The organism is Herbaspirillum sp. NPDC101397, assembly GCF_044767325.1.
Classification (GTDB): domain Bacteria; phylum Pseudomonadota; class Gammaproteobacteria; order Burkholderiales; family Burkholderiaceae_D; genus Herbaspirillum.
Window position 1 is genome coordinate 1 of the sequence record NZ_JBIWNS010000012.1, and the last position, 55869, is coordinate 55869.

A 55869-nucleotide genomic window follows, 5' to 3' on the forward strand; every position below is an offset into this window, starting at 1 on the left:
CGCAAATCGGGAGGGGAAACAAACTCGCTGCGCTCAGACAAGTTTCCCCTCTTTATCCGATTTGCACCTGCCGCCACCGGCTACTCGCAAGCGGAATTCCAGACTGGCTCGCTGCGCATCGCCAGGGGACTGAGATGGTATTGAGATCGTTGGTTTCTTTTACTCCTGCTCCCTCGTTCCCTTCTTAAATTCCTTGTCCGCCGGACACTTCAATTCTTTGCGCCGTCACCCAACGATTGTCCTTCGACAGCAGACTCGCGATCATCGGGCCGATGTCGTCCGGTACGCCTACGCGGCCCAGTGCGGTCAGTCCTGCAAACAGTTTGTTGATGTCCGGGTTGTCGCGTACGGCGCCGCCACCGAAGTCGGTTTCGATGGCGCCGGGCGCAACCGTGTTGACCGCGATGCCGCGTGCGCCCAATTCTTTTGCCATGTAGCGCGTGAGCACTTCGACCGCGCCTTTGGCGGCCGCATAGACCGCATAGCCGGGGAACGAGGTGCGCGTCAGGCCTGACGACAGGTTGACGATGCGGCCGCCGTCGGCGATCAGTGGGAGCAGGGTTTGCGTCAGGAAATACACGCCTTTGAAATGTACGTTCACCAGGCCGTCGAACTGCGCTTCCGTGGTGTCGCCGATCAAGGCGTAGTCGCCGTGGCCGGCGTTGTTGACCAGATGATCGAAGGTGTCGCGCGACCAGGTGTCGCGCAGCGCGGCGCGCAGGCGGTCGGCGAAGGAGGCGAATGCGGCGACGTCGCCGGTGTCGAGTTGCAGCGCGACGGCTTTGCGGCCGAGGGAGTGGATCTCGGCGACCACGGCTTGCGCTTCATCGCTGCGGCTGTGGTAGGTGACCACGACGTCGCCGCCATGGCGGGCGATGCTGAGGGCGGTGTTGCGGCCGAGTCCGCGGCTGGCGCCGGTGACGAGGGTGATCTTGGTCATGGTCATGATGGGGCTCCTGTGCTGGTGCGTTGATGGAGACCGCAGTATCAGACGCAGGGGACAGGCCCGGTTACCGGAAACTCGACGTTCCTTGCCTGATCCTCCAAGTCGCGCGCAAGTCGCGTGCAAGACAGTCGCCGACAAGGTAGGCTTGCATCATGACGACCCTGCTCACTGCCGTACACCGCTATGCCGACGCCCATGCCGAACGGGACGGGCTGGCGCACACGCCCATCGCCGGGCTCACCATCGTGCGCGCGACCGAAGTCAGCGAGTTGCTCTACGCCATTTCACGGCCGCTGGTGTGCCTGGTCGTGCAGGGCGGCAAGCGCGTTGCCATGGGCGCGCAGGCCTTCTCCTTCTCGGCGGGAGATTCGTTGCTGATCACGGCCGATGTGCCGACCGTCAGCCAGATCACGCGGGCCAGTCTCGCCGCGCCTTATCTGTCGCTGGTGCTGGAACTCGATCCTGCCGTGATTGCCGACCTGGCGATGCAGATGGAAGCGGCGCCGGCTGTTGTGCAGGCGCCGGTACGCGTCGATCCGACCGATGCCGAAGTCGCCGACGCCGCGCTGCGGCTGATGCGCTTGCTCGATCGTCCGGCGGCGTTGCCGGTGCTGCAGGCGCAATTGACGCGCGAGCTGCATTACTGGCTGCTGGCGGGCAAACATGGCGCGGCGATTCGCAATCTGGGATGGCCGGACAGCCAGGCGCGGCGCGTGGCGCGAGCGGTGGAGGTGTTACGAAGCGATTTCGCGCAGGCCTTGCCGGTGGAACGCCTGGCGGAGGTGGCAGGTATGAGCCCGTCGTCGTTCCATCAGCATTTCCGCAGCGTGACATCGTTGTCGCCGCTGCAGTTCCAGAAGCAGTTGCGCCTGATCGAGGCCAGGAGACTGATGCTGGCCGACGGCGTCAGCGCCAGCAGTGCGGCGTTTGCGGTCGGCTATGAAAGCGTGCCGCAGTTCACGCGCGAATACGGCAGGATGTTCGGCCTGCCGCCGGTAAAGGATACCGAAGAGGCGAAGAGCAAGGTACGCGCTTCCGCCTAAAACTCGGTCACGATATCCTGAGCAATCCCGACAAGGATGTAGGATTGGAGAATTACAAACTGGCGTCGCGTTCAGTTTCTCGTAGGCCGCGCTCACCTGATTTCTCAAGCACCTCTTCAATACGCTTATGCCATCCGGGTCGGGCCCGCTCCACGCTGCAAAGTAGCAATGCGTCTTTCCATATTCGGTGGTCTTCGAGCAGCATCCTTGATGTGCAACGTGCAGAATACTTCGTATAAATCTACCGTGGCACGGCTTCGTATGCCTCCTTTTTATCTGCAGCGGGAGAACAATCTCTTCAAATCTCGTATTGCCCGGTTTCTCGGGACGAGCATGAACACGTTGCTAAATCCCGCCAACTGACAAATCAATTCAATAGCCGGCAGGAATCCTTTCTCCATATTTAACGGTTTTTCCTGATTCTTTTGGCCTGTAGTTCCGCGCATATTTACAAGCTTCGTATCTTCACGGACATTGGCAGACTGTATTTTTCTCAAGAAGTACTTGCCAAGGAAAACAACGATGACGATTAAAAGGCTACTGCTGCCACTGCTGCTATTTGCCAGCATCTCTACCTTGACGGCTTGCAATGCGACCGCGCCGGAAGCGCCTGCAAAGACATCCACGCTGTCGTATGTACCTATATCGAGAGAATATGTCTCGGTCTCTTGCGTGACACACGGGACAGGCTATATCCATTCTTTTTACATTGAAGAACCGGCTTCAAGCAGTCGGTTGGGTGGTCGGGAAGCGGGCGGCACTAACTGCGGGGGCATCATTGCGGCGGGCTACGCTCTGCCCAAGACCTGGTTTCCTGGGATGAAAGTCAAAGTTCGCTGGAAACCCAATGGGCGGGAATGGGTGGAAAAGACGACCAATATCATGCGGTATGAGAAAGCTGACAAGGTAGTTGTTCATTTCTTTCCGAATGATCAGGTTCGAGTTGTATCTTCCATTTTTTATCCAGAAAGCCCAAAACATCCTATATCGGAAAATGCCACCGTCCCGCCACCGGAGGAGCAATAATCGTGAGTACACCAATTCATTCAGCCCCGCCGACGATAGCGGACACTGCAAGTGCAGAACTCGAATTCACCATGTGCGAATATATCGCGATCAGCCGGCTTGACGACATGCCTGCGCAGTACGCACCGAGTGGTAATAAACTACCGCCCTGTCAAAAGCTGGTGCGCATTGGTCTGTTTTTCGATGGCACTAGTAACAACAAATATCGGGATGAACCTAATCAAGCGCATACCAATATCGTCAAGCTGTTTAATGCACACAAAGATATCAAGGGCGAAGGTCATCTTAAGGATTCCAGTTGCTTTAGTTTTTATATTCCCGGTGTCGGGACACGCTTCCCAGAAAATCAAGAATGGAAAGAGACCCAGGAAGGCAAAGCCATGGGTAAAGGCGGGCAAGCACGAATCTTGTACGGCATCTTGCGTGTTTATGATGCTGTCTATCGTGCGTTTAACTACGGAGCGCCTCTATATGAAGAAGCCCAACTCACAGCCAAACTAAAAAGCTACGTCCGCGACGTCGAGACGAATTACGACAAGGAATACCCCGAACACGAGCGCCGCAAACGCTGGTTCGCCCAATTGCGCGATGAGTTGAACGACACGCTGCAAGCCCGGCGCAACATCATCATCCAGCCGCGCATTCCTAAAATTCGCGTAGCCTTATTCGGTTTCTCACGCGGCGCGATAGAAGCGCGCAGTTTCTGCTACTGGCTTCACGCCGCGCTGGAAGAGAAATCCACGCTCGCAGGCATGCCCATCGAGATCAACTTTCTCGGCTTGTTCGACTCAGTCGCCTCGGTCGGCCTGCCGCATTCGGCTGCGCAAACCACGCCGTTCCGCTTCATTGACGGCCACTTCAGCTGGGCGGCGGAGACCTTGACGCCGCTCCCCTCGCTGGTCAAAAAGACGGTGCACTACATCGCCGCACACGAACAGCGCATGAACTTCCCCGTCACGCGCGTCCAAGGAAACAACGTGCAGGAAATGTTGTATCCCGGCATGCATGCTGATGTGGGCGGCGGCTACTGCCCCAAGGAGCAAGGCCGTGGCATGACGGTGGGACAGATGGTGTCGCAAGTGCCGCTGCTGCATATGCATAAAATCGCGCGCCTGGCGGGCGTACCGTTACTAGGTTACAGGGGCATGGCTTCAGACCTGCAGGCCGACTACGCCCTCAGCCCAGAACTGGCGGCCAACTGGAACGCGTATATGGCGGCAGGGGATTTCGCCGGCACCTATGAAGCACAGGTGCGCGAACACCTGCGCATGTACTACCGTTTTCGCAGCCATTGGCTGGGCCGCATGGCGCAACTGCCGGCATATCAGCGCGCCACGCCCCAAGAGCAGCAGGATATCGCCAGCTACGATGCACTGTTCAAGGGCGACATGGAACTGCTGCGCGAGCGCACCAAGGGCGGTCCTCCAAGGAGGTATAGAGACAATGGCGATGAAATCAAATTCTACGGGCCGGGCCACAGTCATCTTGCCAATCAACAGCAGCTGTTGCGTGCGGATACACGTCAGGCTCCCGACGCCACGGAAACCCTGGCCTTGAAGGTATTTGAAGAACAACGAGGTCAGTCGAGAGCCGACGGTATCGCTCTGCTGGAAGAACAAGTGCATGATTCTCTGGCCGGGTTCTATCTGGGCGGCTACGTGAGCGCGGAAGAGAAGACTGAGAAGTTGCGCACCTGGCAAACCAAGCCGCCGTCGGAACACGATCGCTATAACCATCAGGCCTGGCAGAATTTTGAGAAGGCCAAGGTCAAGAATCCTGAACTGCAAAAGATTTTCGACGACAAGGCTGAGTTGGCCAGACAGGCGGAGAATGCGCGCTTCAATGGACGTATGGGCGACATGGAAGATTTACAACGTGAAAGCGCTTTCACCGATAAAGAAATTGCCCTGTTGACTCAAGACTCCAAGGGCCAGCCGATATTCCCTGTACAAAGCGACGAGGACGCGGGAGCGTTGTGTAGCAGCTACGTTTCCACACAAACCGGGACATTGCGTGAAGGCGGTGGATATCTGGTGCCGCGCGTTGTGTTCTTGTTGTAACAATCCATCGTGACATGGGCCAGTGCGATGCGTGAATAGCTTGTCATCGACTGCCTGTGGAAGATACCGTCCAAAGACTATCCGACCCGGACGGTATCTGTGTGCTGATATGGCATGGAAAAATCAGAAAGGCGCGCCCACAAGAAACGGGGGGGCGCTTTTCTTTAATCCGCTAATCAGGCATTCTTTGCATCGATTCTGCTCAGCGCCTGTAAAACTCCTTGTTCTTGGATACTGCGCAGGAATGTCTTCACCGCAGTAACAAACTCCACCCGTTTTGCCAAGTCATTGCCGAACACGGCTTCCAGCGCCAGCAAGGCGTCCACGCGCTGATTAATGTCGGCGATGCGTGCTGCTGCTTGCAACGCATCCGCCAGCGGATCAGAGACCGGATACGCCAGGCCGGCTTCATCGACTCCGCGCAGATAGCGCATCCAACCCGCCACCGCAAAACACAGCCGCGCGCAAGGCAGTCCCGCATCGAGACGCGCGCGGATGGTGCCGAGCAGACGCTGCGGCAATTTCTGCGAACCGTCCATGGCGATCTGCTGCAAGCGATGTTTCAACGCCGGATTGCGGAAGCGTGCCACCAGCTCGTCGCGATATTCCGTCAGGCCGGGGCGTTGCAAAGTCGGTGCGATTTCCTGCGTCATCATCTGTTCGATGAAATCGCGCAAGCCGTCGTCGCGGATGGCTTGATCAACGGTAACGTAGCCCGCCAGCGAACCCAGGTAGGCGAGGCTGGAATGGCTGCCGTTGAGCATGCGCAGCTTGGCGTGTTCGTAGGGTTCGGCTTCTTCCACCAGCGTCGCGCCGGCGGTCTCCCAGGCAGGTCGCGGGCCGGCGAAACGGTCTTCGATCACCCATTGCGAAAACGGCTCCGTCACCACCGGCCACGCGTCGTCGAGGCCCAGGCGCGCAGCGATGGCGGCGCGATCTTCATCGGTGGTCTTGGGCACGATGCGATCCACCATGGAGTTGGGGAAAGCGCCATGCTGGGAAATCCATTTCGACAATTCAGGATCGACGCGCTCGGCAAACGCCAGCACCAGCGCGCGCGAGGTGTTGCCGTTGGACGGCAGGTTGTCGCAGGACAGCACCGTGAACGGCGGCAAGCCCGCGTCGCGGCGCTTGTCGAGGGCGCGCACGATGAAGCCGATCGCCGAACTCGGGGCATCTGCGTGCGCCAGGTCGTGGACGATGTCGGGATGATCGAAGCGCAGGGTATTGGACGCCGGATCGTGGCAGTAACCTTTTTCCGTCACGGTCAGGCTGACGATGTGGCAATGCGGGTGGCTCATCGCCGCCAGCACGGCGGCGGGCGACTCCGGCGCGACCAGCGACTCGATCAGCGAGCCGATGATGCGCAGTTGCTCGCCTTCCGTGCCTCTGATGCCGAGCGTATAGAGGTTGTCCTGCGGCGCCAGCGCATCGCGCGTATCAGGGCTGCGCAGCGATACGCCGACGATGCCCCAGCGCAGATCGCCCTGCGCCAGCACCGTGTCCGTGTAGACCGCCTGGTGCGCACGATGGAAGGCGCCCAAGCCCAGATGCACGATGCCGGGCAGCAGGGCGGTTCTGTCGTAGGTCGGGAGCGTCGCCTGCTTGCCGGCATGCGTTAGCGTTTGCTTGTTCAGCTTCATCGTGTTCCCGCGTCAATGTTCATCAGTTTTGCGGATGTTCTTTGACGCGCGACACCAGTTGTGTCGGGCTGACGAAGCGCATCGCGATCAGCAGCCAGATCAGCGTGACGATCATGTACACCATCGCCATCGCATCGATCGATTGCGAAGCGCGCACACCCGCCGCGAACACCGAGTAGTACAGCGCCACCACCAGCGTCTGCGTATCCGCGCCGGCCGTCAGGAAGGTCAGCTCGAACATCGCGATCGTGCGCACCAGCACCAGCAGCGAAGCGGCCAGGATGCCCGGCGCCAGCAGCGGCACCAGCACATGGCGGAACATCGTGAAGGTGCGTGCGCCGAACACGCGTGCGGCTGACTCCAGGTTCGGATCGATCTGCTCGATGAATGGGGTCATCACCAGGATCACGAACGGCAGCGCCGGCAACAGGTTGGCGATGATCACGCCAGGCAGGGTGCCGGCCAGGTGCAGTTCATACATCAATGTCGCCAGCGGGATGCCGTAAGTAATCGGCGGGATCATCAGCGGCAGCAGGAACAGGCCGGTCAGCAGTTTCTTGCCGCGGAAGTTGCGCCGCGCCAGCGTGTACGCCGCCGGCACGCCGATCAGGATCGATAGCACTACCACCGACAGCACTACCTGCACAGTCACCAGCAAGACGTCGCCGAGCTGGAACTCCTGCCAGGCGGCGGAATACCATTCCAGCGTCCAGCCGCTCGGCAGCCAGGTGCCGAGCCAGCGCTTGGCCACCGAGTTGGTGGCGACCGAGGCGATCATCAGGCCGACGTTGATCAGGAAGAAGGTCATCAGGCCGACCACCAGCCCGCTCCAGGCGCGGCTGCCCCAATGCGTGCGGCGCTTCGGTGCTGGCTGCCTGGAGATGGATTGCGATGTCATCATGGGAGAAGTAGTTGTCGTTGCTTGATTCATGATTAGCCTTTGCCGCCGGTGACCGGACCGCGATAGAACAGGTTGCGTGCGCCGAGCACGATCACCACCACGCCCAGTTGTACTGCACCCATGATCATCGCCACTGCCGAGGCCATGGAATAGTCGTAGTTTTCGAACGCCGCTTCATACGCCGCAATCGAAATCACACGCGTCGCCCCGGCCGGTGAACCCAGCAGCACGGCTGACGGGAAGACCGAGAACGCCTGCACGAACGACAGGCAGAACGCCATCGCCAGGCCCGGCAGGATCAGCGGGAAGATCACGTAGCGGAACTGGTTGAACGGATTGGCGCCCAGTGTCGCCGCCGCGCGCGGCAGCACCGGATCGATGCCGGTGATGTACGACAGGATCAGCAGGAAGGCGAACGGGAAACCCGAGATCACCAGCGAGATCAGTACGCCCGCATAGTTGTGAGTGAGGCGGATCGCGCCTTCATAGATATGCAGCGTCTGCAGGATCTGTGCGAACCAGCCCTTCGGGCCGAAGTAAGTCAGCATGCCTTCGGCGATCAACACCGTACCCAGCGTGATCGGAATCACCAGGATCGTCGTGGCAATTTTTTGATACGGCGTCTTGTGACGCAGGCGATAAGCCACCGGCACCGCGATCAGGATATTGATCAGCGTCGCCGGCAAGGCCAGCTTGAGCGTCACGCCGATGGTCATCCACAGGTTCTCGGTGTTGAAGAACTTGATGTAGTTCGACAGCATGCCGCCGCCTTCGAGCGGCTGAAACGACAGGATCAGGCCGTGGATGAACGGATAGACGAACACGGCCAGCATGAAGATCACGGCAGGTGCCGCCATCCACATGGCAGGATCGCGCCAGCGCGCGCCGGCGGTTTGCGAGGACGTCAGCATCATGCCACCTGTTCGGAAGGGTAGGCCAGCACGCGATCGGCTGCGACCGCGACGCGAATGGTCTCGCCCGGAGAAGCTTTGCCTTCGGCGCGTACGTAGAGGCGCGTGTTGTCTTGCGTGCGCAGCATGAACAGCGATTCGCGACCGTAATATTCAACCGACTCGACACGCGCGCTGATGCTGTTGGATGGGTTGCTGCCATCGGCGCAGATGCTGAATTCTTCCGGACGGATCGATACAGCAGCGCGGGCGTTCAGGCGCATCTTCGGAATGCCGACCAGATTGACGCCGGGACCGGCCAGGGTCACGGTCTGAGCATCCTGGCCGACCACATCCAGGATCAACTCGTTGCGATAACCCATGAAGCGCGCCACGGCGAGATTGGACGGCTGGCCGTAGACTTCCGGCGGCGTGCCGATCTGCTGCACCTTGCCGTCCTTCATGACGACGATGCGATCGGCCAGCGACAGCGCTTCGTCCTGGTCATGCGTGACGTAGAGCGTGGTGCGGCCAAGTTCGCCATGGATGCGACGGATTTCGGAGCGCATTTCCAGACGCAGTTTGGCGTCGAGGTTGGACAGCGGCTCATCCATCAGGATCAGCGGCGGTTCGATGACGATGGCGCGCGCGATCGCCACGCGCTGCTGCTGGCCGCCGGACAACTGTCCGGGCAGCTTGTTCATGTGTTGCGCCAGTTGCACCAGATCAAGGGCGCGCTTGACGCGGGTCTGGATGTCGGCGGCGGGAACGCCGCGCATCAGCAGGCCGAAGCCGACGTTCTTGGCCACCGTCATGTGCGGGAACAGGGCGTAGTTCTGGAACACCATGCCGAAGCCGCGCTGTTCAGGCGGCAAGGTATCGATACGGTGATCGTCAAGATAGATGCCACCGTCCGACAAGGGCAGCAGGCCGGCGATGCAGTTCAATGCAGTCGACTTGCCGCAGCCGGAAGGGCCGAGCAGGGCGATGAATTCGCCGCGCGCGATGTCCATCTGCAAACCATCCAGCGCAGCAATCTGCGGTGCATCGTTGGTTTTAGCCGGGCCGCCAAAGCGACGTGTCACGCGATCCAGTCGCAATGTCTTGAAGTCAGGTTTCATGCTTGCCTCTAATTGATCGTAATGAGCCGGGCGACGTGGAATGTTTCGTTGCCGCCCGGCTGGTTCTGCTTTGTCTCTGCTACTTTGCTTATTTAAACTTTTGAGCGCCGACTTGTTCATCCCAGATGCGGAATGCTTTCACCATCACCTGCGCGTCCAGCGGTTGCACGTGCGGGAACTTGGCGATCCAGTCGGCGTACTCGGCGCGGCCGAATTCCTTCAGAGTGTCCTGGCTGGCTTGCGGCGCCATGGTCACCGGCACGTTCTTGATCGCAGGACCAGGGTAGAAGTACCCCTTGTCGTAGGTCTGCGCCTGTTGCTTCGGTTGCAGCAGGTAAGCCATCACGTCCAGCACCACGGCTTGCTTGGCGGGGGCCAGGCCCTTCGGCACGATCATGTAATGGGTGTCGTTGACCCAGGTCATGTTCTTGAAGGCGCCGACCTTGAATTCCTTCGGCACTACGCCCAGTGCACGCGGGTTGATATCCCAGCCGGTCACGGTGACCGTCATGTCGCGCGAGCCTTCGCCGAGTTCCTTCATCACGGCGCCGGTGCCGCCCGGGTAGTACTCGATGCAGGTGTTCAGTTCTTTCAGGTAGGCCCAGGTCTTGTCCCAGCCCTTGACCGGATCTTTAGGGTCCTTGTCGCCGAGCAGGTAAGGCAGGCCCATCAGGAAAGTACGGCCGGGGCCGGAGTTGGCCGGGCGCGCATAGATCAGCTTGTTCGGATTGGCCTTGCACCATGCCAGCAATTCCTGCGGCGAGGTCGGTACCTGCTTGACCTTGTCGGGGTTGTATTCGAGCAGCGGACCGGCCGGCATGAAGGCCACGGCCAGACCCTGGTTATGCGCCAGTTCCTGCATCTTCTTCACTTCCGGCAGATAGTTCTCGGTCAACGGTGCGAACTTGGCGTTGTTCTCGGGCAGCAGCGTCACCCACAGATTCTGCTCGATGCCGGCCGCCAGAATGTCAGTGCCGCCGAGGACCAGGTCGATGTCGCTGCGCTTGGCGTTCTGCATCGCCTTCAGCTTGCTCGGCAGTTCCGGCGCCGGCGCTTTGGTGAAGGTGAATTTGACGTTGGGGTGCGTGGTCTTGTATGACTCGATCGCTTCCTGCAACAGTGCCAGCGAACCGGCGACGTCGACCACGTTGATAGTGACGGCTGCTTGCGCATGCGCAGCGGGGCTGCCGACCATGGCAGCGAAGCCGACGCTGATGGCGGCAGCCATGATGGTGCGGCGAGTCGCCTTGTGCAAGGTGTTCAAAACCTGTTTCATTGATGTCTCCTCCTAGAGATGGAATTGTTGGGTACCGGGATAAAGCGGACGTCTTGTGACGCTCTGATGAATCTTCAAACCGTACTGCGATTGCGGTGGCTCTCTTTCAAAAACGGTTACAAACGATAAGCCTGCTTGGCCAATCGATAAGTCAGGTCATGCGCCAGGTCGAGCGCTTCGTCTTCATGCAGGCGATGCTCGGCCACCAGGCGCGCCAGATAGCCGCAATCGATGCGGCGGCTGACGTCGTGGCGGGCCGGGATCGACAGGAAGGCGCGGGTGTCGTCGTTGAAGCCGACGGTGTTGGCGAAACCGGCGGTCTCGGTGGTCAGCTCGCGGAAGCGGCGCATGCCTTCCGGCGCGTCGAAGAACCACCAGGCCGGACCGAGTTTCAGGGCCGGATACACGCCGGCCAGCGGCGCCAGTTCGCGCGAGTAACTGGTTTCGTCCAGCGTGAACAGAATGACGGAGAGACGCGGATCGAGGCCGAAGCGATCCAGCAGCGGCTTGAGCGCGCCGACGTATTCGGTCTGCATCGGGATATCAAAACCTTTATCGCGACCGAAACGCGCCAGCATCGCAGGGCTATGGCTGCGCCAGCAACCTGGATGGATCTGCAGGACCAGGCCGTCGTCGATGCTCATCGCCGCCATCTCGGTCAGCATCTGGGCGCGGAACAGTTCGGCTTCGTCGCGGCTGATCTTGCCCGACAGCGCCTTGTCGAACAGCGCCTTGCATTCGGCCAACGGCAAATCGGCGGTGCGCGCGCTCGGATGGCCGTGGTCGGTCGAGGTCGCGCCGTGTTCCTTGAAGAAGGCGCGGCGGATGCGGTGCGCCTGCAGGTAGCCTTCCCAGGTGCGGGTGTTTTCACCGGTCAGTGCGCCGAAGCGTTCAACGTTGGCGGTGAAACCTTCGAACTCCGGATCGACCACCGGATCGGGACGATAAGCCGTCACCACGCGGGCGCGGCCTTTGGCGGTTTGCCACGGATCGCTCTTCAGCTTGGCGTGATGCGCCAGCGGATCCAGCGGTGACTCGGTGGTGGCGATGACATCGATGTTGAAGCGTTCGAACAGTGCGCGCGGACGGAACTCGGGACGCTGCAGGCAGGCGTCGATGTGATCGTAGAGACGGTCGGCATTGACTTCGGTCAGGCCTTCTTCGAGGCCGAACACTTCTTCGAACACGTGATCGAGCCACATGCGCGACGGCGTGCCGCGAAACAGCGGCCAATGTTTCGCCAGGATGCGCCAGATGCGCCGTGGATCGGCTTCGACCGTAGTGCCGTCGCGGGTCGGGATTCCCAGCTCTTCCAGCTTGACGCCCTGGCTGAACAGCATGCGGAAGACATAGTGGTCGGGCTGGATCAGCAGCGCCGACGGATTGGGGAAGGCGGCGTTGTCGGCGAACCAGGCCGGGTCGGTGTGGCCGTGCGGGCTGACGATGGGCGCGTCCTTGATCTCTTTATAGAGGCGGCGCGCGATCGAGCGCGTGTCGTGGTCGGCGGGGAACAGTCGGTCTGGGTGCAGCAATGGCATGTCGTCTCCTGAATTCCAAAGTCTGTCTTTATCGCTTCCGGCATCCTCGGCTCTGTCGGGTGTTGGCTACCCGGGCCTCTGGCGGACGTCGTCGCGGCTATCGTGTTGAATCTGGCGCTGCTACTCCTGGTGATGCGGCATATAAGCCTTGCCGCCGCCCCAGCCGCGCGAAAACTCGGTGGTCACGCGTTCAAGGTGGGAGTGCATCGCTTTACGCGCGCCTTCGGGATCGCGGTCGACGATGGCCTCGAGGATGCGGCGATGGTCGACCAGCGTCTGCTGGCGCAATTCTTCGGTATGGAAGTGTTCTTCCATCTTGATCCACAGGCGGCCGCGCTGGTCCCACAGGTTTTCGATCACGCTGACCAGTGCGCTGTTGCCGGTGGCGCGGGCGATCGACAGGTGGAAGGTGCGGTCGGCTTCTTCATTGTTGGGGCGGTCGTGATAGAAGCGCTCCATGTCGTTGAGTGCGCGCAGGATGGCGTCCAGCGCACCGTCGGTGGCCATGCGCGCGGCGATCGCGGCAACTTCGCCCTCGATCAGGCAGCGCGCCGACAAGATCTCGAACGGACCCGGGCCGATTTCCTGGATGGCCGGCGCCGCGCCTTTCTTTTCAATCACGTAGATGCCGGAGCCGCCGCGCACTTCGATCACGCCGGTCAGTTCCAATGCGATCAGCGCTTCGCGCACCGAGGCGCGGCTGACCTTCAGTTGCGCCGCCAGGTCGCGTTCCGACGGCAGGCGTTCGCCGGCCGCAATGTGTTCATCGCGGATGTATGCCTGGACACGATCGGCGACCACGCGATACAGGCGCGTTTCGGGCGCGCTGAGTTCGGCAAGGGCTGTGACGACTTTGAGCATGACGGGCTGAAGGGGAGGTCCCTGAAAATTGGTCAGGCCATTCTAAGTTGGCCTGACCAATATTGCAATATGGTCTGGCCGGTTTATTTTTCGGTGGACCGAATCCTTGTTTTATAAGGCTTACAGGGCTGTAAGCATGGGCTTTCACATGATGTTAAGTGGTTGACCACTTGTTCATTCCGTGAGTGATCAGTCGTCGGATGACTAGCGCCGAAGCGACTTTGCGCAGATTTTGACGGCTGGTTTCGATCCCTCGGTAAATCACTTGGGAAGCCCTTCTTTATGCGTAAAACTTCTATGGACATGCAAAAAAATTCGTTCTCTTTATAACAATGCGATGCGATTATCCTCGCTCATTAGTCGTATTTGTAATAAGAGATTCCTCCGGTTGTTGTCGCGCTGATACGCGTTTGCAGGTGTCGAGCCAGCCCCGGAGAAGACAATAAAAAGGAAGTGCAAGCGTGACCGTCTCCATTGCCACGAACAAGAAAGCGCCGTTCCGGGTGTTGCCGGGCTTCCGCCTGTCGCTCGGCTTCACGCTGTTCTATCTCACCCTGATCGTGCTGATCCCGTTGTCGGCCGTCTTCCTCAAGACCTTCACGATGACCTGGGACGCTTTCGTCAGCGCCGTGACCTCGCCGCGCGTGATGGCCTCGTATCGGCTGACGTTCGGCGCCTCTTTATTAGCCGCTTTCCTGAATGTGATTTTCGGCGGCATCGTGGCCTGGGTGCTGGTGCGCTATAAATTCCCCGGCAAGCGCATCATCGATGCGCTGGTCGATTTGCCGTTTGCGCTGCCGACCGCGGTGGCCGGCATTGCATTGACCACACTCTATTCACAGAACGGCTGGATCGGCCGTTACCTGGTGCCGCTCGGCATCAAGGTTGCGTTCACGCCGCTGGGCGTGCTGGTAGCGCTGACCTTCATCGGCTTGCCCTTTGTCGTGCGCACCGTGCAACCAGTGCTGGAAGACGCCGAGCGCGAGCTTGAAGAAGCCGCCGCCAGTCTCGGCGCTTCACGCCTGCAGACCTTTGCGCGCGTGATTTTCCCCACCGTGTTCCCGGCATTGTTGACCGGCTTTGCGCTGGCCTTTGCACGCGCCACCGGCGAATACGGTTCGGTCGTCTTCATCGCCGGCAACATGCCGATGGTGTCGGAGATCACGCCGCTGTTCATCATCACCAAGCTGGAGCAATACGATTACACGGGCGCCACCGCCATCGCCGTGGTCATGCTGATCGTGTCGTTTGCTTTGCTGCTGACCATCAACCTGTTGCAAGCCTGGGTCCGCAAGCGCGGCCAGGCCGAGAAAGTCTGACATGAGCGCCGTCATTACCCCGGGACTTCCTGCTGCTTCCATCGCGCCGCGCGGCGAGCCTGTCCACGCGCCCGCCGCCACGCTGGAACCGTTGTGGGTGCGCATCCTGCTGATCGGGATCGCCTTCGCCTTCCTGACCCTGTTCCTGTTCGTGCCGCTGGTCGCCGTGTTTTATGAAGGCCTGAAAAAAGGCTGGGACGTCTACATCGACAACATCATCGAACCGGATGCCTGGTCCGCCATCAAGCTGACTCTGCTGACCGCCGCCATCGCCGTGCCGCTGAACCTGGTGTTCGGTGTGGCGGCGGCATGGTCGATCGCCAAGTTCGAATTCCGCGGCAAGAACATCCTGTTGACGCTGATCGACTTGCCGTTCTCGGTCTCGCCGGTGATCTCGGGCCTGATCTATGTGTTGCTGTTCGGCCTGCAGGGTTACTTCGGTCCATGGCTGCGCGAGCACGACATCAAGATCCTGTTCGCGGTGCCGGGCATCGTGCTGGCGACGGTGTTCGTGACCTTCCCGTTCGTGGCGCGTGAGCTGATCCCGCTGATGCAATCGCAGGGCAGTGAAGAAGAAGAGGCCGCACTGGTGCTGGGCGCCTCGGGCTGGAAGACCTTCTGGCACGTGACCCTGCCGAATATCAAATGGGGCCTGCTGTACGGCGTGATCCTGTGTAACGCCCGCGCCATGGGCGAGTTCGGGGCGGTGTCGGTGGTGTCCGGCCATATCCGCGGCGAGACCAACACGATTCCGCTGCAGGTCGAGATTCTCTACAACGAATTCAATATCGTCGGCGCATTTGCGGTGGCGTCGCTGCTGGCCTTCCTGGCTTTGGTGACGCTGGCGATCAAGAGCTTTATCGAGTGGCGTCTGCACAAGCAGTTGACCGCACACGTCGCCCATCCCGGCGCAGATCTGGAGCAATTATGAGCATCGAAGTCAAAGACATTAACAAGCGTTTCGGCAATTTCGTCGCGCTCAACAACGTTTCCCTGAATTTCCCTGCAGGCGAACTGACTGCCTTGCTGGGACCGTCGGGCTGCGGCAAGACCACGCTGCTGCGCATCATCGCCGGCCTGGAGTCGCCCGATTCCGGCCAGGTCCTGCTCGACGGCGACGACGCCTCGGCGCGCCATGTGCGCGAACGCCAGGTCGGCTTTGTCTTTCAACACTATGCCTTGTTCAAGCACATGACCGTGTTTGAAAACATCGCCTTCGGCCTGCGTGTCAAACCGCGCGCCCAGCGTCCGTCGGAAGCGCAGATTCGCGACAAGGTCACCAAGTTGCTGGAGCTGGTCCAGCTCGACTGGCTGGCCGATCGTTATCCGCCGCAATTGTCCGGCGGCCAGCGTCAGCGTATCGCCCTGGCGCGCGCACTGGCGGTGGAGCCGCGCGTGCTGCTGCTGGACGAACCGTTCGGCGCGCTCGACGCCAAGGTGCGCAAGGAACTGCGCCGCTGGTTGCGCCGCCTGCACGACGAACTGCACGTCACCAGTATTTTCGTCACCCACGATCAGGAAGAAGCCTTGGAAGTCGCTGACCAGATCGTGCTGATGAACAAGGGCAACGTCGAGCAGATCGGTTCGCCTGCCGAGGTCTACAACCATCCGGCGTCGCCGTTCGTGTACGGTTTCCTCGGCAACGTCAACCTGTTCCACGGCCGCGTGCACGAAGGCGTGCTGGAAGCCGGCGGCGTTACCTTCGACGCCCCCAACCACGCCCAGGCGCAGGACGAAAAAGGCATCGGCTACGTGCGTCCGCACGACCTCGAAGTCGACCGCTATTCGCCCGGCGCCGAAGGCATCGTGGCTCAGCTCAGGCGCTCGCATGCCATCGGTCCGCTGGCGCAACTGGAACTGGAGCGCAAAGACAATGCGCAACTGATCGAAGCCGTCATCTCCAATGAACGCTTTGCACAATTGAATCTGAAAGACGGCGAAACGCTGGTGGTGCGACCGCGCCGCCTGCACGTGTTCGTCGACAACGCGGCCTCTACCGAAGCCGCCCGGAATAAGGATGCACGATGAATTTCCAACAATTACGCTCGATCCGCGAAGCCGCCCGCTGCGGTTTCAACCTGACTGAAGTGGCCAATGTGCTGTTCACCTCGCAACCCGGTGTGAGCCGCCAGATTCGCGAGCTCGAAGAAGAGCTCGGCGTCGAGATTTTCGAACGCAACGGCAAACGCCTGATCGGCCTGACCGAGCCGGGCAAGGGCATCTTGCACATCGTCGAGCGACTGCTGCTGGAAGCGGAAAACCTGCGCCAGGCCAGCCAGGAGTACGCCGGCGAGCAAAGCGGCACGCTGACCATCGCCACCACCCACACGCAAGCGCGTTACGTGCTGCCGCGCGTGGTGCAGGCGTTCCGCGCGGCGTTTCCGCAGGTCCGTATTGCGCTTCAACAAAGTGCACCGGAACACATTGCCGAATGGGTCATGTCGGGCAAGGCCGACGTCGGCATCGCTACCGAAGGCCTGAGCCAGTTCAAGGACCTGGTGTCGTTCCCCTGCTATACCTGGCATCACGTCGTCGTGGTGCCGCAAGGACATCCGCTGCTGTCGCTCAAGCATCCGATCACGCTGGAGGAATTGGCGGCGCATTCGCTGATCACCTATGACGTCGGCTTCACGGGCCGCGGCCATATCGACGACGCCTTCCGCAAGGCCGGCATCGAGAAGGACATCGTGCTCACCGCAATGGACTCGGACGTGATCCAGCAATACGTCGCGCTTGGGCTGGGCGTCGGCATCGTCGCCTCGATGGCGATCGAGCAGGGCAAGCATCACGGCCTGCAGGCGATCGAAGCCTCGCATCTGTTCGCCTCCAACATCACGCGTCTGGCAGTGCGTCGCGGCGCCTACCTGCGCGCCTACACCTACGACTTCATCCTGCAATTCGCCCCGGAACTCAAGCGCGCCGACATCGTGGCGGCGCTCAATGAGCCGAGCTCGCACTGATTGCACACAAGCACCGCAGTTAAAAAAACGGCCATGGAATGCTCCATGGCCGTTTTCACATCCGACTGCCGATTACCCGTTCAGCCTGTTCGCCGTTGTCCGGCGAGCCTGCTGATGACCGTCGCAAGACGGTCGATTTCGTCGAAGGTATTATAAAAAGCCAGTGACGGCCGCACCGTCGTTTCGACGCCGAAACGGCGCAGAATCGGTTGGGCGCAGTGATGGCCGGTACGCACCGCGATGCCTTCTTCGTTGAGCGCGTGACCGACTTCTTCTGTGCTGTAGCCGGCCAGCACGAAGGACATCACGCTGGCCTTGTCGTCGGCCGTGCCGATCAGGCGCACGCCCTTGATTTCGCGCAGCTGCTGCATGCCGTAGACCAGCAGGTCATGCTCGTAGCGGGCGATGTTTTCGATGCCGATCTTGTTGACGTAGTCGATCGCAGCGCCCAGTCCGACCGCGTCGGCGATGTTGCCCGTGCCTGCTTCGAACTTGTTGGGAATCGGCTGGAACACCGTCTTCTCGAACGTCACGTCGGCGATCATGTTGCCGCCGCCTTGCCATGGCGGCATGTCTTCCAGCACTTCGCGCTTGCCCCAGACCACGCCGATGCCGGTCGGACCGAACACCTTGTGGCCCGAGAACACGAAGAAGTCCGCACCCAACTCCTGCACGTCGACGCGCATGTGCGACACCGACTGCGCGCCGTCGACCAGCGCCCTGGCGCCGGCGCGATGGGCCAGCTCGACGATTTCCTTGACCGGCGTGACCGTGCCTAGTGCATTCGACACCTGGGTGATCGCAACGATCTTGGTGCGGTCGTTGAGCAGCTTGCGATACTCGTCCAGCAGGATCTGACCCGAATCGTCCACCGGAATCACGCGCAGCCTGGCGCCCTTGGCGGCGGCCAACTGCTGCCAAGGAACGATGTTGGCGTGGTGCTCGAGGTTGGAGACGATGATCTCGTCGCCTTCGCCGACATGCTGCGCGCCCCAGCTCTTGGCCACCAGGTTGATGGCTTCTGTCGTGCCGCGCACGAAGATGACTTCGTTGACGTCCGGCGCATTGATGAATCGACGCACCCGTTCACGCGCGCCTTCGTAGGCGTCGGTGGCGCGTGCTGCCAGTTCATGTGCAGCGCGGTGGATATTCGAGTTTTCGTGCTCGTAGAAATAGCTGATGCGGTCGATCACCGACTGCGGCTTGTGCGTCGTTGCCGCGTTGTCGAACCAGACCAGCTGGCGACCGTTGATGCGTTCCTGAAGAATCGGGAAATCGCGTCGCACCGCATTCACGTCGAACGGCGGATGACGATCGCCGCCGACCAGCGGCGCCGTCGCATGCGGCTGCGCCTTGGCAGGGGTGACGTAACCGCTCGGCAGGACTACTGAATCGACAAAGTAGTACTGCGGTGTAGTCGATGGCGAGGGTGTCGATGATGACGATGATGCCGACGCCGCACCCGGAATGCCGGTTGCCGGCGGCGCAGTCAGACTGCGATGTTCCGGGATCGACGGCGAAGGCAGATGCGCATCCGGTGTCGCCGGTACGGATGTGCCTGCGCCCGGCTGGCCATAGCTGTCGCTGAGGAAGTAGTAAGGTGATGCACCGGCTTGCGGCCGGGCGCCACCCACTGATTCAGGTACGCCCAGCAAACCGCCGCCGCTGCGTGGATCGTAGGCCGGTCCGGCGCTCAGGAGCTTGTCCGGAACGCCGTTGCCCGCCGGCGCAACAGGCGCCAGCGCAGGAGCGCGATTACCCAGCGACAGCACCTGGGTCGGCGACGCCGGGATCAGGTTGGTGCCGGGAATCTGGCCCTGCGGAATCGGTGTGCCGGGTACGCCTGGTCCAAAACCTGCCGGACTGACCAGCGGCGAACCGGGTGGTGCAATGTTGGCGGGCGCCTGCACGCCATGCGGCGCAAACGGCGGCGCCGGCGGGGCCGAGAAGAACTCGGTCGCCAGGCGCGCCAGCACCGCCGGATCGAACGGCGCGCCTGACGCTTCAGGAACGCCGACGGGCTGGCCGGACGGCAATGAGGGTGGGGGCGAAAGTAGGCTCACGTCGCGGCTTATTTATAGGTGTCGGGATAGTCGTGGTACTTGCCGATTTCGACATCGTCGAGCACCGCCAGCGCGTCGGTGGTCAGCACCGCGAGCGAGCAATACAAGGAAATCAGGTACGACGAAATCGCATGGTTGTTGATGCCCATGAAGCGCACCGATAAACCTGGGCTTTGTTCGCCCGGCAGACCCGGCTGGAACAGACCGACCACGCCCTGGCGCTTGTCGCCCACGCGCAGCAGCAGGATCTTGCTCTTGCCGTCGGCGACCGGCACCTTGTCCGACGGGATCAGCGGGATGCCGCGCCAGGTGATGAATTGCGAACCGAACAGGCTGATGGTCGGCGGCGGCGTGCCGCGGCGGGTCGCTTCACGGCCGAAGGCGGCGATAGCGAGCGGATGCGTGAGGAAGAAGGCCGGTTCTTTCCAGACCTTGGTCAGCAGCTCGTCCAGATCGTCCGGCGTCGGCGCGCCGGTCAGCGGGAAGATGCGCTGTTCATCCGTGACTTGCGCCAGCAGGCCGTAGTCGGGATTGTTGATCAGTTCGCTTTCCTGGTTTTCCTTGATGGTCTCGATGGTCAGGCGCAGTTGCTCCTTGATCTGGTCATGCGGGCTGCTGTACAGATCGGAGACGCGGGTATGCACGTCCAGCACGGTCGAGACCGCGTTGAGGAAGTATTCGCGTGGATTTTCTTCGTAGTCGACGAAGGTGCGCGGCAGCTGGTTTTCTTCTTCGCGTGCGGTGCAGGTGACCTTGATCGATTCGGGATTCTTGACCTTGTTGAGGCGATAGATGCCGGCCTCGACGGGAACCCATTGCAACAGATGCGTCAGCCAGCGAGGGCTGATGGTTTCCAGTTGCGGTACGGTTTTGGTTGCGTTTGCTAGTTGCCGTGCGGCGTTATCGCCAAGCGCGGTGGTACCGCCAACTGTTGCCGACATCGTGACTCCAATTCAATAAGTGAGATAAAAAAGACGACTGAAAACTGACCGTCAGAGTGTGGCGTCAGCGCAGCGATGCCTCAACATGCTATAGCCATCAACTTGATGCCGCGCACCAGATTCATCTGGCTGATCGCTTCGCCGCGTGTCACGAGCGCGGAGGGCGTCAGCTTCAGCGCGAAGGCCAGTTTCTCGACGGTAACCAGCGAGGCAATGGCGCCGCCGCGTTCGATTTCGCCGATGTAGGAGCGGTTCAGGTTGGAGTTCTCGGCCAGGCGCTCCTGCGACCAGCCTTGCGCCTCGCGCAATTGCCGCACGCCGATGCCGAAGCTCTGCACCAACGGGCTGGGGATGTTGTCGTCGGTGAGGTCTGGTTTCGCATCCTTGTCGGTGCGCTTGCCGGCGTGTTGTCTTGTATTCATGTCAGCTCCCCCGGATGAGGCGGTTCACGATGGTGTTCACGTGGAAGCGATGCCGTTGGCAAACGCGCCTTCGCGCGACTCCGCCTGCGCGATGCGACCGCCCGGCGGCACATCATGCGTCAGCCAGACATTGCCGCCGATGACCGCGCCTTTGCCCAGCGTGATGCGGCCGAGGATGGTGGCGCCGGCGTAGATGACGACGTCGTCTTCCACCACCGGATGGCGGGGCAGGCCTTTTTGCAGGTTGCCTTCGGCATCGGTAGGGAAACGTTTCGCGCCTAGCGTGACCGCCTGGTAGACGCGTACGCGTTCACCGATGACCGCGGTCTCGCCGATCACCACACCGGTGCCGTGATCGATGAAGAAGCCGGCGCCGATGGTGGCGCCCGGATGGATGTCGATGCCGGTGGCGCCATGCGCGAGTTCAGCGACGATGCGCGCCAGCAGCGGCAGGCCCAGGACATACAGCTGGTGGCCGAGACGATAGTGGATCATCGCCAGCACGCCGGGATAGCACAGCAGGACTTCGTCCACGCTGCGCGCCGCCGGATCGCCCTGGTAGGCCGCCAGCACGTCGCTGTCGAGCAGGGTGCGGATGCCGGGAAGCGCTGCTGCGAAGGTCCGGGTTGCCGCCAGTGCGTCATGGTCAATGTCGCGGTCGGTGGCGCCGGTCACGCTGTGGAGCGCCGCGTTGTATTTCAATTCCAGGCGCACCTGTTTCAGCAGCGAATGCAGGGCCGCATCGAGTGCATGGGCGACGTGGAAGTCTTCGCTTTCCTGGCGCAGGTCGGGCGGGCCGAGACGCATCGGGAACAGCACGCCCTTGAGGCTCTCGATGACCTCCGACAGCGCATCGCGCGAAGGAAACTCGCGCCCCCCCGGTTCGCTGGCGCGCCGTTGCGCCTGGCGCCAGTTCAGGCGCGCTTCATGCAGCGACTGCACGATGTTGGGAATGTCGAAAGTGGCCACGCTGTTCCTTTACTTTTATTTTTTTGTTCAGTCCTGCATTTAGTCCTGAATCCAGGGCAATCCATGGAAGCGCCAGCCGTCGGCCTTGCCGCGCTGCTGCTCCGAATCTATCTCGCCTTCGAAGCCTTCCAGGACATTGAAAATACAGGTGAGACCCGCCTTGGCTGCGGCTTCAGCCGCCAGCGCCGAGCGCTTGCCGCTGCGGCACAGCAGCAGCGCGACGACATCCTTGCCGCCGATCTTGCTTTCCAGCTCGCGCACGAAGCGCGGATTGCGTGTCAGCGCGGTGCCGGTCGCCCACGGTACATGGATGCTGCCGGGAACATGGCCGACAAACTTGCGTTCTTCATTGGTACGGACGTCCACCAGCAATACCTGTTGGGTGGAGAACAGCTTCCAGGCCAGCACCGGCGGAACGCCGCCGGCATAGGGCAGGGAAGACGATGTGGCCTCGGCCTTGATGGAGACCAGCTCCTCAGGCAAGGCCGCAGTGGATACGGGGGATTGAACAGGTGCGGACGAATAAGCGACGGACATGAAGGAGACCTCGATGATTGTTCTGACGTTCTGACAACGAATCGACTCGGACCTGCTCGCAATTGCGGTCATTCTGGTGGCGATAGACGACAGCAGGCCGTTGACATAAATGTACGGGCCGCCAATTTGAAACAAAACGAATAAAAACGAGTTCGCTAGTTCGAAAAACAGATAAGCGATAGCGCAGAACGAGCGGCAGAGAGTGCTCGGATGAATACAGCACAGAGGATGCAGAGCGTCGGCTACCGCATATTGATATGGTTTTTTATTCGTTCCCTGAGGTCTGCTCTGCTCTTTAGAGTAAGCAAATCTACAACCATGGGAAGCACATGAAAAAAACAACTACTTTGAAATCAAACGCCGCCTCCGCCACCAATACCTTGCGTCGCAAAGTACTGAGAGGCGGGGCCGGATTCAGCGCCTTCGCCGCCTTGACGTCGTTGTTCCCGCTCTCTGCATCGGCCGCTGCGCGCGAGTTGCGCATCGGTTATCAGAAGGGCGTGCTCAGCCTGCTGAAGGGACGGGGCACGCTGGAAAAACGCCTGGCCCCTTTGGGCGTCTCGATCAAGTGGATAGAATTCTCGGCCGGTCCGGTGCAACTGGAAGCATTGAGCGTGGGGTCCATCGACTTCGGCGACGTCGGTGAAGCGCCGCCAATCTTTTCGCAGGCGGCAGGGTCGCCCCTGATCTATGCCGCAGCCACCGTACCGCGCCCCGGTCTGGAAGGCATCCTGCTCCCGGCCGGCTCCGCGATCAGGTCGGTGGCCGATTTGAAGGGCAAGAAGATCGCCTTGAACAAGGGTTCCAACGTCCATTACTTCCTGGTCAAGCTGCTGGAGAAATCCGGACTGCGTTACGCCGACGTCAATCCGGTGTGGTTGTCGCCGGCCGACGCGCGCGCCGCGTTCGAGAAAGGCGCCATCGATGCATGGGCGATCTGGGAGCCTTACCTGGCCGCTGCGCAAAGCACCTTGTCCGCGCAAATCCTGGCGGATGCCAATGGCGTGGTGAAGAATCGCGCCTACTATTTTTCGTCGAAGGATTATGCGCAGAAGAACAAGGACGTCATCAACATCATCATCGACGAGCTCAACCAGATCGACGTCTGGGCCAAGGCCAACCACGCTGCCTTGTCGGCGGAACTGTCGGCGGTGCTCGGCTTGCCGAAGACGGTGGTCGACATCATGGTCAGCCGTTACAGCTTCGGCACCGAACCGATCACCGGCGCCATCCTGGCCGAGCAGCAGCGCATCGCCGATACCTTCTTCGACCTGAAACTGATTCCGAAGAAGATCGACGTGAAGGAAGCTGCGCCGCCATGGCTGGCAGTGTGATTGGCGCTTGAACGTATTGCCTACGCCGCGCGAGTCTGTGTTCCGGCTTGCGCGGGCAGACAACCAAGCCCACGGAGGGTCGCGCGCACGGCCTCATCGAGCGGCGTGTGCGGCTCTTCACCCAGCACCTGCAGCAGGCGCGCATTGTCCATGCGCACCGGCTGTTGCCACAGGTAGCGCATCTCCTTCATCTCACGGAACAGCGGCACGACCGGCGCGGCCGGGCCCAGCAGCCACCATGGGAAGCTGCGCACCGGCAGCCGTGCCTTGCCGAGCACGCGGCGGATCGCGTCCGTCATTTGTGCGCCGTCGGCGTCCCAGTGGCCGTTCATGTGGAAGCGCGCGAAGGTTTCCAGCGACGCTTCTTGTTCGAGCAGACGAGCCATGGTTTCCGCCAGGTCGGGCAGGTAAGTCCATTGATGGCCGACGCCGCGCTTGCCCGGATAGATGATGGAGGCCGGCGTCTTGCCCGGCTTTACCAATCCCATTGAGAACCAGTTGTTGCCGGCATGCGGGCCGAAGAAATCACCGGCGCGCACGATCAGGCTGCGCACGCCGTCGGCGGCTGCGGTTTGCAGGCGTCGTTCCATTTGCACGCGAATGGCGCCCTTGCGCGTGACCGGATGCTGCGGCGAATCGACGTGCAGCTCGGGCAAGGCGTCCGGGCCGTAGTTGTAGACCGTGCCCGGCAGCACGATGCGGGCGCCGAAGGCCTGGGCGGCGGCGATGCTGTTGTCCATCATCGGCAGCACCAGCTCGGCCCAACGCCGGTAGCCGGGCGGATTGACCGCATGCACGATCACGTCGACACCGCGTGCGGCGGCTACCACGTCGGCGCGCTGCATGGCATCGCCACTGATCCAGTCGAACTTGTGCATGCCGGGGCGGGCGGCGACCTGTTCGGCCTGGCGATGCAGTGCGCGCACGTGCCAGCCTTGCGCGTGCAGGCGATGCGCCATTTCACCGCCGATGCCGCCGGTGGCGCCGAGGACCAATACGTTTTTTCCGTTTGCCATGATTCGCTCCTGTTTGTTCGTTGCAATGAAGTCAGTGTCGGACAAACGGGGGGTAAATGGAATTGGTTAAAAGTATGGTGGTGCTATACTTATTTGTATGGATAAAAAGATCGTCGCCGATCCCGGCTGGGAGTTGTATCGCTCTTTCCTGGCGGTGCTGCAGGAAGGCTCGCTGTCCGCCGCTGCACGCGCGCTGGGGCTGACGCAGCCGACCATCGGCCGTCACGTCGACGCGCTGGAGCAGGCGGTAGGCTTTGCCTTGTTTACCCGGTCGCAGCACGGCTTCATGCCGACCGAAGCGGCGCTCAGCCTGCAGCCGTACGCCGAGAGCCTGGCTGCCACCACGGCGGCGCTGATGCGCGCGGCCTCGGCCCATGGCGGCGCCGGAGAACAGGTGCGCGGGACCGTGCGCATCACCGCCAGCGAAGTGATCGGCGTCGAAGTACTGCCGCCCATCCTGCTGGCGCTCAAACGCAGCCATCCGGAACTGGTGATCGAACTGGCTCTGTCGAGCCGCATCGAGGACTTGCTCAAACGCGAAGCCGACATCGCCGTGCGCATGCTACAGCCGACCCAGGAAGTACTGGTCGCGCGCCGCATCGGCGCCATCGAACTGGGCCTGCATGCACATAAGGATTACCTGGCGCTGCACGGCACACCGAAGGATCTCCCGCAACTGAACGAGCACGCCATCATCGGCTTCGACAAGGAAACCGCCTTCATCCGCAGCGCCGCCAAGCACATGCCGACCTTGCGCCGCAGCCAGTTCGCACTGCGCACCAGCAGCGACATCGCGCAGTTGGCGATGATCCGCGCCGGCTACGGCATCGGCTTTTGCCAGACACCGCTGGCGCGACGCGACGCCAACCTGGTGCGCGTGCTGACGAAGCAGTTTTCGTTCAAGCTCGAAACCTGGGTGGTGATGCACGAAGACCTGCGCAACAGCGCGCGCGTGCGCGTGGCTTTTGATGCATTGGCGGCGGGCTTGCAGGAGTACATAAAACAATGAGCGTTGATGCGCCGTCCAAACGTGCGATGTGCGGGCGCTGCCTGCGCGCGCAGAGCAGTTGCATCTGCAGCTGGATCCGGCCGCTGGCGCCGGCGGCACAGGTATTGATCCTGCAGCATCCGCTGGAAGTCGCCCAGGCCAAGGGCAGCGGGCGCCTGCTGCACCTGAGCCTGGCGGGCAGCGTGCTGGCGCATGGCGAGCAATTCGATGAAGAGGTGTTGCGGGATTTGCTGTTCGGCGGAGACCTCCGTCCGGTGCTGCTGTATCCGGAGACGCCAGGCCAGCCGGCAAGCACCGTGCCAGATCTGTCCGCACCCGAGCGGCTGCGGCTGGTGATTCTCGACGCCACCTGGCGCAAGAGCCGCAAGATGCTGCATCTGAATCCCTTGCTGCAGGCCTTGCCGCGCCTGCCGCTGATCGATCCGCCTGCATCGCAATACCGCATCCGCAAGGCGCATCGCATGGATCAATTGTCAACGCTGGAAGCCGCCTGCCATGCGCTGGCGCAGCTCGAGAGTGAGCACGCCAAATACTTGCCGCTGCTGCAGGCCTTCGACGGCTTCGTGGCGCAGCAGAGTTCCTATATCCCGACCGTCACTGATTATCGAGCTTGATCGGCAGTCCCGACAGCGGTTTGACTTCTTCGAGGCAGATCATCGAGCGCAGGCCGGCCACGCCCGGCACCTGCATCAGGCGGTCGGTCAGGAAGTGCGACAGGCTCTTGAGATCGTGCGAGACCACCTTCAGCAGATAGTCGAAGTCGCCTGAAATCGTGTAGCACTCGGTGATTTCGGGGAAGGCCCGGATCACGCTTTCGACCTCGCGCACCTGCTTGAACTGGGCGCGATCCAGCGACAGCGCGACAAACGCCGTGACATCCAGCCCTACCGCAGACGGCGACACCAGCGCGGCGTAACGCCGGATCACGCCTTGTTCTTCCAGCACGCGTACGCGGCGCAGGCATTGCGGCGGCGACAGGTGGATGTTTTCCGAGATGTCGACATTGCTCATGCGGCCGTCCTGTTGCAGCAATTCAAGGATCTTGACGTCAAGTTTGTCCATGGAATCTCCCGTTAAGCGCCAGTTATGAAATAAAGCTGCATAAGCATGTCTTTATTTATAGGATAAAGAAAGCAAATTTCCAATGTTCATCTGTAAAATTTCTTTCATCGCAGCAAAAGCGGCATCAAGCCGCACCGTTCATCATGGTCAAGTACATCGGCACCCGGGAATTGCAGTCCTTCCTCGCGACGCGCCCACTGGAGCAGGTCATCGAAGGGCTTGCGGCGTATATCAAGGCAGACTACTTGCGCTGGCAACAGTTCGATAAAACTGCGCGGCTGGCCAGTCATTCGGCCGTGGGCGTGATCGAACTGATGCCGATTTCGGACGGGCGGCTGTATTCCTTCAAATATGTGAACGGACACCCGCGTAACACGTCACATGGTTTGTTGACGGTGACCGCCTTCGGCGTGCTGGCCGATGTCGGCAGCGGTTATCCACGTCTGCTGAGCGAACTGACGCTGACCACCGCCTTGCGCACGGCGGCGACTTCGGTGCTGGCGGCGCGGCACATGGCGCGGCCGGACAGCCGCGTGATGGCGCTGATCGGCAACGGCGCGCAGAGCGAGTTCCAGGTGATTGCCTTCCACCGTCTGCTCGGTATCGATGAATTACGCGTGTACGACGTTGACGTCGAGGCCACCGACAAGCTGTGCCGCAACCTGCGCGCCTATCCGGACTTGCGCGTCGTGCGCGCCGGCAGCGTCGCCGAAGCGGTGCGCGGCGCCGATATTGTCACCACCGTCACGGCGGACAAGCGCCGCGCAGTGATCGTCACTGCCGACATGGTGGAGGCGGGCATGCACCTCAACGCCGTCGGCGGAGATTGTCCGGGCAAGACGGAGTTGCAGCGTGAAGTCCTGAGCAGGTCGCGCGTGGTGGTCGAGTTCGAGCCGCAATCGCGCATCGAGGGCGAGCTGCAGCAGATGCCGGCCGACTTCGCCGTGACCGAGTTGTGGCAGGTGCTGGCGGGCGAGGCCTGCGGGCGCGCCGGTAACGAGGACGTGACGGTGTTCGACTCGGTGGGATTTGCGCTGGAAGATTTTTCGGCGCTGCGCTATCTGGACGAACAACTGGACGCACGATTCACGCAGCAGATCGACCTGGTGCCAGACCTGGCCGATCCCAAGGATTTGTACGGCGCCGCCGTGGAGCGGGCGCCGACGGAAACATTGACAGCAGCGCTCAACTTGCTGCACGCCTGAACAATGAACAATGAACAATGAACCATGAATACTAAAACCGCTGAAGGAAATAAATGACAGAAAACCGCAACAAGAAAATCCACCTGATCGGCGCTCCCACCGACATCGGCGCGGGTCGCCGCGGCGCCTCGATGGGACCGGAAGCGCTGCGCGTGGCCAACCTGCAGCAAGCCTTGCAGCAGCATGGACTCAGCGTGACCGACGGCGGCGACGTCAGCGGCCCACCGAATCCGCAGCAAGGGCCGGTGCAGGGTTTCCGTCATCTGGAGCAAGTGGTGGCGTGGAATCGTGCGGTGTATGAAGCGGTGCACGGCGCCTTGCACCATGGGCAGATTCCGGTGCTGCTGGGCGGCGACCATGCGCTGGCGATCGGCTCGATCGCGGCGGTGGCGCAGCATTGCCGCGAGCAGGGCAAGAAGCTGCTGGTGCTGTGGCTGGACGCCCACGCCGACGCCAACACCAGCGACTCGACACCGACCGGCAACATCCACGGCATGCCGGTGGCCTGCTTGCTGGGCACCGGGCCGGACGCGCTTACCCACATCGGCGGCCAGGTGCCGGCGCTGCAACCGGATGCGATCCGCCAGATCGGCATCCGCAGCGTCGACCGCGACGAAAAGCGCCACCTGCACGAACTCGGCCTGCGCGTCTACGACATGCGCCACATCGACGAGCATGGCATGCGCGTTGCCATGGAGCAGGCCTTGTCGGGCATCGATGCCGACACGCATCTGCATGTGAGCTTCGACATCGATTTCCTCGATCCGGCGGTGGCGCCGGGGGTGGGCACCGCAGTGCAGGGCGGTCCGACTTACCGCGAGACCCAGCTGTGCATGGAAATGATTGCCGACACCGGACGGCTGGCCTCGCTCGACGTCATGGAGCTCAATCCGGCCTGCGACGTGCGCAACCAGACGGCTGAGCTGGTGGTGGAGCTGGTGGAGAGCCTGTTCGGCAAATCAACATTGATTCGATAAAGAAGTAACAAAAAATCAATAAATTGGCTGTTGACTGATCGCCGCATACGCCGGATCATGTCGGGTTCCGCGCTCCGGGCGGCTTTGCAGCGCATTTGCGCAAATGCGAGTCCGTCTTGGAGCGCAAGCAATTCGTCAGTAAGCAATTCATCAACAAGCTCATTTACAAGCTTTACCTCAGGGAGAAAAACAATGTCGCTCAAGAAACTCGTCCTGCTCGCGGGCAGCGTGCTGGCTCTGTCGCTGACCGCGGTCTCGGCCCAGGCCGCAGACCAGACTTACGTCGTCGGTGCCGGCGGCACCTACCGTCCATTTGAATTCGAAACGCCGAAGAAGGAACTGGTCGGTTTTGACATCGACATCATCAAGGCCATCGCCAAGGCGTCCGGCTTCCAGATCAAGCTGGTCAGCACACCATGGGAAGGCATTTTCGCCACCCTGGGCCAGGGCGACCGCGACATCATCATTTCCGGCATCACCATCACCGAGAAGCGCGCCCAGATGGTCGACTTTTCGCTGCCGTATTTCCCCGCTGAACAAGTCATCATCACCGGCGCCGGCTCCAAGGTTGCCGGACTGGCCGACCTGAAGAAGCTGCAAGTCGGCGTGGTCAACTCGACCGCCGGCGATATCATCCTGTCGGAAGAAGTCGGCAAGTCCAGCACCGCGATCCACCGTTTCGACAACACCCCGCTGATGCTGGAAGAGCTGTATCGCGGCGGCGTTGATGCGGCCATCGGCGACGTCGGCGTGATCAAGTTCTACATCAAGAGCCATCCTGAAAAACAATTCAAGGTGGTCGGCGACGCCAAGTTCACCCGCCAATACTTCGGTATCGCGGTGAAAAAGGGCAACAAGGAATTGCAGGACAAGATCAACGCCGGGCTGAAGAAGATCGTCGCCGACGGCACCTACGCCAAGATCTACAAGGAATGGTTCGACGCCAACGTGCCAACGCTGCCGTTGCAATAATCAGCAATCCGCGCAGTTAAGTATTTCTTCTCAATGCCCACGTCTTGTTTGCGAGACGTGGGCAGATTTTTACCCGGATTGCATTCATGAATTCTTTCTTCCAATGGGAAATCATCGGCGAGTACCTGCCCTTGTTCATCGAGGGCACGTGGATGACCATCAAGGTCGCGTTTATCTGCGTGATCTCCGGCACCTGCTGGGGCCTGGCCTTGGGCGTCGGCCGGCTGGCTGAAGCACGCCACGGTTTCTGGAAATATTTCCTGCGTTACGCGGTGCAGCTGCCGGTGCGCTTTTACGTCAGCTTCCTGCGCGGCACGCCGCTGTTCGTGCAGATCCTGCTGATCCACTTCGCGCTGATGCCGATGCTGATCAATCCCAGCGGCGGCCTGATCCTGAGCGGCGACATCGCGCGCGAGATCCGCTCGCAGTACGGCGCGTTCGCGTCGGCGGTGCTGGCCATCACGCTCAACTCGGGCGCCTATGTGTCGGAAATCTTCCGCGCCGGCATCCAGTCGATCGACCGCGGCCAGAGCGAAGCATCGCGTTCGCTCGGCATGACCTACATGCAGACGCTGCGCAAGGTGGTGCTGCCGCAGGCGTTCCGCCGCATGCTGCCGCCGCTGGGCAACAACGCCATCGCCATCGTCAAGGATTCGTCGCTGGCCTCGGCCATCGGCCTGGCTGAACTGGCCTATGCCGCGCGCACGGTCTCCGGCGCGTATGCGCGCTACTGGGAGCCGTACCTGACCATTTCGCTGGTGTATTGGGGCATTACCTTGCTGCTGTCGGCGTTCGTGCGGCATCTTGAAACCCGCTACGGCAAAGGAGATGCACGATGATCATCGTCAAGCAATTGCAAAAGCAGTACGGCGACGCACACATCCTGCGCGGCATCGATTGCGAGATCAGGGAGAGCGAAGTGGTGTGCGTGATCGGGCCTTCGGGTTCGGGCAAGAGCACCTTCCTGCGCTGCCTCAACGGCCTGGAAGAAGCGACCGACGGCGAGATCTTCATCGACGGCGTCAAGGTCAACGATCCGCACGTCAACCTGAACACGCTGCGTGCCGGCCTCGGCATGGTGTTCCAGCGCTTCAACCTGTTCCCGCACATGTCGGTGCTGGAGAACCTGATCATGGCGCCAATGCAGGTCAAGAAGCTGTCGCGCCGCGAGGCGGTGCTGGTGGCCGAAAAGCTGCTGCAGAAGGTCGGTTTGCTGGAAAAGATCGACGCGTTTCCGAACCAGTTGTCCGGCGGTCAGCAGCAACGCGTGGCGATCGCCCGCGCGCTGGCGATGGAGCCCAAGGTCATGCTGTTCGACGAGCCGACCTCGGCGCTCGATCCGGAACTGGTGGGCGAAGTGCTGACCGTGATGAAGACGCTGGCCGAAGAAGGCATGACCATGGTGGTGGTCACCCACGAAATGGGCTTTGCGCGCGAAGTCTCGGATCGTGTGCTGTTCATCGACCAGGGCGTGATCATGGAAGAAGGTCCGCCGCAGCAGGTGCTGGGCGAGCCGAAGAATGAGCGCACCCGTGATTTCTTGCGCAAGGTGCTGTAAGCCTCACATTGAACGCCCAATAAAAAGCCGCCGCTGCACGCAAATGCAACGGCGGTTTTTTTATGCAAGACCGGTTCAGCGCAAGGCGTCGGCGCATTCCTTGACCAGCGCCGGGCCGCGATAGATCAGGCCCGAATACAGCTGCACCAGCGAGGCGCCGGCTTCCATCTTGGCCTTGGCGTTGCTGCCGCTGAGGATGCCGCCGACACCGATGATCGGCAGCGCGTCGCCCAGTTCGGCCTTGAGGCCGCGCACCACCTGGTTCGACAATTCGAACACCGGCGCACCCGACAGGCCGCCGGCTTCTTCGCCGTATTGCAGGCCCTTGACGGCGTCGCGCGTGATGGTGGTGTTGGTGGCGATGACGCCGTCGAGCTTGTGGCGCAGCAGCGCGTCGGCGATATTCTTGATCTGCTCGCTGTCGATATCGGGTGCGATCTTCAGCGCCACCGGCACGTAGCGCTTGTGCTGGTCGGCCAGGCGCAGTTGCGCATCCTTCAGTTGCGACAACAGGGCGTCGAGTTCGGACGCGCCTTGCAGTTGGCGCAGGTTCTTGGTGTTGGGCGACGAGATGTTGACGGTCACGTAGCTGGCGTAGGGATAGACCTTTTCCAGGCAGTGCAGGTAATCGTCGGCGGCGCGTTCGATCGGGGTGTCGGCGTTCTTGCCGATATTCAGGCCGAGCACGCCTTGCTTGCTTTGGTAGAAGCGCGAGGCCTGCACGTTGGCGACGAAGGCGTCGACGCCGCCATTATTGAAGCCCATGCGGTTGATGATGGCGTGGGCGGCCGGCAGGCGGAACATGCGCGGCTTCGGGTTGCCCGGTTGCGCGCGCGGCGTGACCGTGCCGATTTCAATCGAACCGAAGCCAAGCGCCGCCAGGCCGTCGATGTAGGAGCCGTCCTTGTCCAGGCCGGCGGCGAGGCCGACCGGATTGGGGAAGGTGACGCCCATGACCGTGCGCGGATCGGCCGCAGGCTTGCTGATGAATCCGGTCAGGCCGAGCGCGGCGGCGCGGCGCAAGGCGGGCAGGGTCAGGTGGTGGGCGGATTCTGCGTCGAGCGAAAACAGCAGCGGGCGGGCGAGGGCGTAGAGGAATTTATCGGACACGGTGATGGGCTGGAGGAAAAAGTGCCGCTATTTTAACGTGTCCGGGGTGCTTTTCCGCGCAAAACGGCGGAGTGCAGGCGAAGCTATTCGCGCAATTCGGCCCAGTTGCCGTCCTGCAATGCTTCCAGCGGCTGGAAGTTGGTCTTGTAGGCCATCTTGGCGCTTTCCTTGATCCAGTAGCCGAGATAGACATAGGGGATGCCGAGCTGGCGGGCTTGTTCGATCTGCCACAGGATGTTGTAGGTGCCGTAGGACGAGCCTTCGACATCGGGATCGTAGAAGGTATAGACCGATGACAAGCCGTCATCAAGCACATCAATGATGCTGACCATGCGCAGCGTGCCGTCGGCTTCGCGGAATTCGACCAGGCGTGTGTTGACCTTGCTCTGCAGCAGGAATTGCGCGTACTGGTCGCGGCTGTCCTGGTCCATGCCGCCGCCGGCGTGGCGCACCGACTGGTAGCGCAGGTACAGCTCGTAATGCTCGTAGGCGTAGGTCAGGTTGGTGACCAGCGTGACCAGGCCGCTGTTCTTGCTCCAGGCGCGGCGCTGGCTGCGGTTGGGGCTGAATTCGGCGGTCTTGATACGCACCGGCGTACAGGCTTGGCAGCCGTCGCAATAGGGACGATACGTAAAGATGCCGCTGCGGCGGAAACCGGTCTTGACCAGTTCGGAATAGACATCGGCGTTGATCAGGTGCGACGGCGTGGCTACTTGCGAGCGGGCTTGCTGGTTATCCAGGTAACTGCAGGGATAGGGAGCCGTTGCATAAAACTGCAACGTGGAAAACGGCAGGTCTTTAAGATGCGTCATGGGCGTCCTGAGGTGCAATCATTGGCAGTCGCTTCGCTATGCGCGGCGATGTAACGATTTCGTCACGATTCCCTGTAATTTACACTACTTTGGGGCCGCAGTAACTGCACCGTCGGCAGGGCTTCAACGCGGGGCGTCAGGCCGGCGGAAACAAGTCCAGTGGATGCCAGAAACCAATCTGCGGCGCCTCGATGGCCAGGCGCAGATGTTTGATGAAGTCGTTGCGCGGGATCGGGATCGCTCCCAGCGACGCCAGGTGCGGCGTCTCCTGCTGGCAATCGATCATCTGCACGCCGTGCCGGCGCAGGAAATGCACCAGGTAGGCCAGCGCCACCTTGGAGGCATCAGTCACGCGCGCAAACATCGATTCGCCGTAGAACATCTGGCCGATCGACACGCCATAGGCGCCGCCGACCAGTTTCCCTTCCAGCCAGACTTCCGCCGAATGCGCATAACCGGCGCGGTGCAGGCCGCAATAGCCGTCGACGATGTCCTTGGAAATCCAGGTGCCGGCGTCGTCGCGGCGCGGTCCGGCGCAGGCGCGCATGACGTCGCGGAAGGCCGAGTCGAAACGGATCTCCCAGCGGTGGTCGGTATGGCGGCTGCGCTCGACTTTGCGCAGGGTCTTCTTGAGACTTTCGGAAATGATGAAGCGGTCGGTGTACAGCACCATGCGCGGATCGGTGCTCCACCACAGGATGGGCTGGCCTTCGGAGAACCACGGGAAGATGCCGTGGCGGTAGGCTTCGAGCAGGCGTTGCGGTGACAGGTCGGCGCCGGCGGCAAGCAAACCGGCCGGCTCGGCCAGCGCCTTGGACACATCGGGGAAGGGCGAATCGACATCCAGCCAGGAAATCATGCGCAGTTCCGTTTACGTTCGTTTAGTCAGGCTGTTCCGGCTGCACCATGCGTTTGCGGATATCGTCGGTGTGCAGGCCGAACACGCCGTCGCCGGTCCTGACCTTGGCAAGATCGGCAAAGAAGGAGCGCAAAGTGTATTCCACCGTCGGGAAGGCGATGTCGGCCCAGGGGATTTCATCTTCCCTGAACATCGCGACTTCCAGGCTTTCGGTGCCGGCGGCGTAATCGAGATCGAGCAGCTCGGCCAGGTAAAAGAAGTGCACCTGGTGCACGTGCGGCACGTTGATCAGGGAGAACAGCGCGCCCAGCTTGATGTGTGCGCCGGCTTCTTCTTCGGTTTCGCGTTCGGCGGCTTCGCTGGTGGTTTCATTGTTTTCCATGAAGCCGGCCGGCAAGGTCCAGTAGCCATGACGTGGTTCGATGGCGCGCTTGCACAGCAGCACGCGCACTTCGCCGTCACGTTCCCAGACCGGGATGGAACCGACCACCATTTTTGGATTCTGGTAATGAATGGCGCCGCAATTGCCGCACACGAAGCGCGGGCGATTGTCATCGGGAGGAATCTGCAACGAAACCGGATGAGCGCATTCAGAACAAAATTTCATAAAAGGCGGTAGGCGTGTTTTTGTAGGAATGTCCGACGGCGAATAACGCGCCATCGTCTATATGGTGATTCACGGCAAATGCGAGGTAGAAGTGTATCACTGTCGCCATCAGGGTCACTCTTTTATGCATGCATGCGTCCCTGTGCAAATCGTGATGCATCCGCAAGGCGCGCGCAGCATGACGCACGCGCGCAAAGCAAGTATTCTCAGTGGAAATTTGCACGGAAGGTGGATATGTCGTATAATCTATTTCTTCAGACGCGGGGTGGAGCAGTCTGGCAGCTCGTCGGGCTCATAACCCGAAGGTCGTAGGTTCAAATCCTGCCCCCGCAACCAAGATTCAGGCGAAAGCCCCGACTTCCTAAACGGATCGGGGCTTTTTGCTTTGTGGCGCGCATATTGATTCGCTTGCGCCGTCATGAAGTCATTAAGGTCATTACGCCGCACAAACAAAAAGCCACGCGAACGTGGCTTTTTTTATTTCCGATCTATCCATCATCGCCGGCATCGCTGCCGGCACATAATCATGCCGTGACTTTGGCGCCGTCGCTTTGCACGATGGCGGTGGCGCCGTTGGGTTGCTTGGTTGCGGTGTTGGTGTCGGTCTTGATGTCACCGCCGGCGTTGGCGACCAGCTTGGCGAAGTCGACGGTGGATTTGCGTTTGGATGCAGCTTGCTGTTGCGCGTGGACGTTGGCGGCAGCAGTGCTCGAAGATACGGTGTTGGTCATGTGGTCACCCCTATAAAAACTAACGGACGAAAAGCGGACGGACGAATTCTGTGTTCAGTTCCAGCGAAGCCAGTATAGGGGAGGAAGTACGCACGCTTGATGACGCGCGGGGGAAACTTACACAGCTTTACGAGCGTGAAGATGCTGCGTCTTTTCTCTGCAACTGCACCGCAGACGAGATCGCATCGTCATTCTCTTCTTCCATGTCCAGCGCTTGTATCGTTTCGTACGCTTGCACCGCCGCGCGGCGATAGGCGGGCGAATTACAGCAACGTTCGGCGGCGGTGGTTTGCCGTACGGGCTTGAGCAAGACCGGAGAAGGCGCGGCTGCAGAGTTGGCGGCGGCGCGACGCTGCGTAGATGAACGTGATGGCGGCGCAACCGGTCGCGGGCGTGTAAGCCAGGTCACGAAGACCGGCAGCAGCAGGATTGGCCAGATCAGAAAAATGAATTGCATGACATGCTCGGAGCTTGAAAGAGATGTCTTGCATTGTCGCGAGTCGGCGTGTCGCGCAATATAGGAAAAATCTCAAACTGACATGCAGCGCTGCCGGGGTGCAACGCATTGCAACGCGGCAAGGACGCGATGAGTGTGTTTCAATGGCGGTTCCCATTTTTTCGAGAGAGACCGCGATGAATTCATTGCGCTACGCTGCGCGCCTGAATGTGCTGTTGCAGGCTTTTGTACTGACACTGCTGATGGCCGGCTGTCAATCGCTGTCGACGACGCCGGACCAGGCGGCGCGTCAGAAAATCGACGGCTTGCTGACGCTGATCGATCAGCGCCTCGATGTGGCGGTGAAGGTGGCGCAAACGAAGTGGAATTCCGGTGCGCCGATCAATGATCCTGCACGCGAACGCCAGATCCTGGATGACCTCACGGCGTCGCTGAAGACGGCAGATGCGCAAGACAAGTCGTTCATGCGCCGCTTCTTCCAGGCGCAATTCGATGCGGGGAAAATCATCCAGGTGACGCTGCATGCACAGTGGAAGCAGGAAGCACATGCGCGCTTCGCCAATCCGCCCGATCTGGCGCGCGATATCCGTCCGGAGCTTGACCGGCTGACGCCACTGCTGATTGACGCGCTGAGCCAGGTGCGACCATTGTTGCAGCAGGCATCTGCCAAAGATTATTTGAAGCAACGCGCCGGCGTGCTGGTGCGTGACGACGCTGATGGCGCCGTGCGCGCGGAGGCTGTACGCGTGTTGCTGGAATAGTCTTCAGCGCTTGCTCTGTCCCGCGCATGCCTTGTGGCGCGTCACCAGGTTCGGCATGGCGACGATGTCGCTGCGCTGCATGCACGCGCCATATCCTTGCGCATAGGCGGTGAATTCAGCGCGCGCCTGGTCCTTCGGCAGCGCCAGCAGGCGGGCGATGAAGTCGCGGCTGCCGATTTCAAAATGCTGATAGTCGATCGGTTGTTTCCAATACCCGCCCCAGATCAGGAATCCGTGCCGGAAGAAGACTTCCAGCACTTGCTCCGCCATGCCCGGTCGCACTTTGCGTGAGACATATGCGCTTGCCGCAGACGGCAGCATCATGGTCTGTCCCGAGGCGTCCTTGCCGATGTATGGGTTCTGCACAGGATTGATGTCGATGGCGACGCCGTAAGCATGCTTCGACCAGGCGCCGCCGCCGGTGATCGGACGGCCGTTGAAGGCCGAGCTGTTGTTGTGGTCCATCGAGGCTTCATCGTCGCCGTGATAGAGCTCCATCAGCTGTGCCCGCTGCAGCGGGAATTTACGTTCCAGCAGTTCATCGAAAATCGCCTGCACTTGCGGTGCCACGGCGTCGAGCACGACCAGGCTGCCGTCGTCATGCTGCTTGCCGTGGAAATCGCGATACGAGAAGCTCACCAGCGAGAGGCGTTCGCAGGGCACAGGATTGGTCGCGCTCAATACCTGGTTTTCTTGCATCGCTGCGCATTGTCGGCTTGTCAACGGTGTGACGCCGGCCAGCGCAATCCCGCTTGCCGACAAGCCGCAAACAGCGAAGAGAATGGGAAGAGACAAACGGCGCAACGACTGCGGGAAACAAGAGGGCATGAGCAGGAAAAGAAACTATCTGAAGGTTTTGTTGCGAATACTTACGCAAAGATGCGCAATTCTCCTACAAGATGACCGCGACAGGGCGGGAACGATTGAATTCAAGGGCATCTAAATTTGTGGAGGTAGCAGGGACTTGCTCAGACCCTGCCGTACCCATTCTTGTTCAAACAACTCTTGGAGGCATCTATGTTAGTTCGCCATGCAGTCTTAGCTTCAGTCATGTTCACAGCTCTTCTGGCCGGTTGCAACAAGCGCGATGAAGCGCCCGCCACGCCGCCGCCGGCAACCGATTCGAGCGCAACGCCGGCTCCGGCAACGCCAACCCCGCCGGCGATGACACCGCCACCAGCACCGGCTACTCCGGCTCCGGACGCGGGCAACAGCAGTGCGACCACGCCAGCTGCGCCGCCACCGGCTGATGCAGGCGGCACCGGCGACAAGAAGCCCTAAGGAATTGGGGAAGCAGGGAACGCGATGATGCCGGGATCATCCCCGGCACGCGCAGTCTTCAACGAAAGTTGAAGATATTGGACAAGGGTTTGGAAGAAATGCGAACTTTGTCCGCAAGAGGGAATCCTAAAAATGGTTGAACTGTTCCTTCAACCTCCCTCTTGAAAGGGATTTTGACCCGCGGCACAGAGTCTGCGGGTCTTTTTTATGAGCGGACGGTTTGTGATGTCTGCCGCATTACCTCAATTACATCTGCATCACATCAGCATCACATCAGCATCACATCAGCATCACATCAGAACGCCGGCACTAGCGAACCCTTGAATTCGGTTTCGATGAAGTTGCGCACTTCCGCCGATTGATAGGCCTTCACCAATTTCTTGGTCCATGGCTTGTCCTTGTCTTCGGTGCGCGTCACGATCAGGTTGGCGTAGCGGCCCTTGGCATCTTCCACCGCGATAGTGTCGCGCTGCAGGGACAGGCCGGCCTTGACTGCGTAATCGTTGTTGATCGATGCCGCCGCCAGGTCGTCCAGCGAACGGGGCAATTGCGCGGCGTCCAGTTCGATCAGTTTCAGTTTCTTCGGATTTTCGATCACGTCGAGCGGGGTGGCGTTGACGCCGTTTTCACCGACGCCCGGTTTCAGCTTGATCAGACCGTATTTTTGCAGCAGCAACAAGGCGCGGTTGCCATTGGACGGATCATTCTGGATGCCGATGCTGGCCCCTTGCGGCAGTTGATCGACGGATTTGTATTTCTTCGAATAGATGCCCAGCGGCGCCGTGATGGTCAGCCCGACCGGCGTCAGCTTGTAGCCGCGCGCCTTGATCTGGCTGTCGAGAAAGGGCTGGTGCTGGAAGGCGTTGGCGTCGAGGTCGCCGGCGTTGAGCGCTTCGTTGGGCTGCAGGTAGTCGCTGAAGGTGACGATCTGGATCTCGAGACCGTCGCGCGCGGCGACTTTCTTGACCACTTCGAAGGTCTGTTCGGCGTTGCCGACCGAAACGCCTACCTTGATCTTGTGCTTGTCCTGCGCCGAAACGGCATTGGCGCCCAGCGCCAGCAAAGCGAATAATACGGAAACCGACCAGCGACGCATTTTTTCTCCCGATGATTGTAGTGATGATATGCAGTGCCTGGCGCCTGGATGGGCGAGGCGAGCAAGGCGCGATGGTCACATATCGCCCGGCGCGGGAGAACGAAGGATTTTGCATGTCGATATGCGCAAGCCGCATCATCGTTGCAACGTCGGAACTCCATGTCGGCTTGGTCTATTTGTCTGCAGTCTTCACCACCGCAATGATGGCCCCGAACGCCGGGCCGATATCGGCTTCCAGCGAGGGATACATGCGCGAGATGTTGCCGTCGAGGTAGAGCGCGTCGACGCAGCGCAAGCGGTCGCGCAGGAACAGCGCGAAATCATGGAAGCTGATCGGGTTCCTGGCGATGGCCAGGATGACTTTCTGCGCCGGATCAATGCAAACGGCGTTGCGCACGAACAGGTTGATCGAGCCCGGATCGAAGGCGGCGTTGATCTCGCCGTTGCGCAGCATCAGCGGTCCCGATTGCGTCGCGTACACGGCCTGCGACAGCCAGCGGTCGCGGTCGCGGTCGACCGTGGCGGTGTCGACGATGCGTGCGCGTCCTTCTTCGACGATGAACACGCCGTTGGGCTGCAGGTAGAAATTGCCGTAGGCGTCGCGCCGCGTGTTGAGCTTGCGCAGCGCCACGCCGCCTTCGACGTACAGGCCGAGGGGGCGGCGCTCCTTGTCGTAGATGCCGGCGTTGGTGGCGCAGACCACCTCCTTGCCTTGTGGGCGCAACCAGTTGCGCAGCGCCGAGAAGGTGCCGAACACCTGGCCGGCGGGATCCTTCCAGTACATGCGCAAGGTGTCCTGCTGCAGGTCGATCGTGCAGGTGTTGATGTTGATCTGTTGATAACGGTATTGGCGCAGTTCGGCGGCGCCGGCGGCAACAACGACAAACATGATGAAAGCGAACAAGCCGGCGGCGAGCAGTTGCGGCAATCGGCGGGCAGGGGGGAATGGCTGGGGCATGCAGATAACGTTATGCAGGAAAACTGTAAAGAGTAACAAAGAGCGCTCAAGAAATCGCATGAGTTGTCGTAAAGAATCAAGTTCGCATCATGCATTCCAGTTTCACGGCGTCACTGTTCAGACAGTGACGCAATAAAAAAAATATTGCAATGAAAACCACATACGGAAGCCGGCAAGCAGTTCTTCCATACCGCCGGCAAGCCATCAACGCCACAGGGGCAAATATAGCCCCGACGCTGTCTTCTGCTTTCTTCCACGCTCCCATGGCATCGCGGGGCGAGGTAACCGCACTTCCTTGATCCCAAAGAGCACCCCATGAAATGGTTTTACCACTTGAAAATTGCCCACAAACTGTTGCTGTCGTTTGTAGCGGTACTGCTGTTGACGGCGCTTCTCGGCGCCTTCTCGATCGCCCAGATTGCACGCGTCAATCAAGCTTCCACCGATATCAGCACCAACTGGCTGCCGGCCATGCGCGCAGCGCTGCAAATGAAGACCGCACTGAGCCGCATCCGCGTGGCGGAACTGCAGCACATCCAGTCCGACAACGAGGCGGATTTCTCACGCTATGAGAAATCGATCGAAGGACAACTGGCGCAGCTCAAGAAATTCGACAGCATTTATGCCCCGCTGATTTCGGAACCGGATGAGAAGATTGTCTATCCCGAATTCAAGAAGAACCTCACCGCCTATCTGGCGGAAAACCAGAAGATCGTGATGTTGGCGCGCGGCGGCCTCAACGACGAGGCACGCCTGCTGATTCGCGGCGACTCGACCAAGATCTACCTGGCGATGACCGAGCAGCTCGATCGCCTCAGTGCCATCAACGAAGCCGGCAGCGCCATCGCCGACCAGACCGCCACCAGCACTTATGAAGCTGCGCGCATCTGGATTGTGGTGATCCTGGCTATCAGCGTGGCGCTCGGGTTGATGCTGGCGTTCTGGGTCGCGGCGATTGTGTCGCGTCCGCTGACGAACGCCGTCGAGATCGCCCAGCGCGTCGCCGCGGGCGACCTGACTGCGCGTATCGATGTCCAGTCGCGCGATGAAACGGGTCAGTTGATGGGCGCACTCAAGGCCATGAACGACAGCTTGCTGAACATCGTGTCGCAGGTGCGCACCGGCACCGACACCATCGCCACGGCATCGACGCAGATCGCCAGCGGCAACCTCGACCTGTCGTCGCGTACGGAAGAGCAGGCCAGCTCGCTGGAAGAAACCGCCTCGTCGATGGAAGAGCTGACCTCGACCGTCAAGCAGAACGCCGACAATGCGCGCCAGGCCAACCAACTGGCGGAATCGGCATCGGCCGTGGCGATCCAGGGCGGCAGCGTGGTCGGCCAGGTGGTAGACACCATGGGCGCGATCAATGACTCCTCGCGCAAGATCGTCGATATCATCAGCGTCATTGACGGCATTGCGTTCCAGACCAACATCCTGGCGCTGAATGCGGCTGTGGAAGCTGCACGCGCCGGTGAGCAGGGCCGCGGCTTCGCGGTGGTGGCGTCCGAAGTGCGTAGCCTGGCACAACGCTCCGCCGCCGCCGCCAAGGAAATCAAGACCCTGATCGACGATTCCGTCGGCAAGGTTGACTCCGGCAGCAAGCTGGTGGAGCAGGCCGGTGCAACGATGGCGGAAGTGGTCGCCAGCGTGAAGCGCGTTACCGATATCGTGGCTGAGATCAGCTCGGCCAGCCAGGAACAGAGCGCCGGCATCGAACAAGTCAACCAGGCCATCGCTCAGATGGATGAAGTCACGCAGCAAAACGCTGCACTGGTGGAGGAGGCCGCTGCAGCCGCGCAATCGCTGCAGGACCAGGCCGCGACCTTGTCGGAAGTGGTCAGCGTGTTCAACATCGGCCAGGCGCAAGTCCGCGCCGTGGAGGATGTAAAAAGGCCGGCGCCTGCCGCCAAACGTTCCATCGACGTCACGCCGCGCACGACAGCGCTGCAGCCTAGAAGCACACCAAGGCTGGTGGTGCCCAAGACCCCGGACAACGAATCGGATTGGGAGCAGTTCTAAGTCATTCGCGTCTCGCAGGGAAGAACGCCGCACTGAGCAATTCAGGCGGCGTTTTTTCGTGGCAGGTACGCTTTTCACGGTCCTTTTCGATCACTTTCGGCCATATTGGGTGCGCCGCAACAAGCGAGGATTTGGAAATATCGGAAAAGGTTTTTTCGTTTTTTGAACGAAAAGTGTGTGGAATATTATCGAGATGCGCAAAAAACGCGAACGGGGGGGTGTCGGTATAAAAAAATCTGTCGTATATGACGGAAATGTTACACTCCTGCCCCATGGTGCCAGCATCTATAAAGATGCCGCACCTTACCTATTGCCTGCTCACGTTATTTACCTGTAACGCACAAATAAATTGGAGGAAATTCAATGAAATCCGTATTCCCTTTGAACCGCCTGACAAAAATCGCCATGGCCGTTGGTGTTGCCGTGTCCGCTGTTTCCCTCGCCGGCATCGCTCAGGCTGAAACCGTGAAGATCGCCATTGCCGGTCCGATGACTGGCGCCGTTGCCCAATACGGCGACATGGTCAAGGCAGGTGCGCTGACCGCGATCGAGCAGATCAACGCAGCCGGCGGCGCCGGCGGCAACAAGTTCGAAGCAGTGCTGATGGATGACGCCTGTGAGCCGAAGCAAGCAGTTGCGGTCGCCAACAAGATCGTCAGCCAGGGCATCAAGTTCGTGATCGGTCACGTCTGCTCGGGTTCGACCATTCCGGCTTCCGACATCTATGAAAACGAAGGCGTCGTGATGATCACGCCGTCGGCGACTGCGCCTCAGCTGACTGAAGCCAAGCCGCACAAGTACATCTTCCGCACCATCGGCCGCGACGACCAGCAAGGTCCTGCCGCCGCCAAGTACGTGGTCGAGAAGCTGAAGCCGAAGAAGGCTGCCGTCCTGCACGACAAGCAGTCGTATGGTCAAGGCGTGGCGACTTCGGTCAAGGCCGGCCTGGAAGCAGCAAAGATTCCGGTGGTCGTGTTTGAAGGCGTGAACGCCGGCGACAGCGATTACTCGGCAGTCATCACCAAGCTCAAGTCGCAAGGCGTGGACTTCGTCTACTTCGGCGGTTACCATCCTGAAATGGGCCTGATCATGCGCCAGGCGCGCGAACAAGGCGTCAAGGCCGTGTTCATGGGCCCTGAAGGCGTCGGCAACAAGGACATCACGGCGATCGCCGGTCCTGCTTCCGAAGGCATGCTGGTCACACTGCCGGCCGACTTCGCTGCCGATCCTGCCAATGCCGCACTGGTCAAGGCTTTCGCTGCCCAAAAGCGTGATCCTAACGGTCCGTTCCAGATGCCTGCCTACTCGGGCGTGAAGGTGATCGCCGATGCGATCACCGCCACCAAGTCGACTGATCCGACCAAGGTTGCCGCGTACATCCACGCCAATTCCTTCAAGACACCGATCGGCACTGTGGAATACGACAAGAAGGGCGACCTGAAGTCGTTCAAGTTCGTGGTCTTCACCTGGCACAAAGACGCGACGAAGACTGAAGCCAAATAATTTCCAGTCCGGCTTGCAGTAGTCGTCCTCACTGACGTCAACCATGCAAATGCCCCATTGCGGTAAGAATGGGGCATTTGCACATCTACATTTGTCAGGTTTCCTATGAATGAACTGCTCCCTCAACTGACCCAGCAGCTTGTCAACGGGCTGAGTCTGGGCGCGATCTATGCGCTGATCGCCATCGGCTACACGATGGTCTACGGCATCATCGGCATGATCAATTTCGCGCACGGCGAAATCTACATGATGGGCTCCTATATCGGACTGGTCACGCTGACCGCCATCGGCGTGCAGGCGGGCTATCCGTTGCCGCTGCTGCTGGGCGCCGCGCTGATCGTCTCGGTGGTGGTCACCGGCCTGTACGGCTGGACCGTCGAGCGCGTGGCGTATCGTCCGCTGCGTGGCGGACCGCGCCTGGTGCCGCTGATTTCGGCGATCGGCATGTCGATCTTCCTGCAGAACTACGTGCAGATCGGCCAGGGCTCGCGCGACATGTCGGTGCCGGTGCTGATCTCGGGCGCCATCGAGTTCCAGATGGGCAGCGACTTCACCGTCACGATTCCGTATTCGCGCATGATCATCGTCGGCGTCACCCTGGCGCTGATGGTCGGCCTTACGCTCTTCATCGCGCGCTCGCGCATGGGCCGCGCCTGCCGCGCCTGCGCCGAAGACATGGGCATGGCCAATCTGCTGGGCATCGACACCAACCGCGTGATTTCCTTCACCTTCGTGCTGGGCGCGATGCTGGCGGCTGTGGGTGGCGTGCTGATCGCGCTGACCATCGGCAAGCTCAATCCGTATATCGGTTTCATCGCCGGCATCAAGGCATTTACCGCCGCCGTGCTGGGCGGCATCGGCAGTATCCCCGGCGCGATGCTGGGCGGCGTGCTGCTGGGCCTGGCTGAAACCTTCGCCGCCGGCTACCTGCCGGCCGAGTACAAGGATGTGGTGTCCTTTGCCTTGCTGGTGCTGATCCTGCTGTTCCGTCCTACGGGTTTGCTGGGCAAACCGGACGTGGAGAAAGTCTGATGCCGATTACACTCAAAAACGCCGTGGCGGCGGCGATCCTGACCGCCATCCTGACCACGCCGATGCTCGGCCTGCAACTGCAGCTCGAAGGCTATCGCGTGGTGCTCAACGCGCACTGGACGCCGGTGCTGATCGCCGTGCTGGTGGTGTTCGTGTTCCAGCTGATCAAGCCGGCGCTGACGCGCAGCACCAGGAAAATACGCCTGCCGGCATTGCCGCAACTGCAGCCGCGCCAGCAGCGCTACGCCTTGCTGTTCCTGTTTGCGATTGCGCTGGTGTGGCCGTTCTTCGGTTCGCGCGGCAACGTCGACGTGGTGACGCTCGCGCTGATCTACGTGATCCTCGGCCTTGGCCTGAACATCGTGGTCGGCTTCGCCGGCCTGCTTGATCTCGGCTACGTCGGTTTCTATGCGGTGGGCGGTTATACCTATGCCTTGCTGAATCAGTACTTTGGATTCACGTTCTGGGAATGCCTGCCGATCGCGGCCGGCATGTCGGCGCTGTTCGGCTTCATTCTCGGTTTCCCGGTGCTGCGCCTGCGCGGCGATTACCTGGCCATCGTGACCCTGGGCTTCGGCGAAATCATCCGCCTGCTGCTCAACAACATGACCTCGCTGACCGGCGGTCCCGACGGCGTGTCAGGCATTCCGAAGCCGACCGTGTTCGGCATCGAAATGGCGCGCAGCGCCAGCGTCGAAGGCGGCACGACTTTCCACGACATGCTGGGCCTGACCTACCAGGGCGGGCACATGGTGATCTTCCTGTACTTCGTCGCGCTGTTGCTGGTGCTGTTCACGTATTTCGTGACCAGCCGCCTGATCCGCATGCCGATGGGGCGCGCCTGGGAAGCCCTGCGCGACGACGAGATCGCCTGCCGTTCACTGGGCATCAATCCGACCAAGATCAAGCTGTCGGCGTTCACGCTGGGCGCAGCGTTCGCCGGCCTGGCCGGCAGCTTCTTCGCCGCGCGCCAGGGACTGGTGAATCCGGAATCCTTCACCTTCATCGAATCGGCGCTGATCCTGGCCATCGTGGTGCTGGGCGGCATGGGCTCGCAGCTGGGGGTGATCCTGGCGGCGATCCTGCTGACCATCCTGCCTGAGGTGGCGCGCAGTTTTGCGGAATACCGCATGCTGATTTTCGGCCTGGTAATGGTGTTGATGATGATGTGGCGTCCGCAAGGCTTGCTGCCGGCGACGCGTCCTCACGTGGAGCTGCCACGATGATGACGACAACGACAAACAATCAGACCTTGCTGGAAGTGTCCGGCCTGTCGATGCGCTTCGGCGGCCTGCTGGCGGTCGACGGCGTGTCGCTGTCGGTGATGGACAAGGAAGTGTTCGCCATCATCGGCCCCAACGGCGCCGGCAAGACCACCGTGTTCAACTGCATCAGCGGCTTCTACCAGCCGACTTCCGGCGATATCAGCCTGGACGGCGCTTCGATTGCGCGCAGGCCCAGCCACGTCGTGGCGCAGCAGGGCCTGGTCCGCACCTTCCAGAACATCCGCCTGTTCAAGACCTTGAGCGTGGTCGAGAACCTGCTGGTCGCGCAGCACAACCAGATCAACAACAATCTGGTGTCGGGGTTGCTGAAGTTGCCTGGTTATCGCCGCGCCGAAAAGGACGCGCTTGATCGCGCGGCCTACTGGCTCGACCAGCTCGGCCTGACAGCGTTGGCCAATCGTGAAGCGGGCACCTTGTCGTACGGCCTGCAGCGGCGCGTCGAAATCGCCCGCTGCATGATTACCAAGCCGCGCCTGCTGTTGCTGGACGAGCCGGCCGCCGGCCTCAATCCGCAAGAGAAGCAGGAGCTGCAGCAACTGATCGACCGCCTGCGCCGCGACCACGGCGTGGCCGTGCTGCTGATCGAACACGACATGAGCCTGATCATGGGCATCTCCGACCGCATCCTGGTGATGGAGCACGGCAAGCCCATCGTCACCGGCACGCCGGAGCTGGTGCGCAATGACGAGCGTGTGATCAAAGCCTACCTGGGAGAAGAATGATGTTGCAGTTTGAACAGGTACATACCCACTACGGCGCCATCGAAGCGCTGCATGGCGTATCGCTGAATGTGGAGAAGGGCGAGATCGTCACTCTGATCGGCGCCAACGGCGCCGGCAAGACCACCTTGCTGATGACCTTGTGCGGGAATCCGCGCGCCTCGAGCGGCAAGATCATCTTCGAAGGCCAGGACATCACGCAGCGTTCCACGCATGAAATCATGCGGCTGGGCATGGCGATTTCACCGGAAGGCCGCCGCGTCTTCCCAAGTCTGACCGTGCTGGAAAACCTCAAGATGGGTGCGTTCTTCGCCAAGAACGACGAGATCGAAGAGGGCGTGCAGCATGTGTTCGGCCTGTTCCCGCGCCTCAAGGAGCGGGCCAGCCAGCGCGCCGGCACCATGTCGGGCGGCGAGCAGCAGATGCTGGCCATCGGCCGCGCGCTGATGAGCAAGCCGCGCCTGCTGTTGCTGGACGAACCGACGCTGGGCCTGGCGCCGCTGGTGATTGCGCAGATCTTCGAGATCATCCGTACCATCCGCGACCAGGGCGTAACCGTGTTCCTGGTCGAGCAAAACGCCAACAAGGCGCTGGGCGTGGCCGATCGCGGCTACGTGCTGGAAAACGGCCATGTCGTGCTGGCCGACACCGGCGCCAATCTGCTGGCCAACGATGCCGTGCGTAAAGCCTACCTGGGCCATGCTTAAGCCGCATTGCCGGCTGCGCGTTGTCGAGTTTTTCGCAACGTGCGGCGGCATTGTCGCGTGTTTTGCCTCCTGTGAAAAACCGGCAGGGTCGGGTACAGTAGATCGCTTGAACAAAGTCGGCGTCGTGCCGCTTACAGCAAGGGAAAACACGTGTATCTACCCAGCCATTTCGCCGAGTCCGACCGCAGCGTCCTGCATCGCCTGATGCAGGACTATCCCTTGTCCACGCTGGTCACGCAGACATCGGCCGGCTTGGACGCCAATCACATCCCGCTGATCCTCAGCGCCGACGAAGGCGAGCATGGGGTCCTGCGCGGGCACGTGGCGCGCGCCAATCCGTTCTGGAAAGACTTCGTGGCGACGACGGATGCGCTGGCGGTCTTTCAGGGCGCGGACGCTTACATCTCGCCGTCCTGGTATCCCACCAAGAAGGAAAACGGCAAGGCCGTGCCGACCTGGAATTACGCCGTCGTGCATGCCAGCGGACCCTTGCGCATCATTGACGACGCTGAATGGCTGCGCAGCCTCGTGACCAGGCTGACCACGCATCATGAAGCCGCCATGGCGCAACCGTGGTCGGTCGGCGATGCGCCGCCGGACTATATTGACAAGATGATCGGCGCCATCGTCGGGATTGAAATCACGATCACGGCATTGGTCGGCAAGTGGAAGGTCAGCCAGAATCAGCCGGCGCAGAATCGCGCCGGTGTCGTCGATGGCTTGCTCAGTGGCGCGCAGCCCAAAGCTGCCGCGATGGCGGCGCTGGTGGCTGGCAAGAAAGACTGATTGGGGAGCGAGACGTGGCGCCTTCAGGCGCTGGCGGTCGCCACTGACAGCACTACGCTGAGATAGCTGCCGTTGCGATTGCGCGAGCGCGCCTTTTCCTTTTCGAGCCGGAAAATTTCCTGATAGTGCGATTGAATGCGCTGGCGCAATTGCGTCAGCTCCTGCTCAGGCAGCGACGACGGCAAGGTCTGCGATTGTCGCTGCAAATCCCGGATCTGGCGGGTCAGCTGGTCGATGCGCTCGGAGGTCTCTTCCACCACGGCAGAAGCGGCGTGGGGGGCGTATTTTCCGGATTGAGCGCTGACAGGCATGGATTTCCCTCGCAGAAGTAGTACTTTCTTTTACGGCGCGCGGCGCGATTTCTTGAGGCCGGGAAATGAAAAACGGCGTGTCTGCAAAAGCAGGCACGCCGTCATGATATTGCTGTTTTGATACTGCCTTAAATCACGCCGCGCCGGATCTGGTCCAGCTCGATCGATTCGAACAAGGCCTTGAAATTGCCTTCCCCAAAGCCGTCATTGCCCTTGCGCTGGATGATCTCGAAGAAGATCGGTCCGATCAGCGTCTGCGTGAAAATCTGCAGCAGCAGGCCTTGGCCTTCTGTCGGCGCGCCGTCGATCAGGATCTTCAGCTCGCGGAGCGCGGCCAGGTCTTCCTTGTGGCCGGGGATGCGGCGTTCGACCAGGTCGTAATAGGTGTTGATGGTGTCCTGCAGCGGCACCTTGCGCTGATATAGCGCACGCACGGTCTGGTAGATGTCGTCGGTGCCCAGCGCAATATGCTGGATGCCTTCGCCGTTGTATTGCTTGATGAATTCCTCGATCTGCGACTTGTCGTCGGCGCTCTCGTTGATCGGGATGCGGATCTTGCCGCACGGGCTGGTCATCGCGCGCGACTTCAAGCCGGTCAGCTTGCCTTCGATATCGAAATACTTGATCTCGCGGAAGTTGAACAGCCGCTCGTAGAACGACGACCACGTATCCATCGCGCCGCGCACCACGTTGTGGGTCAGGTGATCGATATAGGTCAGGCCGACGCCGACCGGGTTGCGCTCGACGTTGGGGAAGAATTCAAAGTCGATGTCGTAGATCGAGCCGCGCTCGCCGTAGCGATCCACCAGGTACAGCAGCGAACCGCCGATGCCCTTGATGGCGGGGATGTTCAGCTCCATCGGGCCGAGCTTGGCCGGCACGCCTTCGGCGCCCATTTCCAGCGCGCGCTTGTAGACGGCGGCGGCGTCCTTGACGCGGAAGGCCATGGCATTGACCGACAGACCGTGCACCTTGGCGAACTCGGTGGCGTTGCTGTCAGGCTCGGCGTTGATGATGAAGTTGATCTGGCCCTGGCGGTATAGTGTGACGTTCTTGGAACGATGGCGGGCCACCGCCGCGAAGCCCATCGATTCCAGCACGGCGGCGATCGGCAGAGGATCAAGCGCGGCGTATTCGACGAATTCGAAGCCGTCAGTGCCCATCGGGTTGTCGAACAGGTCGGTGCTGCTGCGGGTGGAAGAAGTTGGCGTGGCTTGGCCCATCATGGTCTCCTGGTGTGCGGAGCGGACCGGCGCGGTGTCGGAATGAACCCCTTGCACTCGCTCCGTGCTGGGTGGTATGTGAAGCCAGTTTATTGCAGGAAAGACGCAAAATGTGATTGTTATTCGCGCATTCTTCACGGTATCATGCACAAATTGTTCAAATTTATGCATAAAAAAGGGAGATATGAGCACAATCACCGTAGACCGGTTTGACCTGGCCTTGCTGGCTGAATTGCAGCGCGACGGCCACATCACCAACAGCGCCCTCGGACAGAAAGTCCACCTGTCCACCTCGCAGATCAGCCGTCGCGTGCAGCGGCTGGAAGAAGCCCACGTCATCGAGCGCTACACCGCCGTGCTGGACCCGGCCGTGATCGGCCTGGGCGTCACCGCCTTTACCAACGTCACGCTGGATCGCCAGGGGGAAACTCGCGGCATCCAGTTTGAAGAGGCTGTGCAGGACATGCCGGAAATCATGGAATGCTTTTCGATCACCGGCGAAGCCGATTATATCCTGCGCATCGTCGCGCCCGACCTGGCGGCGTTTTCCGAATTCATGATGACGCGCTTGCTGCGTTTGCCGGGCGTGACCAACGTCAAGTCCAACATCACGATGAAACAGGTCAAGCATTCGCACGTGCTACCGTTGGACCATGTCACGCAACCGGCGCAAAGCCGCCAGCGCATCAAGTTTTCATCCTGATTTCCAGGCAGGAAAACAACAGCGGATTTGAAAGCAAGGGCGGGAGTGTGGGCAGGTGGAGCGCTTCCTATACTGCGATGACCGTATAACCAAAAGGTGTCATCATGTTCAGTATGAATACCCGCAAGAGCTCTGCTTCCGCAGCCGTTTCCAACATCGCCGCCGGCCTCGACGACCAGCGCTGGCAGGCCGTCATGCAACGCGACAAGACGGCTGACGGCACGTTCTACTACGCCGTGCGCACCACTGGCGTCTATTGCCGGCCGTCGTGTCCGTCACGCCAGGCGCGCCGCGAAAACGTCGCCTTCTACGATACCGACGTGCAGGCCGAACAGGCCGGGTTCCGCGCCTGCAAGCGCTGCAAGCCGAATGAAGCGGCGCTGGGTGAACGCCAGGCGCAAGCCATCGCCACCGTCTGTCGCGCCATCGAACAAGCCGAGGATCTGCCTTCATTGGATGAACTGGCGCAGATCGCCGGCATGAGCCGTTTCCATTTCCATCGCGTCTTCAAGGAAAAAACCGGCGTTACGCCCAAGGCCTATGCCGCTGCGCAACGGGCGCAGCGCCTGCGTGCGGGACTTGCCCAGAGCGACAGCGTCACCACCGCCATGTACGATGCGGGCTTCAATTCCAGCGGCCACTTCTACGCCGAATCCAGCGGTCGCCTCGGGATGACGCCGAGCGCTTATCGTCGCGGCGGCAGCGGCGCGCAGATTCGTTTCGCGGTGGCGCAATGCTGGCTCGGTGCGATCCTGGTGGCGACTACCGAAAAGGGCGTGTGCGCCATCACGCTGGGCGACGATCCCGATCAACTGGTGCGCGATCTGCAAGACCAGTTTCCGCAAGCCGAGCTGATCGGCGCCGACGCCGAATTCGAAAAACTGATCGCCAAGGTCATCGGCTTCATCGAGTCGCCGCAGGGCGATCTCAACCTGCCGCTCGACGTGCGCGGCACTGCCTTCCAGCAACGTGTGTGGCAAGCCTTGCGCGACATTCCGGCGGGGCAGCGCGTGACCTATTCGGATATCGCCGGACGCATCGGCAGTCCCACGGCGGTGCGTGCTGTCGCCAGCGCTTGCGCTTCGAACGCGATTGCGGTGCTGATTCCTTGCCATCGCGTGGTGCGCATGGATGGTTCGCTGTCCGGTTATCGTTGGGGTGTGGAGCGCAAGCAGGCTTTGCTCGACCGGGAAGGCGACGGCAAAACGTGACCGGTGATTTGTTTGCAGCCTTGCGTGCACCGGCGATCGAGCCCATCGCCGATGGCGCGACCTGGCTGCGCGCTTATGCCGATGACGATGCGGTTGCTCTGATCCAGGCGATAGAGCAGGTGACCACGCAATCGCCATTCCGCCAGATGCAGACGCCGGGCGGTTACACCATGTCGGTGGCGATGAGCAATTGCGGTGAGCTTGGCTGGGTGACCGATCGGCGCGGCTATCGCTACCAGCACGAAGATCCCTTGTCGCAGCAGCCGTGGCCGACGATGCCCGGCATTTTTCTGGAACTGGCGGTGCGGGCGGCGGCCGCAGCCGGATTCGACGATTTCCTTCCGGACGCCTGTCTGATCAATCGCTACGCGCCCGGTGCGCGTATGTCGCTGCACCAGGACAAGAACGAAAGCGACATGGCGCAACCCATCGTTTCAGTGTCGCTGGGTTTGCCTGCAACCTTCCTCTTCGGCGGCGCCGAGCGCGCCGACAGGCCGGTGCACATGCGTCTTGAAAGCGGCGATGTGGTGGTGTGGGGCGGGCCGGCGCGCTTGCGTTTCCATGGCGTCGATACGCTGGCGCAGGGCACCCATGCACTGACCGGCGAGTGTCGGTACAACCTTACCTTCCGCAAGGCTGGCTGAAGCAGGATGGGACGGATGACCCAAAATGGGGCGTCAAAAGACAAGAAAAGCCAACAGGTCTAAAATTCCGGGTTTCCCATCCAATTATTAGACAGGCCATCATGGAGACAGCGCTCAACCCGCCGGAAATGCCGCAGGCAAACGAACAGCAGGCCGCTGAGAAGACCGGTTTCCGGGTTCTCGGCGCAATCAGCTTTTCGCATTTCCTCAACGATATGATCCAGTCGCTGCTGCTGGCGATCTATCCGCTGCTGAAGGGTAATTTCCATCTGAGCTTCGCCCAGATCGGCCTGATCACGCTGACTTTCCAGGTCACGGCCTCATTGCTGCAGCCGTTGGTCGGCCTGTACACCGACAAGCATCCGAAACCCTATTCGCTGGCCATCGGCATGGGCTCGACCCTGTGCGGCCTGCTGCTGTTGTCGGTAGCGCCGAATTTTGGGGTGCTGCTGGTCGCGGCGGCATTGGTCGGCACCGGTTCCTCCGTATTCCATCCTGAAGCATCGCGCGTGGCGCGCATGGCATCGGGCGGTCGCCACGGCCTTGCGCAATCGCTGTTCCAGGTCGGCGGCAACGCCGGCAGTGCAATGGGTCCTTTGCTGGCGGCGTGGATCATCATCCCCGGTGGCCAACGCAGTATTGCGTGGTTCACCATCGCAGCGCTGATTGCCATCGTCGTGTTGCGTCAGATTGGTCACTGGTATCAACGCCAGCAACTGGCCGGCAAGACCAAGTCAAAGAAGAAGTCGCACGGCTTCGTCGAGCTGCCGCGCAACAAGGTCATCATGGCGGTCAGCATCCTGTTGCTGCTGATCTTCTCCAAGTACTTCTACATGGCCAGCCTGTCGAGCTACTTCACGTTCTACCTGATCAGCAAGTTCCAGTTGTCGGTGCAGGACGCGCAGATCCATTTGTTTGTGTTCCTGTTCGCGGTCGCCATCGGCACCGTGGCCGGCGGCCCGATCGGCGATCGCGTCGGCCGCAAGGCGGTGATCTGGACGTCGATCCTGGGTGTGGCGCCGTTCACGCTGATGCTGCCTTACGCCAATCTGTTCTGGACAGGCGTGCTGACGGTCATCATCGGCATGATTCTGGCGTCGGCGTTCTCGGCAATCCTGGTGTTCGCACAGGAGCTGATGCCGGGCAAGGTCGGCACCGTCTCGGGATTGTTCTTCGGTTTCGCGTTCGGCATGGGCGGTATCGGCGCTGCGCTGTTGGGCAAGCTGGCCGACGTGACCGATATTTTCTTCGTTTATCAGGTCTGCGCGTTCCTGCCGCTGATCGGTTTGCTGGCGGCGTTCCTTCCCAAGCTGGAGAGGGTGCCGGCCACGGCGTAGTACTTTCGTGGCGTGTCCGGCTTTGCTGTGAAAGCCGGACGCGTTCCTGTTTTATCCTGCCTTCTTTTTATCCCGCCTTTTTTTTTCCTGCCTTCGCATCCTTTTGTTCCTGCTGCAAGCGCTGCTGCAGCAGCGCCAGCACGGCCGCTTCTTCCGGACTCAGTGCGTGCATTTCCTGTACCAGGTTGTCGCGCACCTGCTCCTTGAGCCGACCCGCCGTCATGCCGTCCAGATACGATGAAATCACATCCGGATGGACGTAGCATTTGCGGCAGATGGTGGGCGTGTTGCCGAGTTTCTTGGCGACATGCTCAATCGCCTGCACGATGTTTTTCTTGGCCTGGGCGTGTGTATCGAATTGCTGGAATTCATCCAGCGCCAGCGCCGCCAGCACCGTGCCGGCCCAAGTGCGAAAGTCCTTGGCGGTGTAATCCTCGCCGGTAATCTCATGCAGGTAGTCGTTGACGTCGCCGGAACCGATGGTGTGCGTTTCGCCTTCTTCGTCGAGATACTGGAACAGATCCTGGCCGGGCAGGTCGAGCAGCTTCCTGACGATGCGCACCATGTAGGGATCGTGCAACTTGATTGAATGCTGCACGCCGCTCTTGCCGCGGAAATGGAACTTGATGTCGCCGCCGTCGACCTTGACGTGACGGTTGCGCAGCGTGGTGATCCCGAAGGATTGGTTATTGCGCGCGTATTCATCGTTGCCGACGCGCATCAGCGTGGCTTGCAGCAGGTACACCACCGTAGCCAGCACTTTCTGCTTGTTCAGGCCGCGCTTCTTCAGATCGTGTTCCAGGCATTTGCGGATCTGCGGCAGCGCTTGCGCGAACGTGATCATGCGTTGGTATTTCACCTCGTCGCGCACGATGCGCCAGCGCGCGTGATAGCGGTATTGCTTGCGCTGCCGGGCATCGCGACCGGTGGCCTGGATATGGCCGTTGGCCCAAGGGCAGATCCACACCTCTTCCCATGCCGGTGGAATCGCCATGGCCTTGATGCGCGCCAATGTGGTTTCGTCGTCGACGGTTTTGCCGTGCATGTCGGTGTAGGTGAATTCACCGTCGCCGCGCACGCGCAGGATGCCGGGGGTGTCGTCGTTGACGTAGCGCAGGCCGCCGTCGCGGGCGATCTGTTTGGCGGTCGGGACAGATTGGTTGGCGGCAGGGCCGCAGTCGACATGGCGATGAAGTTGGGCGTGCATACGAAGGTCTTTCTTCAAGAGGACTTGCGTTTGCGGACCGAGGAATTCCGGGGCTGGATCGATTATCGACTGATTGCCGGGACGGCAATGTCGGTGCGCGCAGATAGCGCTTGTGAGACTTTTCCTACACGTAAAAAAACGCACTGCAACAAAAAAGGCCGAAGCGAAAAGCTTCGGCCTGGTAGGTTGACGTTGAAGTCAGGCGTAATCGGAATGTACGAAAAGATTTGCAGCGATTTATGCAGTGACGGTCGAGGAAAATTGCCGCTGTCCAAGATAGCGCGCCACCGACAAATCATCGGAAGCGATCGCCGGGCGTTTACCGGAAATCAGGTCGGCCAGCAAACTGCCTGAGCCGCACGACATGGTCCAGCCCAGCGTGCCGTGGCCGGTGTTGAGGAACAGGTTGTTCAATGGCGTGGCGCCGACGATCGGCGTACCGTCCGGCGTCATTGGCCGCAGCCCGGTCCAGAAGCTGGCTTGCGCGGTATTGCCGGCGCCGGGGAAAAGATCGTTGACGACCAGTTCCAGCGTGGCGCGACGCTTCGGGTTTAGTTCCTTGTTGAAGCCGACCACTTCCGCCATGCCGCCCACGCGGATGCGATTGTCGAAGCGGGTGACAGCGATCTTGTAGGTTTCGTCGAGGATGGTCGAGACCGGCGCGGCAAGGGAGTCGACCACCGGCACGGTGATCGAATAGCCCTTCAGCGGATACACCGGAATATCGACGATGCGACGCAGGAAGTTGGCGGAATACGAACCAAGCGCCACCACGTAAGCGTCGCCGCGCACCAGCTCCTTGCCGCATACGACGCCGTCGATATCGTCGCCGGCCACTGCCAGCGCCTGAATGTCGA

The 55869-nt window shown here is 60.8% G+C and carries 56 protein-coding genes and 1 tRNA gene (1 of these 57 only partly in view); 29 read left to right on the forward strand and 28 right to left on the reverse strand.

Annotated features, from left to right (window positions below; translation table 11 throughout):
- Positions 1-184: 184 nt before the first annotated feature.
- Positions 185-940 (reverse strand): SDR family NAD(P)-dependent oxidoreductase, encoded by a 756-nt coding sequence (locus ACIROW_RS22770; protein WP_402279382.1) that lies wholly within the window; start codon positions 938-940, stop codon positions 185-187.
- 158 nt (positions 941-1098) lie between these two features.
- On the opposite strand from ACIROW_RS22770, the gene ACIROW_RS22775 reads away from it, so the two are divergent.
- The 3 genes from ACIROW_RS22775 (at position 1099) to ACIROW_RS22785 (ending at position 5075) form a co-directional block, all read left to right on the forward strand.
- Positions 1099-1989: an AraC family transcriptional regulator N-terminal domain-containing protein gene (locus tag ACIROW_RS22775; RefSeq protein WP_402279173.1), complete on the forward strand. Its 891-nt coding sequence runs from the start codon at positions 1099-1101 to the stop codon at positions 1987-1989.
- 522 nt (positions 1990-2511) lie between these two features.
- Positions 2512-3015 carry a DUF3304 domain-containing protein gene (locus ACIROW_RS22780; protein WP_402279176.1) on the forward strand — a complete coding sequence of 168 codons (504 nt, stop codon included), beginning with the start codon at positions 2512-2514 and terminating at the stop codon, positions 3013-3015.
- A gap of 2 nt (positions 3016-3017) precedes the next feature.
- Positions 3018-5075, forward strand: a complete 2058-nt coding sequence (locus tag ACIROW_RS22785) for a T6SS phospholipase effector Tle1-like catalytic domain-containing protein (RefSeq protein ID WP_402279179.1) — start codon at positions 3018-3020, stop codon at positions 5073-5075.
- Between the two features lie 176 nt (positions 5076-5251).
- Here ACIROW_RS22785 and ACIROW_RS22790 read toward each other — a convergent pair whose 3' ends face one another.
- The 7 genes from ACIROW_RS22790 to ACIROW_RS22820 all read right to left on the reverse strand — a co-directional run bounded on the left by ACIROW_RS22790 (position 5252) and on the right by ACIROW_RS22820 (position 13305).
- Positions 5252-6718 (reverse strand): mannitol dehydrogenase family protein, encoded by a 1467-nt coding sequence (locus ACIROW_RS22790; RefSeq protein WP_402279181.1) that lies wholly within the window; start codon positions 6716-6718, stop codon positions 5252-5254.
- Positions 6719-6740: 22 nt separating this feature from the next.
- The gene (locus ACIROW_RS22795) at positions 6741-7619 is read right to left on the reverse strand and encodes an ABC transporter permease (RefSeq protein ID WP_402279183.1); all 879 of its coding nucleotides are present in this window, start codon (positions 7617-7619) and stop codon (positions 6741-6743) included.
- 32 nt (positions 7620-7651) lie between these two features.
- Positions 7652-8533 (reverse strand): ABC transporter permease, encoded by an 882-nt coding sequence (locus ACIROW_RS22800; RefSeq protein WP_402279186.1) that lies wholly within the window; start codon positions 8531-8533, stop codon positions 7652-7654.
- On the reverse strand, positions 8530-9630 hold the full coding sequence (locus ACIROW_RS22805; protein WP_402279189.1) for an ABC transporter ATP-binding protein: 1101 nt from the start codon (positions 9628-9630) through the stop codon (positions 8530-8532). The genes ACIROW_RS22800 and ACIROW_RS22805 overlap by 4 nt, the downstream gene beginning before the upstream one ends.
- 88 nt (positions 9631-9718) lie before the next feature.
- Positions 9719-10906: an extracellular solute-binding protein gene (locus ACIROW_RS22810; protein WP_402279191.1), complete on the reverse strand. Its 1188-nt coding sequence runs from the start codon at positions 10904-10906 to the stop codon at positions 9719-9721.
- Between the two features lie 116 nt (positions 10907-11022).
- Positions 11023-12444, reverse strand: a complete 1422-nt coding sequence (uxaC, locus tag ACIROW_RS22815; protein ID WP_402279194.1) for a glucuronate isomerase — start codon at positions 12442-12444, stop codon at positions 11023-11025.
- Between the two features lie 120 nt (positions 12445-12564).
- Complete coding sequence (locus ACIROW_RS22820) at positions 12565-13305, reverse strand: FadR/GntR family transcriptional regulator (protein WP_402279197.1); 741 nt, start codon at positions 13303-13305, stop codon at positions 12565-12567.
- A 461-nt stretch (positions 13306-13766) separates the two neighbouring features.
- Here ACIROW_RS22820 and cysT point away from each other — a divergent pair, with 461 nt between their 5' ends.
- From cysT to ACIROW_RS22840, 4 genes are read left to right on the forward strand one after another with little or no spacing between them, the layout of a single operon-like run.
- On the forward strand, positions 13767-14624 hold the full coding sequence (gene cysT / locus ACIROW_RS22825; RefSeq protein WP_116433251.1) for a sulfate ABC transporter permease subunit CysT: 858 nt from the start codon (positions 13767-13769) through the stop codon (positions 14622-14624).
- 1 nt (position 14625) lies between these two features.
- The gene (gene cysW / locus ACIROW_RS22830; protein WP_402279200.1) at positions 14626-15555 is read left to right on the forward strand and encodes a sulfate ABC transporter permease subunit CysW; all 930 of its coding nucleotides are present in this window, start codon (positions 14626-14628) and stop codon (positions 15553-15555) included.
- Complete coding sequence (locus ACIROW_RS22835; protein ID WP_402279203.1) at positions 15552-16652, forward strand: sulfate/molybdate ABC transporter ATP-binding protein; 1101 nt, start codon at positions 15552-15554, stop codon at positions 16650-16652. Before cysW ends, ACIROW_RS22835 begins: the two co-directional genes overlap by 4 nt.
- Complete coding sequence (locus tag ACIROW_RS22840; RefSeq protein ID WP_402279205.1) at positions 16649-17584, forward strand: CysB family HTH-type transcriptional regulator; 936 nt, start codon at positions 16649-16651, stop codon at positions 17582-17584. Before ACIROW_RS22835 ends, ACIROW_RS22840 begins: the two co-directional genes overlap by 4 nt.
- An 80-nt stretch (positions 17585-17664) precedes the next feature.
- Here ACIROW_RS22840 and ACIROW_RS22845 read toward each other — a convergent pair whose 3' ends face one another.
- The 5 genes from ACIROW_RS22845 to ACIROW_RS22865 all read right to left on the reverse strand — a co-directional run bounded on the left by ACIROW_RS22845 (position 17665) and on the right by ACIROW_RS22865 (position 22516).
- Positions 17665-19647, reverse strand: coding sequence for a family 2A encapsulin nanocompartment cargo protein cysteine desulfurase (locus ACIROW_RS22845; protein ID WP_402279208.1), 1983 nt, complete (start codon positions 19645-19647; stop codon positions 17665-17667).
- Between the two features lie 8 nt (positions 19648-19655).
- Positions 19656-20588, reverse strand: a complete 933-nt coding sequence (locus tag ACIROW_RS22850) for a family 2A encapsulin nanocompartment shell protein (protein ID WP_016835647.1) — start codon at positions 20586-20588, stop codon at positions 19656-19658.
- Between the two features lie 80 nt (positions 20589-20668).
- A complete protein-coding gene (locus ACIROW_RS22855) occupies positions 20669-21010 on the reverse strand; it encodes a helix-turn-helix domain-containing protein (protein WP_402279212.1) in 342 nt (113 codons plus the stop codon).
- Positions 21011-21046: 36 nt separating this feature from the next.
- Entirely contained in the window at positions 21047-21979 is a 933-nt protein-coding gene (epsC, locus tag ACIROW_RS22860) for a serine O-acetyltransferase EpsC (RefSeq protein WP_402279214.1), read from the reverse strand.
- Positions 21980-22018: 39 nt separating this feature from the next.
- Positions 22019-22516, reverse strand: a complete 498-nt coding sequence (locus ACIROW_RS22865) for a rhodanese-like domain-containing protein (RefSeq protein WP_402279217.1) — start codon at positions 22514-22516, stop codon at positions 22019-22021.
- 329 nt (positions 22517-22845) lie between these two features.
- On the opposite strand from ACIROW_RS22865, the gene ACIROW_RS22870 reads away from it, so the two are divergent.
- The gene (locus ACIROW_RS22870; protein ID WP_402279219.1) at positions 22846-23850 is read left to right on the forward strand and encodes a sulfonate ABC transporter substrate-binding protein; all 1005 of its coding nucleotides are present in this window, start codon (positions 22846-22848) and stop codon (positions 23848-23850) included.
- A 20-nt stretch (positions 23851-23870) separates the two neighbouring features.
- On the opposite strand, the gene ACIROW_RS22875 is transcribed toward ACIROW_RS22870, so the two are convergent.
- Entirely contained in the window at positions 23871-24866 is a 996-nt protein-coding gene (locus tag ACIROW_RS22875; protein WP_402279222.1) for an SDR family NAD(P)-dependent oxidoreductase, read from the reverse strand.
- A gap of 97 nt (positions 24867-24963) precedes the next feature.
- Between ACIROW_RS22875 and ACIROW_RS22880 the strand changes: the two genes are divergently transcribed.
- On the forward strand, positions 24964-25875 hold the full coding sequence (locus ACIROW_RS22880; RefSeq protein WP_402279225.1) for a LysR family transcriptional regulator: 912 nt from the start codon (positions 24964-24966) through the stop codon (positions 25873-25875).
- A complete protein-coding gene (locus ACIROW_RS22885) occupies positions 25872-26489 on the forward strand; it encodes a tRNA-uridine aminocarboxypropyltransferase (protein ID WP_402279227.1) in 618 nt (205 codons plus the stop codon). The genes ACIROW_RS22880 and ACIROW_RS22885 overlap by 4 nt, the downstream gene beginning before the upstream one ends.
- On the opposite strand, the gene ACIROW_RS22890 is transcribed toward ACIROW_RS22885, so the two are convergent.
- On the reverse strand, positions 26470-26937 hold the full coding sequence (locus ACIROW_RS22890) for an Lrp/AsnC family transcriptional regulator (protein ID WP_402279230.1): 468 nt from the start codon (positions 26935-26937) through the stop codon (positions 26470-26472). The two genes, ACIROW_RS22885 and ACIROW_RS22890, sit on opposite strands and share 20 nt — an antisense overlap.
- Before the next feature lie 143 nt (positions 26938-27080).
- On the opposite strand from ACIROW_RS22890, the gene ACIROW_RS22895 reads away from it, so the two are divergent.
- From ACIROW_RS22895 to ACIROW_RS22915, 5 genes are all read left to right on the forward strand, one after another.
- Positions 27081-28142, forward strand: a complete 1062-nt coding sequence (locus ACIROW_RS22895; RefSeq protein WP_402279232.1) for an ornithine cyclodeaminase — start codon at positions 27081-27083, stop codon at positions 28140-28142.
- Between the two features lie 53 nt (positions 28143-28195).
- Positions 28196-29119: an arginase gene (gene rocF / locus ACIROW_RS22900; RefSeq protein ID WP_402279235.1), complete on the forward strand. Its 924-nt coding sequence runs from the start codon at positions 28196-28198 to the stop codon at positions 29117-29119.
- A gap of 192 nt (positions 29120-29311) precedes the next feature.
- Positions 29312-30091: a basic amino acid ABC transporter substrate-binding protein gene (locus tag ACIROW_RS22905; protein ID WP_402279237.1), complete on the forward strand. Its 780-nt coding sequence runs from the start codon at positions 29312-29314 to the stop codon at positions 30089-30091.
- Positions 30092-30177: 86 nt separating this feature from the next.
- A complete protein-coding gene (locus ACIROW_RS22910) occupies positions 30178-30930 on the forward strand; it encodes an amino acid ABC transporter permease (RefSeq protein ID WP_402279240.1) in 753 nt (250 codons plus the stop codon).
- Positions 30927-31649: an amino acid ABC transporter ATP-binding protein gene (locus tag ACIROW_RS22915; RefSeq protein WP_402279242.1), complete on the forward strand. Its 723-nt coding sequence runs from the start codon at positions 30927-30929 to the stop codon at positions 31647-31649. The genes ACIROW_RS22910 and ACIROW_RS22915 overlap by 4 nt, the downstream gene beginning before the upstream one ends.
- A 75-nt stretch (positions 31650-31724) precedes the next feature.
- Here the strand turns inward: ACIROW_RS22915 and ACIROW_RS22920 are convergent, their stop codons facing one another.
- From ACIROW_RS22920 to ACIROW_RS22935, 4 genes are all read right to left on the reverse strand, one after another.
- Complete coding sequence (locus ACIROW_RS22920) at positions 31725-32759, reverse strand: quinone-dependent dihydroorotate dehydrogenase (protein ID WP_402279244.1); 1035 nt, start codon at positions 32757-32759, stop codon at positions 31725-31727.
- An 83-nt stretch (positions 32760-32842) separates the two neighbouring features.
- A complete protein-coding gene (locus ACIROW_RS22925; RefSeq protein ID WP_402279245.1) occupies positions 32843-33571 on the reverse strand; it encodes an arginyltransferase in 729 nt (242 codons plus the stop codon).
- A gap of 136 nt (positions 33572-33707) precedes the next feature.
- Positions 33708-34430, reverse strand: a complete 723-nt coding sequence (aat, locus tag ACIROW_RS22930; protein ID WP_402279248.1) for a leucyl/phenylalanyl-tRNA--protein transferase — start codon at positions 34428-34430, stop codon at positions 33708-33710.
- Positions 34431-34452: 22 nt separating this feature from the next.
- Positions 34453-35037, reverse strand: a complete 585-nt coding sequence (locus ACIROW_RS22935) for an NUDIX hydrolase (protein ID WP_402279250.1) — start codon at positions 35035-35037, stop codon at positions 34453-34455.
- A gap of 259 nt (positions 35038-35296) precedes the next feature.
- On the opposite strand from ACIROW_RS22935, the gene ACIROW_RS22940 reads away from it, so the two are divergent.
- Positions 35297-35373 (forward strand) — tRNA-Met (locus ACIROW_RS22940).
- A 188-nt stretch (positions 35374-35561) separates the two neighbouring features.
- Here ACIROW_RS22940 and ACIROW_RS22945 read toward each other — a convergent pair.
- Both ACIROW_RS22945 and ACIROW_RS22950 read right to left on the reverse strand, forming a co-directional pair.
- Complete coding sequence (locus ACIROW_RS22945) at positions 35562-35768, reverse strand: hypothetical protein (RefSeq protein ID WP_116433234.1); 207 nt, start codon at positions 35766-35768, stop codon at positions 35562-35564.
- Between the two features lie 127 nt (positions 35769-35895).
- The gene (locus ACIROW_RS22950; protein ID WP_402279252.1) at positions 35896-36225 is read right to left on the reverse strand and encodes a hypothetical protein; all 330 of its coding nucleotides are present in this window, start codon (positions 36223-36225) and stop codon (positions 35896-35898) included.
- A 176-nt stretch (positions 36226-36401) separates the two neighbouring features.
- Between ACIROW_RS22950 and aroQ the strand changes: the two genes are divergently transcribed.
- Complete coding sequence (gene aroQ, locus ACIROW_RS22955) at positions 36402-36986, forward strand: gamma subclass chorismate mutase AroQ (RefSeq protein WP_402279254.1); 585 nt, start codon at positions 36402-36404, stop codon at positions 36984-36986.
- Positions 36987-36989: 3 nt separating this feature from the next.
- On the opposite strand, the gene ACIROW_RS22960 is transcribed toward aroQ, so the two are convergent.
- Positions 36990-37685, reverse strand: coding sequence for a M15 family metallopeptidase (locus tag ACIROW_RS22960; RefSeq protein WP_402279257.1), 696 nt, complete (start codon positions 37683-37685; stop codon positions 36990-36992).
- 351 nt (positions 37686-38036) lie between these two features.
- Between ACIROW_RS22960 and ACIROW_RS22965 the strand changes: the two genes are divergently transcribed.
- Complete coding sequence (locus ACIROW_RS22965) at positions 38037-38267, forward strand: hypothetical protein (protein WP_402279259.1); 231 nt, start codon at positions 38037-38039, stop codon at positions 38265-38267.
- A gap of 295 nt (positions 38268-38562) precedes the next feature.
- Here the strand turns inward: ACIROW_RS22965 and ACIROW_RS22970 are convergent, their stop codons facing one another.
- Both ACIROW_RS22970 and ACIROW_RS22975 read right to left on the reverse strand, forming a co-directional pair.
- Positions 38563-39363, reverse strand: coding sequence for a MetQ/NlpA family ABC transporter substrate-binding protein (locus ACIROW_RS22970; RefSeq protein ID WP_402279261.1), 801 nt, complete (start codon positions 39361-39363; stop codon positions 38563-38565).
- A 172-nt stretch (positions 39364-39535) separates the two neighbouring features.
- The gene (locus tag ACIROW_RS22975; RefSeq protein WP_402279263.1) at positions 39536-40321 is read right to left on the reverse strand and encodes a phosphodiester glycosidase family protein; all 786 of its coding nucleotides are present in this window, start codon (positions 40319-40321) and stop codon (positions 39536-39538) included.
- Between the two features lie 315 nt (positions 40322-40636).
- On the opposite strand from ACIROW_RS22975, the gene ACIROW_RS22980 reads away from it, so the two are divergent.
- The 7 genes from ACIROW_RS22980 to ACIROW_RS23010 all read left to right on the forward strand — a co-directional run bounded on the left by ACIROW_RS22980 (position 40637) and on the right by ACIROW_RS23010 (position 48376).
- Positions 40637-42343 (forward strand): methyl-accepting chemotaxis protein, encoded by a 1707-nt coding sequence (locus ACIROW_RS22980; RefSeq protein WP_402279266.1) that lies wholly within the window; start codon positions 40637-40639, stop codon positions 42341-42343.
- 363 nt (positions 42344-42706) lie between these two features.
- On the forward strand, positions 42707-43846 hold the full coding sequence (locus tag ACIROW_RS22985) for a branched-chain amino acid ABC transporter substrate-binding protein (RefSeq protein WP_402279269.1): 1140 nt from the start codon (positions 42707-42709) through the stop codon (positions 43844-43846).
- A 105-nt stretch (positions 43847-43951) separates the two neighbouring features.
- Positions 43952-44878 (forward strand): high-affinity branched-chain amino acid ABC transporter permease LivH, encoded by a 927-nt coding sequence (gene livH / locus ACIROW_RS22990; protein WP_402279271.1) that lies wholly within the window; start codon positions 43952-43954, stop codon positions 44876-44878.
- The gene (locus ACIROW_RS22995) at positions 44878-46104 is read left to right on the forward strand and encodes a high-affinity branched-chain amino acid ABC transporter permease LivM (protein WP_402279274.1); all 1227 of its coding nucleotides are present in this window, start codon (positions 44878-44880) and stop codon (positions 46102-46104) included. Before livH ends, ACIROW_RS22995 begins: the two co-directional genes overlap by 1 nt.
- Positions 46101-46886 carry a high-affinity branched-chain amino acid ABC transporter ATP-binding protein LivG gene (gene livG / locus ACIROW_RS23000; protein ID WP_402279276.1) on the forward strand — a complete coding sequence of 262 codons (786 nt, stop codon included), beginning with the start codon at positions 46101-46103 and terminating at the stop codon, positions 46884-46886. Before ACIROW_RS22995 ends, livG begins: the two co-directional genes overlap by 4 nt.
- Positions 46886-47590 (forward strand): ABC transporter ATP-binding protein, encoded by a 705-nt coding sequence (locus tag ACIROW_RS23005; RefSeq protein ID WP_402279279.1) that lies wholly within the window; start codon positions 46886-46888, stop codon positions 47588-47590. The genes livG and ACIROW_RS23005 overlap by 1 nt, the downstream gene beginning before the upstream one ends.
- Positions 47591-47740: 150 nt before the next feature.
- Positions 47741-48376: an FMN-binding negative transcriptional regulator gene (locus ACIROW_RS23010; RefSeq protein WP_402279281.1), complete on the forward strand. Its 636-nt coding sequence runs from the start codon at positions 47741-47743 to the stop codon at positions 48374-48376.
- A 23-nt stretch (positions 48377-48399) separates the two neighbouring features.
- Here ACIROW_RS23010 and ACIROW_RS23015 read toward each other — a convergent pair whose 3' ends face one another.
- Positions 48400-48687, reverse strand: a complete 288-nt coding sequence (locus ACIROW_RS23015; protein WP_402279283.1) for a hypothetical protein — start codon at positions 48685-48687, stop codon at positions 48400-48402.
- Positions 48688-48815: 128 nt separating this feature from the next.
- Positions 48816-49910 carry a 4-hydroxyphenylpyruvate dioxygenase gene (hppD, locus tag ACIROW_RS23020; RefSeq protein WP_402279384.1) on the reverse strand — a complete coding sequence of 365 codons (1095 nt, stop codon included), beginning with the start codon at positions 49908-49910 and terminating at the stop codon, positions 48816-48818.
- A 184-nt stretch (positions 49911-50094) separates the two neighbouring features.
- Here hppD and ACIROW_RS23025 point away from each other — a divergent pair, with 184 nt between their 5' ends.
- The 4 genes from ACIROW_RS23025 (at position 50095) to ACIROW_RS23040 (ending at position 53805) form a co-directional block, all read left to right on the forward strand.
- Positions 50095-50613, forward strand: coding sequence for an Lrp/AsnC family transcriptional regulator (locus ACIROW_RS23025; RefSeq protein WP_016835679.1), 519 nt, complete (start codon positions 50095-50097; stop codon positions 50611-50613).
- A gap of 104 nt (positions 50614-50717) precedes the next feature.
- Positions 50718-51824, forward strand: coding sequence for a bifunctional DNA-binding transcriptional regulator/O6-methylguanine-DNA methyltransferase Ada (ada, locus tag ACIROW_RS23030; RefSeq protein ID WP_402279285.1), 1107 nt, complete (start codon positions 50718-50720; stop codon positions 51822-51824).
- Positions 51821-52468, forward strand: coding sequence for a DNA oxidative demethylase AlkB (gene alkB, locus ACIROW_RS23035; protein ID WP_402279287.1), 648 nt, complete (start codon positions 51821-51823; stop codon positions 52466-52468). Before ada ends, alkB begins: the two co-directional genes overlap by 4 nt.
- A gap of 101 nt (positions 52469-52569) precedes the next feature.
- Complete coding sequence (locus tag ACIROW_RS23040) at positions 52570-53805, forward strand: MFS transporter (protein WP_402279289.1); 1236 nt, start codon at positions 52570-52572, stop codon at positions 53803-53805.
- A gap of 67 nt (positions 53806-53872) precedes the next feature.
- Here the strand turns inward: ACIROW_RS23040 and ACIROW_RS23045 are convergent, their stop codons facing one another.
- Positions 53873-55012, reverse strand: coding sequence for a DNA topoisomerase IB (locus ACIROW_RS23045; RefSeq protein ID WP_402279292.1), 1140 nt, complete (start codon positions 55010-55012; stop codon positions 53873-53875).
- Between the two features lie 237 nt (positions 55013-55249).
- Positions 55250-55869 carry the 3' portion of a D-amino acid dehydrogenase gene (locus ACIROW_RS23050; protein WP_402279294.1) on the reverse strand. 664 nt of this gene lie beyond the right edge of the window, so only the last 620 of its 1284 coding nucleotides appear in the window; the start codon falls outside the window, past its right edge; the stop codon is at positions 55250-55252.

Coding starts and splice junctions, on each gene's coding strand:
- ACIROW_RS22880 (WP_402279225.1), top strand. CDS start 24,964: ATGGATAAAAAGATCGTCGCCGATCCCGGCTGGGAGTTGTATCGCTCT.
- ACIROW_RS22935 (WP_402279250.1), bottom strand. CDS start 35,037: ATGAAATTTTGTTCTGAATGCGCTCATCCGGTTTCGTTGCAGATTCCT.
- ACIROW_RS22945 (WP_116433234.1), bottom strand. CDS start 35,768: ATGACCAACACCGTATCTTCGAGCACTGCTGCCGCCAACGTCCACGCG.
- ACIROW_RS22775 (WP_402279173.1), top strand. CDS start 1,099: ATGACGACCCTGCTCACTGCCGTACACCGCTATGCCGACGCCCATGCC.
- livH (WP_402279271.1), top strand. CDS start 43,952: ATGAATGAACTGCTCCCTCAACTGACCCAGCAGCTTGTCAACGGGCTG.
- ACIROW_RS23025 (WP_016835679.1), top strand. CDS start 50,095: ATGAGCACAATCACCGTAGACCGGTTTGACCTGGCCTTGCTGGCTGAA.
- ACIROW_RS22995 (WP_402279274.1), top strand. CDS start 44,878: ATGCCGATTACACTCAAAAACGCCGTGGCGGCGGCGATCCTGACCGCC.
- ACIROW_RS22965 (WP_402279259.1), top strand. CDS start 38,037: ATGTTCACAGCTCTTCTGGCCGGTTGCAACAAGCGCGATGAAGCGCCC.
- ACIROW_RS22840 (WP_402279205.1), top strand. CDS start 16,649: ATGAATTTCCAACAATTACGCTCGATCCGCGAAGCCGCCCGCTGCGGT.
- ACIROW_RS23015 (WP_402279283.1), bottom strand. CDS start 48,687: ATGCCTGTCAGCGCTCAATCCGGAAAATACGCCCCCCACGCCGCTTCT.
- ACIROW_RS22790 (WP_402279181.1), bottom strand. CDS start 6,718: ATGAAGCTGAACAAGCAAACGCTAACGCATGCCGGCAAGCAGGCGACG.
- ACIROW_RS22850 (WP_016835647.1), bottom strand. CDS start 20,588: ATGTCGGCAACAGTTGGCGGTACCACCGCGCTTGGCGATAACGCCGCA.
- ACIROW_RS22960 (WP_402279257.1), bottom strand. CDS start 37,685: ATGCAAGAAAACCAGGTATTGAGCGCGACCAATCCTGTGCCCTGCGAA.
- ACIROW_RS23045 (WP_402279292.1), bottom strand. CDS start 55,012: ATGCACGCCCAACTTCATCGCCATGTCGACTGCGGCCCTGCCGCCAAC.
- ACIROW_RS22870 (WP_402279219.1), top strand. CDS start 22,846: ATGAAAAAAACAACTACTTTGAAATCAAACGCCGCCTCCGCCACCAAT.
- ACIROW_RS22770 (WP_402279382.1), bottom strand. CDS start 940: ATGACCAAGATCACCCTCGTCACCGGCGCCAGCCGCGGACTCGGCCGC.
- ACIROW_RS22780 (WP_402279176.1), top strand. CDS start 2,512: ATGACGATTAAAAGGCTACTGCTGCCACTGCTGCTATTTGCCAGCATC.
- ACIROW_RS22810 (WP_402279191.1), bottom strand. CDS start 10,906: ATGAAACAGGTTTTGAACACCTTGCACAAGGCGACTCGCCGCACCATC.
- ACIROW_RS22925 (WP_402279245.1), bottom strand. CDS start 33,571: ATGACGCATCTTAAAGACCTGCCGTTTTCCACGTTGCAGTTTTATGCA.
- ACIROW_RS22855 (WP_402279212.1), bottom strand. CDS start 21,010: ATGAATACAAGACAACACGCCGGCAAGCGCACCGACAAGGATGCGAAA.
- aat (WP_402279248.1), bottom strand. CDS start 34,430: ATGATTTCCTGGCTGGATGTCGATTCGCCCTTCCCCGATGTGTCCAAG.
- ACIROW_RS22805 (WP_402279189.1), bottom strand. CDS start 9,630: ATGAAACCTGACTTCAAGACATTGCGACTGGATCGCGTGACACGTCGC.
- ada (WP_402279285.1), top strand. CDS start 50,718: ATGTTCAGTATGAATACCCGCAAGAGCTCTGCTTCCGCAGCCGTTTCC.
- ACIROW_RS22910 (WP_402279240.1), top strand. CDS start 30,178: ATGAATTCTTTCTTCCAATGGGAAATCATCGGCGAGTACCTGCCCTTG.
- ACIROW_RS22970 (WP_402279261.1), bottom strand. CDS start 39,363: ATGCGTCGCTGGTCGGTTTCCGTATTATTCGCTTTGCTGGCGCTGGGC.
- ACIROW_RS22980 (WP_402279266.1), top strand. CDS start 40,637: ATGAAATGGTTTTACCACTTGAAAATTGCCCACAAACTGTTGCTGTCG.
- rocF (WP_402279235.1), top strand. CDS start 28,196: ATGACAGAAAACCGCAACAAGAAAATCCACCTGATCGGCGCTCCCACC.
- ACIROW_RS22865 (WP_402279217.1), bottom strand. CDS start 22,516: ATGTCCGTCGCTTATTCGTCCGCACCTGTTCAATCCCCCGTATCCACT.
- ACIROW_RS22820 (WP_402279197.1), bottom strand. CDS start 13,305: ATGCTCAAAGTCGTCACAGCCCTTGCCGAACTCAGCGCGCCCGAAACG.
- ACIROW_RS22875 (WP_402279222.1), bottom strand. CDS start 24,866: ATGGCAAACGGAAAAAACGTATTGGTCCTCGGCGCCACCGGCGGCATC.
- ACIROW_RS22835 (WP_402279203.1), top strand. CDS start 15,552: ATGAGCATCGAAGTCAAAGACATTAACAAGCGTTTCGGCAATTTCGTC.
- uxaC (WP_402279194.1), bottom strand. CDS start 12,444: ATGCCATTGCTGCACCCAGACCGACTGTTCCCCGCCGACCACGACACG.
- aroQ (WP_402279254.1), top strand. CDS start 36,402: ATGAATTCATTGCGCTACGCTGCGCGCCTGAATGTGCTGTTGCAGGCT.
- ACIROW_RS22975 (WP_402279263.1), bottom strand. CDS start 40,321: ATGCCCCAGCCATTCCCCCCTGCCCGCCGATTGCCGCAACTGCTCGCC.
- cysW (WP_402279200.1), top strand. CDS start 14,626: ATGAGCGCCGTCATTACCCCGGGACTTCCTGCTGCTTCCATCGCGCCG.
- ACIROW_RS22915 (WP_402279242.1), top strand. CDS start 30,927: ATGATCATCGTCAAGCAATTGCAAAAGCAGTACGGCGACGCACACATC.
- ACIROW_RS23040 (WP_402279289.1), top strand. CDS start 52,570: ATGGAGACAGCGCTCAACCCGCCGGAAATGCCGCAGGCAAACGAACAG.
- ACIROW_RS22885 (WP_402279227.1), top strand. CDS start 25,872: ATGAGCGTTGATGCGCCGTCCAAACGTGCGATGTGCGGGCGCTGCCTG.
- ACIROW_RS22905 (WP_402279237.1), top strand. CDS start 29,312: ATGTCGCTCAAGAAACTCGTCCTGCTCGCGGGCAGCGTGCTGGCTCTG.
- ACIROW_RS22890 (WP_402279230.1), bottom strand. CDS start 26,937: ATGGACAAACTTGACGTCAAGATCCTTGAATTGCTGCAACAGGACGGC.
- ACIROW_RS22895 (WP_402279232.1), top strand. CDS start 27,081: ATGGTCAAGTACATCGGCACCCGGGAATTGCAGTCCTTCCTCGCGACG.
- ACIROW_RS22985 (WP_402279269.1), top strand. CDS start 42,707: ATGAAATCCGTATTCCCTTTGAACCGCCTGACAAAAATCGCCATGGCC.
- ACIROW_RS22950 (WP_402279252.1), bottom strand. CDS start 36,225: ATGCAATTCATTTTTCTGATCTGGCCAATCCTGCTGCTGCCGGTCTTC.
- livG (WP_402279276.1), top strand. CDS start 46,101: ATGATGACGACAACGACAAACAATCAGACCTTGCTGGAAGTGTCCGGC.
- ACIROW_RS22795 (WP_402279183.1), bottom strand. CDS start 7,619: ATGATGACATCGCAATCCATCTCCAGGCAGCCAGCACCGAAGCGCCGC.
- ACIROW_RS23005 (WP_402279279.1), top strand. CDS start 46,886: ATGTTGCAGTTTGAACAGGTACATACCCACTACGGCGCCATCGAAGCG.
- hppD (WP_402279384.1), bottom strand. CDS start 49,910: ATGGGCCAAGCCACGCCAACTTCTTCCACCCGCAGCAGCACCGACCTG.
- ACIROW_RS22800 (WP_402279186.1), bottom strand. CDS start 8,533: ATGATGCTGACGTCCTCGCAAACCGCCGGCGCGCGCTGGCGCGATCCT.